The sequence below is a fragment of the Streptomyces longispororuber genome (assembly GCF_024448165.1).
Taxonomy (GTDB): Bacteria; Actinomycetota; Actinomycetes; order Streptomycetales; family Streptomycetaceae; genus Streptomyces; species Streptomyces longispororuber_A.
On the sequence record NZ_JAMOLN010000044.1, the window covers coordinates 1 to 54,698 of the forward strand.

The following is a 54,698-nucleotide window of genomic DNA, read 5'->3' on the forward strand; positions in this document are numbered from 1 at the left end:
CGCTGCACACCGACTTTCCGGCCGCCGACGAGCTGGCCCGCGGCCTGCCCGAGATCCTGCCGAGCATGAGCGTCGGCGAGAGCGCCCGGATCGTCTCGCAGGTTCTCGAACTCGGCTATCCCGTGCTGGAGTTCAGTCAGCACGACCGGGTCCCGGTCACCGCTGACTGGGGCGTCTCGCGGCGCACCGAGCGCAAGGAGCGGCGGGCCGCGGCGGCCCGGGCGGTCGCGACGGGAGTGCCGTCGCCGCGCGCACCGCTCGACGACACGGCCGAGGACCTCGAGTACGCGGCGGTGCGCGAGCGGCTGGAGTTCCTCAACGAGGTGAGCGGGCGCATCGGTTCGTCCCTCGATCTGGCGCGGACCATCGTCGAGGTCAGCCGGGCCGTCGTGCCCCGTTTCACCGACGTCGCCGGCACGTACCTGCGCGAACAGGTCGTCGCGGGCGAGGGGTTCCCCGAGGGCCCGCCGGACGCCACGACCATGTGGCACCGCGTCGCCCTGGAGCACACCGACGAACCGGGGCGCTGGGACGACGTGGTGCCTGTTGGCGAGTCGATGCCGTTCCCGGTGCACACGCCGTTCTTCCAGTGCATGACGAGCGGCGACCCGGTGCTCGTCCCGTACATCTCGGAGGAGATGGGCAACGCGATCGCGTCGCAGTTCGAGAAGCGCGACATCCGGCCGCTGATCACGCACCGCTCGATGCTCGTCGTCCCGCTCAAGGCGCGCAACGTCGTCCTCGGGTTCATGATCCTGCTCCGCCACCAGGAGCGGCCCGTCTTCAACGACATGGACCGCGTCACCGGAGCCGAACTCGCCGCGCGCGCCGGGCTCGTGCTCGACAACGCGCGCATGTACACCTACCAGGAGTCCGTCGCCGAGACGCTCCAGGACAGCATGCTGCCGCACATCGACCCGCACATGCCGGGCTGTGACATCGCCACCCGCTATCTGCCGGGCACGCTGCTCGGCCGGGTCGGCGGCGACTGGTTCGACGCCATCAAGCTGCCCGGCGCCAGGACCGCGCTCGTCGTCGGCGACGTGATGGGCCACGGCCTCAACTCGGCGGCGATGATGGGGCAGTTGCGCACCGCCGTGCAGACGATGGCCGCCCTCGATCTGCCCCCGGCACAACTCCTGCGCAATCTCGACGACTTGGCGCAGCGGCTCGGCGAGGCCTATCTCGCCACGTGCCTGTACGCGATCTACGACCCGATCGTCGGCGAGCTGCACCTGGCCAACGCGGGGCACATCCCGCCGGTGATCGTGCGCGCCGCCGACGGCCGCAGCGAGCTGCTCGAACTGCCGACGGGCGCACCCATCGGCGTCGGCGGAGTGCCCTTCGAGGCGGTACGGGTCCCGGTCGCGCCCGGCGACCGCCTGGTGATGTGCACCGACGGCCTGGTGGAGGTGCGCGGCGAGGACATCGGCGTGGGCCTCGCCACGCTCTGCGAGTCCGCCGCCCATCCGGCCGCCTCCATGGACGACGCCTGCGACACCATCATCCGGTCGCTCGGCGCGCGCGGCGGGCGCAAGGACGACGTGGCCCTGCTGCTGGTCCGGATGGCCGGGATCGAGAGCGGGGACGTCGCGCACTGGGAGCTCGCGCCGGAGCCGTCCGAGGTGCCGCGGGCCCGTGAGCTGGTCCGTGAACAGCTCGTGGAATGGGGTCTGTTGAGCATCGAGCAGACGGCGGAGCTGATCGTGAGCGAGCTGGTCACGAACGCCGTGCGGCACGCCCGCGGCGGCCCGGTCCGGCTGCGCCTGGTCCACTCGGGCACGCTGCTGTGCGAGGTCGAGGACGCCGACCACACGCTGCCGAGCCTGCTCGGGGCCGGCCCGGGCGACGAGTTCGGGCGCGGCCTGCGCGTGGTGGCGCACCTGGCGCGCGAATGGGGCACGAGCCGTACGTCGACAGGCAAGACCGTGTGGTTCGAGCTGACGGCTCCCCGCCGGCGCGGCTGACCGGCGCACACCGCTCGAACGGTGGGTGAAGGTGTGTGCGCGTGGCTTGTGGGGGCGGGCTCCGGAGCGGTAGACCGAGCTGACGCTTCGTCGAGTCCGCCGCCGTGCCCCCGGGAGGTCCCATGAGCGTGACCGAGCGCTACAGGAAGGCGTGGGAGAGCTTCTGGGAGGACGCCCCCGAGGAGCCGGGCGGCGTCTTCTGGGACGCCGAGCCCGCCCTCACCGCCGGACTCCACCTCGCCCTCTTCGAACCGGAGTTGGCGTCCGCCGGACTGCCCGTCGTGGACCTCGGATGCGGCAACGGGACGCAGACCCGGTTCCTCGCCGACCGCTACCCGAAGGTCGTCGGCGCCGACCTGTCCGCCGCCGCCCTCGACCGGGCCCGCCGCGCCGACCCCGCCGAACAGGCCGACTACCGGCAGGTCGACGCCACCGACGCCGGTCAGGTCGGACCGATGCACGCCGAGCTGGGCGACGTGAACGTGTACGTGCGCGGCGTGCTGCACCAGTGCGAGCCCGCCGACCGGCAGGCCCTGATCGACGCGGTCGCGGCGCTCGTCGGCGACCGCGGACGCGCCTTCGTCGTCGAACTGTCGGAGCGCGCCGGGCCGATCCTCCAGGACCTCGCCCGGAACCCGGCGGGGCCGCCGCCCAAGCTCGCCCCCGTCTTCTCGCACGGCATCGCGCCCGGCGAGGTCTCCGACGCCGCCGTGCGCGGCTACGTCGCCGAGGCGGGCCTGAAGGTGTTCGCCTCGGGCGAGCTGCCGCTGACCACGACCGAGTTCACCGCGGACGGCAGCCGGATCGAGCTGCCGTCCACCTGGCTCGTGGTGGGACGGTCGGCCTGACATCCGGGCCGTGCGCTCGGCCCCGGTGCCGCCCGCACCGCGCTGACGAGCGGGAACTGCGCCTTACGGGTGTGACATTGGTCTATGCCACTGAGAGTTATCCACAGGCCTGGTGAGGTGTGCCCGAATCCGCGTACGGTTCTGGCCATGAAGATCCTCATCAGTGCCGACATGGAGGGCGCCACGGGTGTCACCTGGCCGGCGGACGTCCTGCCGGGCACACCGCAGTGGGAGCGCTGCCGGTCGATGTTCACCTCGGACGTGAACGCGGCGGTGCTCGGCTTCTTCGACGGCGGCGCCGACGAGGTGCTCGTCAACGAGGCGCACTGGACGATGCGCAACCTGCTCCTGGAGCAGCTCGACGACCGCGTGGAGATGCTCACCGGACGCCACAAGTCGCTCTCCATGGTGGAGGGCGTCCAGCACGGCGACGTCGACGGCATCGCGTTCATCGGCTACCACGCGGGCGCCGGTATGGAGGGCGTCCTCGCGCACACGTACCTGGCGAACCAGATCACGGGCGTCTGGGTCAACGACGTCCGCGCCAGCGAGGGCCTGCTGAACGCCCACGTGGTGGCGGAGTACGGCGTCCCCGTCGTCCTCGTCACCGGCGACGACCACGCCTGCGACGACGCCCTCGGCTATGCGCCGGAGGCCCGCAAGGTCGCCGTCAAGGACCACGTCTCCCGGTACGCGGCCGTCTGCCGCACCCCCGCCCGTACCGCCGCCGACATCCGGGCCGCGGCCAAGGACGCCGCGTCGATCGCGGTGCGCCACGAGCCGGTCCGCGGCGGCCCGTTCACGGTGGAGGTCGAGTTCGACGCCGAGCACCTCGCCATGGCGTCCACCGTCGTCCCCGGAGTGCGCCGGACCGGCGAGCGCAGGATCGCTTACACGCACGAGACCATGTACGAAGGCATCCGCACCTTCAAGGCGGTCACCACGATCGCCTCGGCCGCGGTGGAGGAACAGTATGGCTGACGCATTTTCCCAGGCCGTGGACCAGCAGGCGCTCGACGAGGTCGTGACGTTCACCTCCGAGCTGATCCGGATCGACACCACGAACCGGGGCGGCGGCGACTGCAAGGAGCGGCCCGCCGCCGAGTACGCGGCGGAGCTGCTCGCCGGCGCGGGCCTGGAGCCGACGATCCTGGAGCGCACCCCCGGCCGGGGCAACGTGGTGGCCCGCATCGAGGGCACCGACCCGTCCGCCGACGCCCTCCTGGTCCACGGCCACCTGGACGTGGTGCCGGCCGAGGCCGCCGACTGGAGCGTGCACCCGTTCTCCGGCGAGGTCCGCGACGGCGTCGTCTGGGGCCGGGGCGCCGTCGACATGAAGAACATGGACGCGATGATCCTCGCGACCGTACGGCAGTGGGCCCGCGTCGGATACCGGCCGCGGCGCGACATCGTCATCGCGTTCACCGCCGACGAGGAGGCCAGCGCCGAGGACGGCTCGGGCTTCCTCGCCGACCGGCACGCCGGCCTCTTCGAGGGCTGCACCGAAGGCATCAGCGAGTCCGGCGCCTTCACCTTCCACGACGGCAGCGGCAAGCAGCTGTACCCGATCGCGGCGGGGGAGCGCGGCACCGGCTGGCTGAAGCTCACCGCACGCGGCAAGGCGGGCCACGGCTCCAAGGTGAACCGGGCGAACGCGGTGAGCCGGCTGGCCTCCGCCGTCGCCCGCATCGGCGACCACGAGTGGCCGCTGCGCCTCACGCCCACCGTCCGCGCCGCCCTGTCCGAGATGGCCTCCGTGTACGGCATCGAGGTCGACATCGACGCGCCCGACCTCGACGTCGACGCGCTGCTCGGCCGGATCGGTCCGGCCGCCGACCTCGTCGCGCCGACCGTGCGCAACAGCAGCAACCCGACGATGCTGTCCGCCGGCTACAAGATCAACGTGATTCCGGGCGAGGCCGTCGCGCACGTCGACGGCCGCTACCTGCCGGGCACCGAGGACGAGTTCAGGGCCACCCTCGACGCCCTCACCGGGCCGGACGTCGACTGGGAGTACGAGCACCGGGAGGTCGCCCTCCAGGCACCGGTCGACTCGCCCACGTTCGCGCGGATGCGGGCGGCCGTCGAGGAGTTCGCGCCCGAGGGGCACGTCGTGCCGTACTGCATGTCGGGCGGCACGGACGCCAAGCAGTTCTCCCGCCTCGGCATCACGGGCTACGGCTTCGCGCCGCTCAAGCTCCCCGAGGGCTTCGACTACCAGGCGCTCTTCCACGGCGTGGACGAGCGGGTGCCGGTGGAGGCGCTGCACTTCGGCGTGCGCGTCCTCGACCGCTTCCTGCGCACGGCATAGCGACACGGCGAGCACACGGCGACGGACTAGGAAAACATGGCGGACGCGAAGAACATGGGGGCCTCGGAACAAATGGGGGGCGGGGACATGGTGCACACCCAGGCATACGGATCCTGGCCGTCGCCGATCGACGCCGCGCTGGCCGCGGCGCACGACGGACAGCCCGAGTACGTCGGCTTCGTCGGCGACGAGGCGTGGTGGACCGAGCCGCGGCCCACCGAGGCGGGCCGCCGCGCCCTGGTCCGGCGCCGCCCGGACGGCACGGAGCAGTCGGTGCTGCCCGCGCCGTGGAACGTGCGCAGCCGCGTCATCGAGTACGGCGGCCGCCCCTGGGCCGGTGCCGAGCGCATCGAGGGCCCGCGCGACCCTCTCATCGTCTTCGTGAACTTCGCGGACCAGCGGCTGTACGCGTACGAACCCGACACCCCCGAGCGGGCACCGCGCCCGCTCACCCCGCTCTCGACGGTCGGCGACGGCCTGCGCTGGGCCGATCCGCAGCTCCACCTGGACCGGGGCGAGGTCTGGTGCGTCCTGGAGGAGTTCACCGGCGAGGGACCCAGCGACGTGCGGCGCGTGGTCGCCGCGGTCCCGCTCGACGGCTCGGCCGCCGAAGCGCGCGACGCCGTGCGGGAACTGACCGACGGCACCCACCGGTTCGTGACCGGCGCCCGGCTCGCGCCGGACGGACGGCGCGCCGCCTGGATCGCCTGGGACCACCCGCGGATGCCGTGGGACGGCACGGAGCTGCTGCTCGCCGAGGTCGGCGAGGACGGCGTGTTCGGCCCGGCGCAGACGGTCGCGGGCGGGCCCGAGGAATCCGTCTGCCAGGTCGAGTGGGCCGCCGACGGGACGCTGCTGTACTCCGGTGACGCCAGCGGCTGGTGGAACCTCTACCGGCTCGACGTGCGCGGCGGCTGGGAGGTGCCGCCCGCCCGGGACGACGCCCGGCGCGGCGCGGACGTCCGCCCGGCCCCCGCCCTGTCCGTGCCCACCACGCCGCAGGGCGCCCTCGCCCGGCCCACGCGCGCCGTGGCCCGGCCGCTGTGCCCGCGCGACGAGGAGTTCGGCGGGCCGCTGTGGAAGATCGGCCTGAGCTGGTTCAAGCCGCTGGAGGGCGGACTGGTCGCCGTCGTGCACGGCGTCGGCGCCACCTCGCTCGGCATCCTCGACCCGGAGACCGGCGAGGTCGTCGACACGGCGGGACCGTGGACCGAGTGGTCCTCGTCGGTCGCCGTGCACGGCACGCGGGTCGTCGGCGTCGCCGCGAGCCCGCGCACCGGCACCGAGGTCGTCGAGCTCGACACCTGCACCGGCCGCACCCGCGTCATCGGCGCCGCGCACGCCGACCCCGTGGACCCCGCGTACTACCCCGAGCCGCAGATCCGCACCTTCGCCGGCCCGGACGGACGGGACGTCCACGCCCACATCTACCCGCCGCACAACCCCACCCACATGGCCCCCGACGACGAGCTGCCGCCGTTCGTCGTGTGGGCGCACGGCGGCCCCACCGGCCACGCACCCCTCGTACTCGACCTGGAGATCGCCTACTTCACCTCCCGCGGCATCGGCGTCGCCGAGGTCAACTACGGCGGCTCGACCGGATACGGCCGGGAGTACCGCAACCGGCTGCGCGAGCAGTGGGGCGTCGTCGACGTGGAGGACTGCGCCGCCGTCGCCCTCGCCCTCGCCACCGAGGGCACCGCCGACCGCGACCGGCTCGCCATCCGCGGCGGCAGCGCCGGCGGCTGGACCAGCGCGGCCTCCCTGACCAGCACCGACGTCTACGCGTGCGGCACGGTCATCTACCCGATCCTGGATCTCACCGGCTGGGCCGAGGGCGAGACCCACGATTTTGAATCGCGCTACCTGGAGACGCTCGTCGGACCGCTCACCGAGGTGCCCGCGCGGTACGCGGAGCGCTCACCGGCCGAGCACGCCGACCGGCTCACCGTGCCGTTCCTGCTCCTCCAGGGCCTCGACGACGTGATCTGCCCGCCCGCCCAGTGCGAGCGGTTCCTGGCCCGTGTGGAGAGCGAGGGCCGGCGGGTGCCGCACGCGTACATCGCCTTCGAGGGCGAGGGCCACGGCTTCCGCCGCGCGGACACCATGGTGCGCGCCCTGGAAGCCGAACTCTCCCTGTACGCCCAGGTGTTCGGCCTCCATCCGACCGGCATCCCGACCCTGGAGCTCACCAAGTGACGGCGGGGTCGCTGCACCGGCCGGACCGGCTCGGGCCCGGCGCCCGGGTCGCCGTCGTCGCCCCCAGCGGACCGGTCCCCGCCGACCGGCTCGAAGCGGGCCTGGACATCCTGCGGGGCTGGGACCTGGAGCCGGTGCCCGCGGCCCACGTCCGCGACGTCCACCCGGAGTTCGGCTACCTCGGGGGCACCGACGCCGACCGGGCCGCCGACCTCCAGCGGGCCTGGTGCGACCCGGACATCGACGCGGTGATCTGCGCCCGGGGCGGTTACGGGGTGCAGCGGATGGTCGACCTGATCGACTGGTCGGCGATGCGGGCGGCGCGTCCCAAGGCGTTCGTCGGGTACAGCGACATCACCGCGCTGCACGAGGCGTTCGCGGTCCGGCTCGGGGTGAGCACGCTGCACGGGCCGATGGCCGCCGCGTTCGACTTCCTCAAGAACGCCCGGGCGCAGGGGCACTTGAGGGCCACGCTGTTCGAGCCCGAGACCGTGCGGACGATCACCGCGCCCGAGGGGGGCCGGGTCATGGTGCCCGGTACCGCGCGCGGCGTCACGCTCGGCGGCTGCCTCTCTCTCCTCGCGTCGGACCTGGGCACGCCGTTCGCCCGGCGGTCGGCGCGGGGCGGGCTGCTGTGCCTGGAGGACGTGGGCGAGGAGTCGTACCGCATCGACCGCTATCTGACCCAGCTCCTGCGGGCCGGGTGGTTCGAGGGGGTGGCCGGGGTGCTGCTCGGCTCCTGGGCGGAGTGCGACGATCCGGACCTGCCGGCGTTGCTCGCCGACCGGCTGGGCGGGCTCGGGGTGCCGGTGATCGACGCGTTCGGCTTCGGGCACGGGGACGGGGCGCTGACCGTGCCGTTCGGGATCGAGGGCGAGCTGGACACGACGGCCGGGACGCTGACGCTGGCCGTGCCCGCGCTGGTCTGAGGGCGGCGGACCGGGCGCCCGGTCCGCTGTCACGCCGCTGTCACGCCGCTGCCGTCGCGGGAGCGGAGGTCACCGCTGCCTCGCGGGAGCGGCCGTCCTCGGTGCCGCAGGGCCCCGGGCGGCCCCGCTCCTCAGGACATCTGTCGCAGATCCCGCAGAGCGTCCACGACCTGACCGTGCACGCTTCCGGTCTGCGCGCCCGCTCCGACGTGCAGATCCGCCTCGAGGCCGTCGGCCTGCATGGCCTGGTGTCCGAACCGGACCCGGAACCGGACCAGACCGGCAGCGGTTCCTGCCCGCGTCCCGGGCACCTCCACGGCCAGGCCCACCTCACAGCCCGCGCCCCCGCCGTGTGCCGCGAGGACCTCCGCCACGTCCCGCACCATCGGAGACAGCGCCGCGTCGAGCTGGCCCCGCCGGATGCCGACCGACTGCGCGGCGAGGTCGACCCCGATGCCGCGCAGACCGGTCACGGTCAGCCGGACGCTCCTGGCGCTGTAGATGCCGTGCCGGTGCAGCACGTACACGGCGGTCAGCGCGGTCTGCACGGCTCGGGTGACGGGCGGGTCGTCCGTCGTCGCCGGCACGTGCCAGGTGTGCTCCTCGTCGCGGAGCCTGCGGGGAGCACGCCCCGCCCTCAGGGCCTCGACGCCGGCGGGCCCGCTGTCCCCGAGGTGCCAGGAGCCGCCGGGACCGAAGGAGAGGAGCTGTCCCTCCTCGCCGATGGCGAGGACGGAGCCGTTCTCGGTGACACCGACCGGAAAGAGGCCGATGCGGAGTCCGGCGGACAGCCGGCTCAGCCGGACGAGCTGGAACCTGGCCCGCTCCGGGTCGATGGAGAACCCGGCGGCCGCCACTTCCGCGCCCGGTTCCACCGGCGCGTGGTCGAGGCCGTGGAACTCGCTCAGGAAGGCCCGCGCGGCAGGGAAGAGCGGGAAGGACACCGCGTAGCCCTCGGCGGCCGCCGCGAGCCGCAGCGCGGCGCGCAGCGCGTCCCGCTCGCCGTCGCCGCCGACGGGCGGGCCGGTCCGCTCCGCGGTCCGCCGGTGCACCGTCATCCGTCGACCGATTCGATGCCCAGCCGCTCGATCAGGGCGGCGCACGACCAGCAGGGTTCCGCATGGCGGCCGTGCTCGGGGTCCCCGGCCGGGCGGACCTTCCGCGTCACCAGGGCCGACCCCGCGAAATGGCCCTTCGCCTCGTCGAGCGTCGTCGGCCCACCGATCGTCCGCTCCTGGTCCAGGCCCCACAACTGGTCGGAGATCAGTGCCGACTCCGCGCAGTACCCCACGAACGGCTCGCGCCGCGCGGGCGGAAGCTGCTGGAAGAACGCGGTGACCGCCGGGTGCAGATCCGGCTCCGCATCGGGGTCGAGATCGGTCTGGCTGTAGATCCTCCCGTGCACCAGGAGGGATGCCGCGGTCAGCGGAACGTGCTCAGGCATAGTAATCCTCCGCGTTCTCCAGCGGATATCCCCGCGAATAGCTCATCAGCGCCGCGTACTTGTCGTCGCCGAGGAAATACTCGCCGCTGTGATGCAGATAGAAGAACCGGCCCGCCTCGTCCATGAGGACCGTCCCCCCGTCATAGGTGTCGTGCGCGACGGGAAACACCTTCTTCCCCAGTCCGTCGGCGAGTTCCTGGACGTCCTCCGCCGCCCCCCGGTACATGAGACGGGGGTTGAACTCCACCCGGTCGTCGGTGGACGCGTGCCGCGGCGCCACGAGGCCGACGTGCTCGCGCAGGAACGCGAGAGCGGGCTCGATGGCCTCGAGGTGGCCGCCGTCGGCACGGAAGTCCTCCAGGACGCTCGCCACCTCGGCGGCGGCGAGGTCGTCACACCGGCGCCCCGGGTGCCACCCGGCGTCCGACAGCCAGGCATCCACCGCCTCGGGCGACTTCAGTACGGGCACGATTCTTGTCCTCTTTCGGTATTCGGTCAGACGGCCGTGATGCCGAGGAGCGGCAGCATGCGTTCACAGGACGGGCAGGGCTTCTTGTATTCTCCATGAGCCAGATATCCGGGCCGGTTCGGATTCATGTCACCGATCTGCCGGGTGTGCACCTGAGCGCCTTCCATCACTCTCCTGACGTCCTCGGTGCTCCGCAGATCGACGCCGTCCCGCTCCGCTATGCCGTGCAGCCGGTCGGAGATCAGCGCCACTTCCGCGCACTGCCCGTGCCCCGTTCCCACCATCTCGCCCTCGGACTCCGCCTGCCGCCGCACGTCGTCCAGGGCGGACTGCAGCGCGGGATGCACGTCCAGCTTCTGCTGCGGGTCCGGATTCCCCGGATTCGCCTTCAGCTTCGACACGCTGGAATGCCCCGTCAGGACCCCGTCGTGCAACAGGGCGCCCGAACACCCCTGCTTGATCCTTCCCTTGCCGAGCAGCGGCAGGCCGTCGGGCCCGTTGGAAGCCTTCTGGGCGTCGTCCGCGAGGCCCTTCGCCTCCTGGACCAGCGCTTGACGCTGGGCTTCCGGGCTGAGGTGGTCGACGTGCATCGCGTCCCGCCGGTAGTGCCGCATCCGGCCGGCGCTCCTGCCGTGCCAGCCGGGCTGCGGGTCCATCCGCCGGGGGCCGTTCCCGCCGCCCCCTGCGGATTCGCGTGCGTCGACCTTGGTCACGTCGATGCCGTCGGACTGTTTGCCGATCTTGTGGTCGTTCTCCTTGTGGTGCCGGGAGGCGCCCTTCACGCGGAGCGGTATCTCGTCGCTGACGTGCTTGGCGGTACGGGTGACCGACTTGGTGGCGGCGTTGAGCGCCTTCTCCAGGGCGTGGTCGAAGGACTTGGTGAACCCGTCCCGGCCCTTCGTCCGGCCGAACGCGCCCTTCGCCCTGCCCAGGTGGATGTGGGCCTTGCCGCCGAGATCCCCGCCGTGGAGGGAGACCTTGCCGGCGCCGTCCTCGAACTCGGCGTGGTCGATACGGGTGCGCTTGCCCCCACCGACGCCAGCGCTCCCGCCGCCCGCGGACGCGAGGTCCAGACCGCCGCCTGAGCCACTCCCGGGGCCGTGGCCGTCACCACCGGGACGGAACGCGCCCTCGGCCAGGTCGAGTGCCGTGTCGACGGCGAGCTCCTCCAGCTTCGCCGTGACCGGCTCCGCCAGCTTGGCGGCGATCTCGGCGAGGATCTCCTCGATGGCCTCCTTCACCAGCCGCTTGGCGATCTGCCGCATCAGCACGATCTCGCCCGCGGCGGCAGCGGCCGAGATTCCCAACGTGACGCCGGACGCGGCGAGTTCGGCGACGATCGTCGCGGCGAGCACGCCCAGTTCGGCCGCCGCCTTCGTCTTCATCACGATGATGATGTCGGCGATCCGGTCGCACACGAACGCGAACGTCCGTGCCACGTCCGGGATCTTCTCCAAGTGACTGGCCTTCACATAGGACCAGTGCTTCTCCATGGAGTCGACCGCCCAGCCCTCCGAGGAGCTGAGGATCCGTGTGAACGCCTTGTGCGCGTCCCCGCCGTGGCCCTCGAACTTCTCCGCGAACTCGCGGAGCGAGTCGGCCATGTCGGTGTAGTCGTCCTCGTCCACGTTCGGCCAGTCGACCCCCACGAGGTCGAGTGCCTGGTCGACGATGTCCGGCAGCACGATGCCCATGTCCCGTGATCCCCCGTGTCGTTCCGTGCTCCAGCAGTCAACAGCCGCGATCAACTAAACACTTCGCACACCCGTGCCACCAACGTGAGCTGGGACCTCAGTACAGAATTGAGACAACTCGACACCCGGCAAGGAACCGGTTCCCCTCGGCCGTCCCCTCCACGGAAAATCCCCACGCACCCCCATTGACCCTCGACTGACACGCGTCACACCATGACTCCGCACGTGAACTTACTGGTCAGTACAGCGGCTAGCGCCACCGTGGAGGTCACCGTTGCCCAGAACCCGTGCCGTGCTCGCGGCGGCCACCGCCGTCGTGGCCCTCGCCGCCCCGCTCGCCGGCACCGCACCCGCGGGCGCGGCGACCTCCGCCACCGGTCAATTCACGGTCACCGCGCTGACGTTCACGGTCCAGGCCGGAGGCCGCAGCTGCGTCGTGGACGCCGACCTCTACCGGCCCGCCGGAGTCGACGCGGCCCACCCGGCCCCCGCCGTCCTCACCACGAACGGCTTCGGCGGCAGCAAGTCCGACGGGTCCACCGACGCCACCGCGAAGGCCTTCGCGCAGCGCGGATACGTCGGGCTCGCCTACTCCGGGCTCGGCTTCGGCCGGTCCGGCTGCCTGATCTCCCTGGACGACCCGCGCATCGACGGAACGGCGGCCTCCGCCCTCGTCGACTTCCTGGCCGGGACCCGCGCCGCCGACGACGGCACCCGGGCCGACTTCGTGACCGCCGACAAGAAGGGCGATCCGCGCGTCGGCATGATCGGCGGATCGTACGGCGGTGCCGTCCAGTTGGCCACCGCCTCGGTCGACCACCGCGTCGACGCCCTCGTCCCGCTGATCACCTGGAACGACCTGGCGTACTCGCTCGACCCGCAGAACGCCGCCGAACGCGACGTCCCCGGCGTCTTCAAGTGGCAGTGGACCAACGGCTTCTACCTGATGGGGGAGGGCCAGCCGCTGCTCGAACCCTCGCTCGACCCGTCCCGGATCAACAAGCTGAGCTGTCTGCACTTCGTGGACGACGCCTGCGCGACGATCCGCACCCTCAACTCCGGCCGCTATCCGGCCGACCGGACCGGACGGCTGCTGCGCTACGCACGCAGCGTCTCCCCGGTCTCGTACCTCAAGGACGTGAAGGCGCCGACCCTGCTCGTCCAGGGGCAGGCGGACAGCCTCTTCAACCTGAACGAGGCGCAGGCGTCGTACCGGACCCTCAGGGCGAACGGCACCACGGCCAGGATGATCTGGCAGTCCTGGGGCCACAGCGGCGGACTCACCGACCCGGCGAGCGGTGAACTCAACCTGTCCCAGGGCAACGTGGAGACGTCGTACGTCGGCAAGCGGATCCTCGCCTGGTTCGACCGGTACCTGCACCACCGGAAGGGCGTCGACACCGGGCCCGCGTTCGCCTACTACCGCGACTGGATCGGCGACCCGAACCGGACCTACGCGACCGCGTCGAGCGTGCCCGCGCTGTCGCGGAAGCTGTACCTGTCCGGCGACGGCAAGCTCGTCGACCACCCCGGGAAGGTCGTCCGCGGCAGCCGCGAGTACCGCAACTGGCTGATCCCCACCAGTCACTCCGAATCGTCCCTGGCCGGCCTCGTCGGACTGCCCGACCCGGCCCCGCACGACACCCCCGGCACCTACCTCGACTGGACCACCGAGCCCCTCGCCCGCGCCACCGACGTGGTCGGCTCGCCGAAGGCCACCCTCAAGGTCGTCTCGCCGCGGACCGAACGCGTGCAGGACTCCGGGGACGCCGCCGACAAGCTCGTCCTCTTCGCGAAGCTGTACGACGTCGCGCCCGACGGGACCAGGACCCTCGTGCACCGGCTCGTCGCCCCGGTCCGGGTGCCCGACGTCACCCGGCCGTTCACCGTCACCCTCCCCGGCATCGTGCACCGCTACGAGAAGGGGCACCGCATCCGGTTCGTGATCGCCGCGAGCGACGACGCGTACGGCGGCAACAAGGGGATCAGACCGGTCACCGTCACCAGCGCCCCCGAGGACACCGGAACGGTGGAGCTGCCGGTCGTCCCGGAGTAGCCGGGCACCCGCCCGGCACCCGCCCTTCACCCGTACGGGCCCTCGGCCGGTGCGCGAGCGCCGCCTTCCCGCCCATGCTGGGCGAGGAGGCGGCGACGACCTCCGGGGGAACGACGGAAGGGTCACGATGAGCCCCAAGGACACCGCGAGCTCGTCGAAGAGCGGCGGCTCCAGCGCGTTCACGCCGGCCAGGATCGCGGTCCTGGCCCTGGCGGTCCTCGCCGTGATCTTCATCTTCGAGAACACCCGGCAGGTGAAGATCCGGCTGCTGATCCCCGAGGTCACCATGCCGCTGTACCTGGCGCTCGCGGCCGTCTTCATCATCGGCGGGATCTGTGGGGGCTACTTCGTGGCGAGGAGACGCAAGTGAGACGAGTGGCGACGGTCACCGCGGGGGCCCTGCTGGCCCTGACGGTCCCGGTGGGCGCGGCGGTCGCGGCCGACGGGCCGCGGATGCCGGACTTCCGCGGCCGTGGACTGATGCACGTGTTCACGACGCTCGACTACCGCACCCAGGTCCAGGTGACCGACGTCGGCGGCGCCCACCGGCACGTGCTGTGGCCGCCGAGCTGGAAGGTCTGCACCCAGTCACCGGACGTCGGCCGGGAGATCGGCGCCACCACGGTCCGGATCGGCGTCGTGAAGAACGGCGAGAAGTGCCCGAAGGCGGCCGCCGGATAGCGGTCCGTAGGCTGGCCCGATGACCGAGTACCTGGCCGAGGGCCCGCGCGTGGGCATACGGCCCTTCGCGCTCACGGACGCCGCCGAGTTCACCGCACGGGCCCGGGAGAGCGGGCGGCTGCACCGGCCCTGGCTCTTCCCGCCCACCGACGCGGCCGCCTTCGAGGCGTACGCGCGGCTGCTCGTCGAGGACCCGACGAAGCACGGCTTCCTGGTCTGCGAGCGGGCCGTCGGAACCGACGGCGCCACCGGAACCGACGGGACCATCGCCGGGTTCATCAACATCAACAACGTCGTCCTCGGCGGCTTCCGCAGCGGCGCCCTCGGCTACGGCGCCTTCGCGCACGCGGCCGGCCGCGGCCTGATGTCCGAGGGCCTCGGCCTCGTCGTCCGGTACGCGTTCGGGACGCTCGGGCTGCACCGTCTGGAGATCAACGTGCAGCCGGGCAACGCCGGATCCATCGCGCTCGCCCGCCGGGCCGGCTTCCGCCTCGAAGGGTTCTCGCCGGACTTCCTCTTCATCGACGGGGCCTGGCGCGATCACCAGCGGTGGGCGCTCACCGCTTCCGGTTGATCTTCATCGTGTCCATGTCGGTCACGGTGGAGCGCAGCTCGCCGTGCCCGTACCCGCGCTCCGCCAGGTGCGCCGTCGCCTGCTCCTCGGCGAGCGCGCCCGCCATCTCGTCGCCGTCGGCCGGGTCGGACGTGACGACGTAGCGCATCGAGAAGTGCTTCAGCGTCCGGTCGTACGCGAGCGAACCCTCCGGGCCGAACCGCATGCCCGCGATGCCCTCGTGCTCCGCCACCTCGGCGAGCAGCCGCTCGCGGGCGGGTGCGGTGAGACCGTCGAAGGTGCCGCGGACGATGACGCGATAGGTGTGCTGGTCGGCCATGGTGCGGGTCGCTCCTCGTGCGTACTGCGGCGGGTCAGCCGGTTGAAAGCGCCAGGGTACGTCGATGAGGATGCTGCGCATGCGGAATATCGTCGCCGTCGACGCCCCGTCGAACCTGGGCCTGCGCCCGCCCGCCCCCGGCACCGTGCCCGGTGTCTACAAGCTGGCCGGAGCCCTGCGCGAGCACGGCGTCGTCCGCAGGCTCGGCGCCTTCGAGGGCGGCGTCGTCGTGCCGCCGCGCTACGACCGCGGCGACTGGCAGGAGGGCGACGGGGTGTTCAACGCCGCCGCCATCGCCGCCTACACCGTCCGGCTCGCCGACCGGATCGAACGGCACGTGCGCGCCGGGGACTTCCCGCTGGTGCTCGGCGGGGACTGCTCGATCCAGCTCGGCGCGGCCCTCGCGCTGCGCCGCATCGGCCGGTACGGGCTCGCCGCCGTGGACGCCTCCGCCGACTTCCGGCACCCCGGGAACTCCGACCGGGTCGGCGCGGCGGGCGGCGAGGAGCTGGCGCTCGGCACCGGCCGCGGGCAGGACGACCTGACGGACATCGAAGGGCTGCGCCCGTACCTGCGCGACGAGGACGTACGGCTCTTCGGCGGGCGCGACGCCTTCACCGACGACCGGGCCGAGCTCGCCGCGCTGAAGATCCCGAACGTGACGGTCGGCGAACTGCGCGAGTGGGGCGTCGAGGACGTCGTGCCCGGCTTCGTGCGGAGCCTGGAGGTGCCGGTCCTGGACGGATTCTGGGTGCACCTGGACGCCGACGTGCTCGACCCGACCGTCATGCCCGCCGTCGACAGCCCCGATCCCGACGGGCTGCTGCCCGACGAGCTCCTCGCGCTGCTGCGGCCGTTGCTCGCCTCACCGCGTTGCGTCGGCATGAACGTCACGATCTACGACCCGGATCTCGACCCCGACGGGACGGCGGGCGCCCTGCTCACCGATCTGATCGTGACGGCCTTTGCGCAATCCTGACCGGGGCAGACCCTGGTCAGCTCGCCGATGACCCTGTTCCATGGTCATCGGGGCGGGCCGCGCCCCGTGGCGACGGGAGGCAGACGTGACGATCGTGCGACGTGAGGTACTGACCCTCCCAGGCGTCGAACTGGGCCCCGCGAACCCGCTGCCACCGCTGCGCACCCTCGACGAGATGCACGAACTCGACGAGCGGTCCAAGGAGGGCCTGCCGCTCGACATGTCCCGGCAGATCGGCTACCGGCCGCTGCGCAGCGTGCTGCCCGAGCGGATCCTCGACGGCTACGGCCGGGACCGCGCACCGGTCACGCTCGACACGATCGTGATCGAGAACGACCGGCTGCGGGCGACGGTCCTGCCGGGCCTCGGTGGCCGCATAGCCTCCCTGTTCCACAAGCCGACCGAACGTGAACTCCTGTACCGCAACCCGGTGTTCCAGCCCGCCGACTTCGCGCTCAACGGCGCCTGGTTCTCCGGCGGCATCGAGTGGAACATCGGCGCCACCGGCCACACCACCCTGTCCTGCGCACCCGTGCACGCCGCCCGCGTCACCGCGCCCGACGGCGGCGAGATGCTGCGCCTGTGGGAGTGGGAGCGCCTGCGCGACCTGCCCTTCCAGGTCGACCTGTGGCTCCCCGACGGCTCCGACTTCCTGTACGTGGGCGTCCGGATCCGCAATCCGCACGAGAAGCCCGCGCCGGTGTACTGGTGGTCCAACATCGCCGTGCCGGAGGAGCGCCGCGTCCTCGCCCCGGCGGCCGAGGCCTGGCACTTCGGGTACGAGCGCAGCCTGCGCCGGGTCCCCGTGCCGGAGTTCGACGGCGCCGACCGCACGTACCCGCTGAACAGCACGTACCCCGCCGACTACTTCTACGAGGTCGAGGACGGGCGGCGCCGCTGGATCGCCGCGCTCGACGACGCCGGGCACGGCCTCGTGCAGACCTCGACCGATCTGCTGCGCGGCCGCAAGCTCTTCGTCTGGGGCAGCGGCACGGGCGGCCGCCGCTGGCAGCGCTGGCTCACCGAGCCCGGCACCGGCGGCTACGCCGAGATCCAGGCCGGGCTCGCCCGCACCCAGCTGGAGCACGTCCGCCTGGAGGCGGCGGGCGAGTTCAGCTGGCTGGAGGCGTACGGGCCGCTCACGGCGTCCGCGGAAACGGTTCACTCGCATCACTCGCAGGCGGACTGGGACGGCGCCGTCGCGGAGGTGGAGCGCCGCCTCGCGGAGGCCCTGCCGAGGGCCGACGTGGACGCCGCGTACGCGGCCTGGCGGCCGAGCGCCGACACCGAGCCGGGGGAGCGCCTCGCCGTCGGCTCCGGCTGGGGCGCCCTCGAAGTCCTGCGCACGGGCGAGAAGTTGGCGGGCACGCCGTTCGACGAGGCGATGCTGGGCGACGAGCAGGCGCCCTGGCGCGAGCTGCTGGAGTCCGGAGCACTGCCCGAGCCGCGCCGGGTCGGGCCGCCCGGACCCTCGCTCGTCGCGCCCGCCTGGCGCGACATGCTGGAGACGGCGCCGGCCAGGCCGCTGTCCGAGTACCACCTCGGCGTCGCGCAGTGGCACGCGGGCGACCGCGCGCAGGCCGTGCGCAGCTGGGAGCGCGGGCTCGAACTCGCCCCGTCCCTCTGGCCGTTCCTGCGCTGCCTGGCCGTCGCCGACGCGGCGGACGGGCACGCCGAGCGGGCCGCGGACCGCTACACCGAAGCCTTCGACGACCTGTGCGCGGAGCGCCGGGACGACGGGGCGGTGTGGGTCGCCGCGACGGCGTCGCTGGGCCGGGAGGCGATCTCGGCGCTGCTCGCGGTGGGCCGGGCGGCGGCGGCCCGCGGCGTGTGGGACCGTCTGCACGCAGGCACCAGGGCGCGCGGCCGGTTCCGCCTGCTGGAGGCCGAACTCCTGGTGGCGGAAGGCGAGTTGGCGGCGGCCCGCGCCGTCTTCGCCGCCGGGTTCGAGGTCGCCGACCTGAGGGAGGGGGCCGAGACGATCGGGGAGCTGTGGGCGAAGGCGGCCCCCGGTGAACCCCTGCCGGACACCTATGACTTCCGGATGAGGCCGCCCGCGAGCACCCCGGCGGACTGAGCGGGGCGAGGCCGGGGCGGGATCCCGCCCCGGCCGGCGTGCTAGACCAACTCGCCCGCGCGGGCGACCACCTGGCCGCCGTGCACGACCATGTCCCGCTGCGGCATGTCCACCACGACCTGCGGGACGCACTCGCCGCGCAGCAGCACGAAGTCGGCGGGGGAGCCCGGGGTGAAGTCGACGCGGGGCAGGCCCATGACGTCGGCGCCGCCGTCCGTGCCCACCGTGTAGCAGTCGGTCAGTTCCTCGTCGAGGCGGACGTCGGTGACCCAGCCGAGGATGTGCGCGCGGTGCAGCATGTCGGCGTTGCCGAACGGGCTCCACGAGTCGCGGACGCCGTCCGAGCCGAGGCCCACCCGCACCCCGTGCTCGCGCAGCTTGCCGATCGGCAGGACCAGGGACTCGTTCGGCGAGACCGTGGTCAGAGCGATGTCCATGTCGGCCAGGTCGCTCGCCATCGTGTCGAGCTCGGCGCCCTTGAGGAACGGCAGGCAGAACACGTGGCTCACCGTCACCTTGCCGCGCAGTGACAGCGCCCGGGTCCGCTCGATGATGCCGCGGAGCACCTTCGTGCCCTTCTCGTCGCGGTCGTGCAGATGGATGTCGACGCCGACGCCGTAGCGGTCGGCGAGGTCGAAGACCAGGTCGAGCTGCTCGTCCAGGGCGTTGTCGAAGCTGATCGGGTCGATGCCGCCGATCATGTCGACGAGGCCGGCGCGCGCCGCGTCCTCCAGGAGCTTCGCCGTGCCGGGCGTACGGACCACGCCGTGCTGCGGGAACGCGACGATCTGCACGTCGAGCGCGTCGGCGAGGCGCTCGCGGGCCTCGGCCACCCCTTCCAGACCGGCCAGCCCGTAGGCGGGCGCGACGTCCGCGTGCGCCCGCATCGCGCGGGTGCCCCGCGTCACGGCGTGCGCCATCAGACCGTAGGCGCGCTCGCCGACCGGGCGCTTCTGCGAGCGGAACAGCTCCACGTCCTGCGCGCAGTACTCGGCGATCCCACTGGCCGGCTTCCGGGACACCCAGTCGCCGCCGAAGCTCGTCTTGTCGGGGTGGATGTGCGCGTCGACGAGGGCCGGCAGCGCGATCCGGCCGTCGCCGTAGACGACCTTCGCGCCCTTGGGGGCCGGGCCGTCGGAGATGACGCCGTCGACGACCGTGAGGTCCACGGCGTCCCGCGCGGCGAACGGGCGCACGTTCCGGAAGACCACGGCCTTCTTGGGGCGGTCGTGCGGCCGGGGTTCCGCGGCCTGCGCGGCCTGCGCTGTCGTCGGGGTGAGGGCCGCGCCGAGCGAGGCGGCACCCGCGAGGACGCCGCGGCGGGACAGGTGAGGGGGAGTCATGCGGTTCTCCTTGGGTGGGAGGAAGGGCGCGAAGACGGTGCGGGTGGTACGGAGGGTGCGGGCGGTGCGGACGTCAGACGGCGAGGCCCGAACGGACCACGTGGGACGGTGCCTTGAGGACGCTCAGGTCCTTGAGCGGGTCGCCCGACAGGAGCAGCAGGTCACCGGCGAAGCCGCGGTCGAGGCGGCCCGCCGTGCCGGCCAGGCCGAGCAGGCGCGCGGCGCCGGTCGTCGCCGTGCGGATCGCGTCCAGCGGCGACAGTCCTGCGGCGTGCATCAGTTCCACCTCGCCGCCGATCGGACGGACCGAGCCGCCCGACGAGTCGGTGCCCGCCGCGAGCGGCACACCCATCTCGTGCGCGGCGAGGACCGCCCTCTTCAGGACCGGCAGATACGTGCGGCCGCGCTCGGCGAGCACCGGGTCCGCGGACGTGGCGAGGCCCGCGATCGCGGTGAGCGTGGGTGTGAAGTACGTGCCCCTGCGGCGCATCTCCCGCAGCGTGCGCTCGCCGACGAACGCCCCGTGCTCCAGCGACCGGATGCCCGCCGTCACCGCGTCGTGACAGCCCTGCTCGCTGTAGCTGTGGCAGAGCACGCCCTTGCCGCCGCGCCGGGCGGCCGCCACCACCTCGGACAGCTGCTCGTGCGAGTAGACCTGGGCGAGCGGGTCCTGCTCGGGCAGGCCCGCGCGCTCGTTGACCCGGGTCTTGACGACGTCGGCGCCGCGCGCGAGGTTCACCTCGACGACGCGCCGCAGCGCCTGGGCCGAGCGCACGCCGTCCTTGAGGCGGGCCAGCGGGGTCAGGTCGGGGTCGGCGAGGACGGTGTCGCCGAGGTCGGGCGTCACGAAGACACCGGCGGCCCTGAGGCGGGGCGCGCGTTCCGGGGCCTGGCGGGCCAACTCCCGTACGGCGATGTCCTGGTAGAAGTTCGTGGAGCCGCTGCGTGCGCTGGTGGCGCCCTTGCGGACGGCGTCGCGCGCCTCGGCCGCGGTGTTCAGGTGGATGTGCGCGTCGACGAGGCCCGGCAGGATCCACTGGCCGTGCGCGGCCAGCCGCGGGGCGTCGGCCGGCAGTTGTCCGCGGACCGCGTCCCGGGACCCGGCCGCGCGGACCACTCCGCCGCGGATCACGACGACCGCGTCCTCGGTCACGTGCCCGGTCGCCGGGTCGAGCAGCGTGCCGCCCTCCACGACGAGATCGCCGGCGGGGCCCGGCCGGCTCGTGCGGGGCGCCGCCGCGGCCGGGGACGCGCCGGTTCCGAGCGCGGTCGCGGTGCCCGCGAGCACGGCGGAGGCGGCGAGCACGCCGCGGCGGGTCAGTCGGCCGGACGGGGGCTCGATGGGCTCGACGCACATGGGGGCTCCTTGAGGGGAGGAGGTGGCCTGGCCCGACAGTATGTATACCAAGGCGGGCGGCGCGGCAAGATCGCACCGCCCGCAGGGCATGGGTTAGGGCTGTTTGTCGTAAATGACCTCAGGGATGAGGAGGGATCGCGACGCGGCTAGTCGGCCTCGGTATACAAATCAGTGTCACCGAAGAGGGACTTGAGGGCGACGGCGCGGCTGTCCCTGACGTGCAGCAGCGTGCTGGCCGCTGCCGCCTCCTCGTCACCCGCCGCGATGTGCCGGAACATGTCCGCGTGCTGCGCCCGCATGTGGGCGGGCTCCTCGCGCATCCCGAACAGCAGCTGCAGCTGCCAGCTCAGCTGCTCCATGGTGCGGATCAGCAGCGGATTGCCGCCGAGCGCCACGACCTGCTCGTGGAACGCCGTGTGTGCGGCCACCTCGCGCGTCCCCTCGTCGGCCGCCGCCGCCCGCTCCGCCCGCTCCAGGCTGGCGCGCAGATCGGCGAGGCCGTCCGGCTCGGCGGGTGCGTCGGCCGCCGCCCTGCGGGCCGCGAGCCGCGACGCCTGGACGGCGAGCGGCTCCCACACCTCGTACAGATGGCGCACGTCGACCCGTTCCAGACGCCGTACCCGCACGCCGCTGTGCGGCAGCAGTTCGAGCAGGCCCTCGCTGACGAGCGCGCGCAGCGCCTCCCGGACCGGCACCCGGGACATCCGCAGTTCCTCGGCGATCTCGCGCTCCACGAGGCGCGCGCCCATCGCGTAGCGGCGGTCGACGATGCGCTGCCGCACCTCCTCGCGCGCCTGTGCGCTCAGGGACGTACGTCCCGCTCCCGACTCCGCAGTACTGCCCGCCACGTGCACCGTCCTTCACCGGTCGTGCTCCGGGCGAGGATACGTGCGTTTCAGGACTCCGGCGGCGCCTGCCGGTCCACGTACTCGAACACCGAGCCGTCCGGGTGCAGCGCGATCAGATTGCGCCCTGCCGGTGTCGGCACCGGTCCCGCGATCACCTGCGCGCCGGACGCTGTCAGCACCGCGTTCGCCTCGTCGACGTCGCGCACCGCGATCGTCGCCGCGACCTTGCGGAGCACCGCCAGCTCCTCCTCGGGCCCGCTCATCAGCAGGAAGCAGCCGACCGCGGCCACCGAGACCCCGCCGCGCTCGAACCGCAGCGCTTTGCTGCCCGCGAGTTGCTCGTAGAAGGCGACCGAGGACTCCAGGTCCTCGACGCAGACGCGCAGCGTGGTTCCCAGGATTTCCATACGGAGCAGCCTAGTTGGCGCCGCGAACCGGTGTGATCACTTCGCGCAACCCGCCGTTACGGGCGCCGCGCGGCGGGTACCCGGGGCGCATGGAACGCATTGACCAGCGACTCAACGAGGAAGTGGCCCACGCCGTCCGCGACGCCGTCCGGGCCGAGATGAAGGAGGGCGTCCGCGCGCAGAAGCGGCGGGCCGGCCTGTACGCGGGCGCAGGGGCGGTCGCCCTGTACGCGGGGGCCGCCGCGGCGCTGGCCCTCGGGCTGGTACTCGCCCTCGGCATGCCGGACTGGGCGGCGGCCCTGGTGGTCGCCGTGGTGCTCGGCGTCGCGGCGTTCGCGCTGCGGCAGGCCGCCAGGCCGGGTACGCCGGACGCGCCCACGGCACCGCCGATGCCGTCCGCCCCGCCGCCGCCCGGGATCTGACCCGGCTCCCCGCCTCAGGACGTGGGCCAGCCCGCCGCGGAGACGACCGCGCGGGCCACCTGCGTCACCGTGCGGTCGTCCGTCGGGACCCGCACCGTGTCCCGCGGCACCCCCGCCTCCAGACGGCGCGCCATGAACGCGCTCCGCTCCAGCTGCCGCCGCAGCTCGGAGCCCTGCTCCCGCGCCGTCAGCCGCCGCCGCACCGTCTCGTCCGACGCCGTCAGCAGGACCCGCACGATGCGCGGCTCGTCCGGCGCCAGCGCCGACCGGAACAGGCCGGTCCCGCTGGCCAGCACTGACGCCGTGTTCGTGTAGACCAGCCGCGTGTGGCCGAGCTCGCGGTAGTTGCGCCACAGCGCCGCCAGGTTGCGCTCCGTGATCGCCCCGCGGTCCGGGTCGCCCGGCGGCGCCGGGTGCACCGCGTCCAGGGCGTCGCCCTCGATGTACGCGTGCGCCACGTCCGCGTCCCGCAGCAGCGCGGCCACCTCCCAGCCCACCGACGACTTGCCCGCCCCTGAGCGGCCGCCGATCAGCAGCAGATCCGTGCCGTGCGCGTCGAGAGTCATGGCGGGAGCGTAGAGGCCGCACGTTTGGCGGCGCCCGGCCCGGGGACGCGGGAGGTCCACCGTCGCGTCCCCGGAGGAGAACCGTGAGCCGATCGCGCGTCCTGATCGTCGGTGCCGGTTTCGCCGGCTACCGGGCCGCCCGCATGCTGACCCGGGTGGCCCGGCACACCGCCGACGTCACCCTGCTCAATCCGACCGACTACTTCCTGTACCTGCCGCAGGTCGCCGCCGGCACGCTGGAGCCGCGCCGCGTCACCGTCTCCCTGTCGGGGACGCTGCCGCGCACCCGCCTCGTGCTCGGCGAGGCGGACGGCGTCGACCTCGACCGGCGGACCGTCTCGTACGTCGGCCCCGAGGGGGCCCGCGGCACCCTGGAGTACGACCGGCTCGTCCTCGCCGTCGGCAGCGTCAACAAACTGCTGCCCGTGCCGGGCGTCGCCGAGCACGCGCACGGCTTCCGCGGCATGCCGGAGGCGCTGTACCTGCGCGACCACGTGACCCGGCAGATCGAACTCGCCGCGGCCGCCGACGACCCGGCCGACTGCCGGGCCCGCTGCACCTTCGTCGTGGTCGGCGCCGGCTACACCGGCACCGAAGTCGCCGCGCAGGGACAGCTGTTGACGGACGCACTGGTGCGCAAGCAGCCGCTGCGCCGGGGGATCCGCCCCCGCTGGATGCTGCTCGACATCGCGCCCCGGGTACTGCCCGAACTCGACGAGCGGCTCTCCCGCACATCCGACCGCGTGCTGCGCGAGCGCGGCGTCGAGGTGCGCACCGGGGCCTCCGTGAAGGAGGCCACCCGGGACGGGGTCCTGCTCGACGACGGCGAGTTCGTGGACACCCGCACCCTCGTGTGGTGCGTCGGCGTCCGCCCCGACCCGCTGGTCGCGGGCCTCGGCAGGCCGCTGGAGCGCGGACGCCTGCTGGTCGACCCGTTCCTGAACGTGCCCGGGCACCCCGAGGTGTTCGCCTGCGGTGACGCGGCCGCCGTGCCCGACCTGGAGAAGCCGGGCTCGTACACGCCGATGACCGCGCAGCACGCCTGGCGGCAGGGGCGCGTCGCGGGACTCAACGTCGCCGCGTCCCTCGGGCACGGCGAACGCCGCAGCTACCGCCACAAGGACCTCGGCTTCACCGTCGACCTCGGCGGCGCGCAGGCCGCCGCCAATCCGCTCGGCGTCCCGCTGTCGGGACCGCTCGCGGGCGCCGTCACCCGCGGCTACCACCTCGCCGCACTGCCCGGCAACCGCGTGCGGGTCGCGGCGGACTGGATCCTGGACGCCGTACTGCCGCGCCAGGCCGTCCAATTGGGGCTCGTCCGCTCCTGGTCCGTACCGCTCGACACGGCGTCCCCCGAGCTCGCCCGGGTACCGGACGACACCGAGGACCGGAACCGGGGCCAGGACCCAGGCCGGGTCCAGGACCGGCAAGACGGGGGCAACGAAGGCAACGGAGGCAACGGAGGTACGTCGTGACCACTTACACAGATGCCGAACTCCGGGCGCTCGGACAGCAGTTGAGGGTCGACTCGGTGCGCGCGGCGGACGCCGCCGGCTCCGGCCACCCCACCTCCTCGATGTCCGCTGCCGACCTGCTGGCCGTGCTCCTGGCCCGCCACTTCCGCTACGACTTCGACCGCCCCGCCCACCCGGGCAACGACCGCTTCGTCCTCTCCAAGGGCCATGCGTCGCCCCTGCTGTACGCCGCGTACAAGGCGGCGGGCGCCATCAACGACAGCGAACTGATGGGGTTCCGCACCCTCGGCAGCCGGCTGGAGGGCCATCCGACGCCGCAGCGGCTGCCGTGGGTCGAGACCGCCACCGGATCGCTGGGGCAGGGGCTGCCCGTCGGCGTCGGGATCGCGCTGTCCGGCCGCCGGCTCGACCGCGTCGGCTACCGCGTCTACGTCCTGTGCGGCGACAGCGAACTCGCCGAGGGATCGGTGTGGGAGGCCGCCGAGCACGCCGCGTACGAGCACCTCGACAACCTCACCGCGATCGTCGACGTCAACCGGCTCGGCCAGCGCGGGCCCACCCGGCACGGCCACGACCTCGACGCGTACGCGCGCCGCTTCCGGGCGTTCGGCTGGCACACCGTCGAGATCGACGGGCACGACGTGGCCGGGATCGACCGCGCGTACGCCGAGGCCCGCTCCACCACCGGACAGCCCACCGTGATCATCGCCCGCACCCTCAAGGGCAAGGGCGTCGCCGCCGTCGAGGACCGGGAGGGGATGCACGGCAAACCGCTGCCCGACGCCGACGAGGCGATCGCGGAACTCGGCGGTGACCACGGGGTGCGGGTCGAGGTGCAGGCGCCGCCCGCCGCCCGGATCCTGCACGCCGTGCGCAGCGGCCACCTCGACCTGCCGCGCTACGAGCTCGGCGACGAGGTCGCCACCCGCGACGCCTACGGGCAGGCGCTCGCGGCGCTCGGCTCGGCGCGCGGCGACGTCGTGGCCCTCGACGGCGAGGTGAGCGACTCGACCCGCACCGAGCAGTTCGCGAAGGAGCACCCCGACCGGTTCTTCGAGTGCTACATCGCCGAGCAGCAACTCGTCGCGACGGCCGTCGGGCTGGCGAGCCGCGGCTGGGTCCCCTACGCGTCCACGTTCGCGGCGTTCCTGACCCGCGCCCACGACTTCGTCCGGATGGCGTCCGTCAGCGGCGCCGGCCTCAATCTGGTCGGCTCGCACGCGGGCGTCGCCATCGGGCAGGACGGGCCCTCGCAGATGGGCCTGGAAGACCTCGCCATGTTCCGGGCGGTGCACGGATCCACGGTCCTGTACCCGTGCGACGCCAACCAGACGGCCCGGCTGGTCGGCCACATGGCCGAACTGGACGGCATCCGGTACCTGCGGACCTCGCGCGGCAAGAGCCCCGTCATCTACCCGCCGCACGAGGACTTCCCGGTCGGCGGCAGCAAGGTCCTGCGGGCCGGGGAGGCCGACCGGCTCACGCTCGTCGCCGCCGGGGTCACCGTGCACGAGGCGCTGATCGCGGCCGACGAACTGGCCGGGGCCGGGATCCCGGTCCGGGTGATCGACCTGTACTCCGTGAAGCCGGTCGACCGGCGCACGCTGGCCGAGGCCGCCCGGGACACCGGATGCCTGGTCACCGTGGAGGACCACCGGGACGAGGGCGGGCTCGGCGACGCGGTCGCCGAGGCGTTCGCGGACGGCAGCCCCACCCCGCGCCTGGTGCGGCTGGCCGTCCGTCCGATGCCGGGCTCGGCGACCCCGGCGGAACAGCTCGCGGCGGCCGGCATCGACGCGGCGTCCCTCATCGCGGCGACCGCCCTCCTCGTCGAGCAGCAGATGACGCCCTGACCGCCGAGGGGCCGGCCGGCCCAGGGAGGCACCGTGAACGACGTACGCACGTACAGGGTCGGCAAACGCAGCGTGGAGGTGCACCGGCCCGGCAAGGAGCTGCTGCCCGACGGCATCACGAAGGGCGTGCTCGCCGACTACCACCGCGAGATCGCGCCGTTCATGCTGCCGCACCTGCGCGGCCGGCCCCTGATGCTGGAGCGGCACCCCGACGGTCCGGACGGGCCCCGGTTCATGCAGAAGGACACGCCGGACAGCTATCCCGACTGGATCCGCCGGGTGGAGGTCGCCAAGGAGGGCGGCACCGTCACCCACACCGTGTGCGAGAACACCGCCACCCTGCTCTTCCTCGTCGACCGGGCCGCGCTCACCCTGCACCGGTGGCAGTCGCGGGCCGGCCGGATCGACCGGCCCGACCGGCTCGTCTTCGACCTCGACCCCGCGAACGACGACTTCGGGACGGTACGGGACGCGGCCCGCCGGCTGCACGAGCTCCTCGACGGACTCGGGCTGCCCGCCGCCCCGATGACCACCGGCTCGCGCGGCGTGCACGTCGTCGTACCGCTCGACGGGCGGCACGACTTCGACGCCACCCGGGACTTCGCCCGGCAGGTCGCGCAGACCCTCGCCGACGAGCACCCCGACGCCCTCACCACCGAGGCCCGCAAGAAGGACCGCGGCGACCGCCTCTACCTCGACGTGCTGCGCAACGGCTATGCCCAGACCGCCGTCGCGCCCTACAGCGTGCGGGCGAAACCGGGCGGACCCGTGGCCACCCCGATGACCTGGGAGCAGCTCGACGACCCGGCCACGAACGCCCGCCGCTGGACCGTCACGGACGCCCTCGAACAGGCCCGCACCCACCCCTGGCAAGGGCTGCTCGGCCGGGGGCGCGCACTCGGCCCGGCCCTCCGCAAACTCCGTACGCGGCAAGGGAGTTAGAGGTTTGTCCAGGACCGATGGGGTGACTCGACCCGCATGAACAAGACGCAGGGCGACGGCGGCCGGGGGCCAGGACCCATGGAGGTGCTGCGCGAGGCGCGCACCCAGCTGGCCGAGCTCACCGGTATGACGGCGGAGTCCGTCTCGTCCTTCGAACGCACCGAGGACGGCTGGGAGTTGGAGATCGAGGTCCTCGAAGTGGCCCGGGTCCCCGACACGATGAGCCTGCTCGCGAGCTACCAGGTGAGCCTGGACCCGGAGGGCGTGCTCACCGGCTACCGGCGCGTCCACCGCTACGAGCGGGGACGTGCGGAGTCGCGCAGGCCCGGCGGCCGGTAGACCGCCGCCCCCGCCCCTGCCTCGTCCCGCGCACCACACAGACAAGCCCCTTATGGACAAGCCCCTTATGGACAAGCCCTTTATGGACAAGCCCCTTATGGACAAGGAGGACCGGTCTCCATGACCGTTGTTCCTGCACAGCAGTCAGGCGGCGGTGGCGGCACCAGCGGTCTGTACGACGTACTCGAACTCGTCCTGGACCGCGGACTCGTCATCGACGCGTTCGTCCGTGTCTCGCTGGTCGGCATCGAGATCCTGAAGATCGACGTCAGGGTCGTCGTCGCCAGCGTCGACACCTATCTCCGCTTCGCCGAGGCCTGCAACCGGCTCGATCTGGAAGCCGGCCCGCACCGCAGCCCCGGCCTGCCCGACCTCGTCGGCGAGATGACCGAGTCGGGCGCGCGCGGCAAGTCCAAGGGCGCCCTGACCGGAGCCGCGCAGACCATCTCCGAGGCGTTCAACCAGGCCCGCGACGAGGGCCAGGCCGAGCCGAAGCGGACCCGCAGGTCCGCCCCGAGCCGCCGTAAGGAGGAGCAGGAGTGACCAGCACGTACATCTACGGCATCGCGAGCGCGGAGCACCCCTCGCTGCCCGACGGCATGGGCGGCATCGGGGAACCCGCGCGCAAGGTGCGCCTCGTGAAGGAAGGGTCCCTCGCGGCGATCGTCAGCGAGGCCCCCGAGGACCTGCGGCCCAAGCGCCGGGACCTGCTCGCCCATCAGAGCGTGCTGTCCGAGGCGGGCGGCGGCGGGCCCGTCCTGCCCATGCGGTTCGGCAGCCTCGCGCCCGACGACAAGGCCGTCGCGGCGGTGCTCGCCGAGCGCGCCGACCACTATCAGGAGCGGCTGAGCTCGCTGGACGGCAAGGTGGAGTACAACGTCAAGGCGCAGCACGACGAAGAGGCCGTGCTGCACCGGGTGATGGCCGAGGACGCCGAGGTCCGCACCCTGACCGAGGCCAACCGGCAGGCCGGCGGCGGCACGTACGAGGAGCGGCTGCGGCTCGGCGAGCTGGTCGTGTCGGCCGTGCAGGCCCGGGAGGCGGCGGACGCCACCGAGCTGCAGGGCCTGCTCGAACCCGCGGCCGACGCCGTGTCGACGGGACCGGAGAGCAGCGGCTGGCTGGCCAACCTCTCCTTCCTCGTCGACCGCGGGCAGGCCGAGCACTTCCTCGCCGCGATCGAGCACGTCCGCCACAGCCGTCCGCACCTCGACCTCACGGTCAACGGCCCGCTCCCGCCGTACAGCTTCGTGGAGCCGGGCCCCGCGGAGCCCGCGGGCACGGAGTGAGCCCATGGGGCTGATCAAGGAAGTGCTGCTGCTGCCGATCGCGCCGGTGCGCGGGTCCCTGTGGGCCGTGCAGCAGGTGCTCACGGAGGCCGAGCGGCAGTACTACGACCCCGCGTCGGTCCGCGCCGAACTCGCCCGCCTGGAAGAGCGGTTGACGTCCGGCGAGATCGACCAGGAGACGTTCGACCGGATCGAGGACGAGCTCCTCGACCGTCTGGAGGGAAAGTGAACCGAGCAGCGCTCGGCCTCGCGGTAGGGGCCGGTTACGTCCTCGGGCGTACGAAGAAGATGAAGCTGGCGTTCGCCGTCGGCACGATGGTCGCGGGCAAACGGCTGAAGCTGAGCCCGAGCGCGCTCGCGGACCTGGTCAGCCAACAGCTGGCGAACAACCCGCAGTTCAAGGAAATCGCCGACGAGCTCAGGCAGGATCTGCGCGGCGTCGGCAAGGCGGCGTCGGGTGCGCTCGTCGAGCGCCAGATCGAGGGGCTCGCGGGCCGTCTGCACGACCGCACGCGCGGCGTCCGCGACCGGATCGAGGGCGTCGTCCCCGACGTCGACGACGTGCGCGACGCGGGCGACCGGGTCACCGGTCTCGTCCCGGGGCGCGGCAAGGCCCGCGACGAGGAGCCCGATGAGGTCCGCGACGAGGAGCCCTACGACGCCTATGACGACGAGGCCCCGGACGAGGCGGAGGATCGGGACGGCGCGGAGGCCCGGGACGAAGCCGACGACGCGGCGGACCGGGCGAGGGACGCCAGGTCGCGGACGGTGGAGAAGAAGCCGCCGGCCAAGAAGGCGGGGGCCAAGAAGACCGCGGCGCGCAAGCCGGTGAAGAAGGCCCCGGCGCAGCGGGTGGGCGGTGCCAAGCGGGCTGCCACGAAGACCGTGGAAGGGGGCCGTGGCCGTGGCTGACTCCCCGAAGAACGCGCTCGGCGGTCTCGCGAAGAGCCAGGCCGCCGACCACCTCAAGGCCGAACTCCAGGAGTACCTGGCGGCCCAGGCCCAGCGTCTGCTGGTCGGCGCGGGCCGCAAGCTCGGCGAGACCACGATCAAGCTGAACGACATCGCCGACGGCAAGAGCCCCGGCTTCGCGCAGCTCGCCCTCGACGGCGGCCGTAAACTCGCCGAGGGCAAGGGGCCGTTGCGCAGCGCGGTCGAGCTCGGCGCGGGCCGGCTGAAGGACAACGTCGTGGGCGCCTTCAAGAACCTCGGCGGCGGCAAGGGCAAGCGCAAGAGCGGCGCGGGCAAGAAGCCCACCGTCATCATGGAGTTCATCGACGTGGGCGTCGATCTGCGCAACGCCTACGACCAGTGGACCCAGTACCAGGAGTTCAGCACCTTCGCGAAGGGCGTCAAGAACGCGAACCGCGCCGACGACGTCACCTCCGACTGGCAGCTCAAGGTCTTCTGGTCCAACCGGAGCTGGAAGGCCCACACCACCGAGCAGCATCCCGACGACCGGATCGCCTGGACGTCGGAGGGCGCCAAGGGCACCACGAAGGGCGTCGTCTCCTTCCACCCGCTGGCCGACCGGCTCACCCGGGTGCTGCTCGTCATCGAGTACTACCCCAAGGGCCTGTTCGAGAGGACCGGCAACATCTGGCGCGCCCAGGGCCGCCGGGCCCGTCTCGACCTGAAGCACTTCGCGCGGTTCGTGACGCTGCGCGGCGAGGCGAGCGACGGCTGGCGCGGCGAGATCGAGGACGGCCAGGTCGTCACGAGCCACGAGGACGCCGTCGCCGAGGAGGAGCGCGAGCGGGAGCAGGACCTGGAGAACGAAGAGGGGCAGGAGCAGGAACAGGAGCAGGAACAGGAGCAGGAGGGGGAGCTGGAGCAGGAGTCCGGCAAGCCCGCGGACGACGACTACGAGGAGTACGCCGACGAAGAGGGCGAAGACGGCGCGGAGGGCGCGGAGGAACCCGACCGCTACGACGCCGAGGACGAGGACCGGGACGAACCCGAGGACGACGCCGAGGACGACGGCGAGTACGAGGAGTACGACACCGAGCCCGAGCAGGAGCACGACCGGGACGAGGAGCCGGAGCCCGAGGACGAGCCCGAGGAGGAGCCGGTGCGCCGGCCCCGCCGGGAGCGGGCCGGCAGCGGGGCCCGCCGATGACCACGGCGAGCCGCTTCCCCGACACCTACCGCGGTGGCGACGGCGGGGCCAACCTCGCCGACATCCTCGAACGCGTCCTGGACAAGGGCATCGTCATCGCGGGCGACATCCGCATCAACCTGCTCGACATCGAACTGCTCACCATCAAGCTCCGGCTGATCGTCGCCTCCATCGACAAGGCGAAGGAGATGGGCATCGACTGGTGGGAGGACGACCCGGCGCTGTCGTCGGGTGCCCGCCGCAAGCAACTCGCGCGGGAGAACGCCGAGTTGAAGCAGCGGCTGGCCGAACTGGAGGAGGGCACCGCATGACGGGGACGAGTGAGCTGCGGTACGTGTACGCGGTCTGCCGTCCGCTCGGCGACGCCCCGTTGCAGGCCGACCTCACCGGCGTCGCGGGCGCGCCGCCGGGCCTGGTCGAGCACCACGGGCTCGTCGCCGTCGTCGGCGACGTACCGGAGCGGGACTTCGCCGAGGCCCCGCTCCGCTCCCGTCTGGAGGACCTCGACTGGCTCACCGGGACGGCCCGCGCCCACCAGCGGGTGATCGCGGCCCTGTGCACGGTCACCAGCCCGCTGCCGCTGCGGCTGGCCACCGTGTTCCGCGACGACAGCGGCGTACGGACCATGCTGGAGCAGGAGGGCGACCGCTTCCGCGCCGCGCTCGACCGGCTCGCCGGACGCGTGGAGTGGGGCGTGAAGGTGTACGTGGAGGAGGCCGCCGCCGCGGAACCGGCGCCGGCCGCCGAGCCCGCGGCGGCGTCCGGCCGCGACTACCTGCGCCGCCGCCGGGCCGAGCGGGCCGCCCGCGACGACACCTGGCAGCGTGCCGAACGGTTCGCGCAGGAGCTGCACGACGAGCTGTCCGGGCAGGCCGCTGCCACCCGCATCCACCCGCCGCAGAACCCCGAGCTGGCCCGCACCAGCGACCGGAACGTCCTCAACGCGGCCTATCTGGTGGGGCGTTCGGCGTCGGAGGAGTTCGTGGAGACGGTCGACGCCACCAAGGACCGGGAGCCGGGGCTGCGGGTGGAACTGACCGGACCGTGGGCCGGCTACTCGTTCAGCTCCCCCGAGGACGCCGAGGGTGGGGAGGAGCAGCCGTGACCGTCGTGGAGCGGCGCGAGATCGCCCTGGTCGACCTGCTCGACCGGCTGCTCGCGGGCGGTGTCGTCCTCGCGGGCGACGTCACCCTGCGCATCGCGGACGTCGACCTGGTCCGGATCGACCTGAAGGCCCTCATCAGCTCGGTCAACGAACAAGTACCGTCACCGTGGCCGGAGTTGACATGACGGATTCCCGCAGACGGATCGAGCTCGAACCGGACACGGTGGAGCGCGACCTGATGAAGCTCGTGCTGACCGTCGTGGAACTGCTGCGCCAGCTCATGGAGCGCCAGGCCGTACGGCGGTTCGACACCGGTGATCTGACGGAGGACCAGGAGGAGCGGATCGGTCTCACCCTGATGCTGCTGGAGGACCGGATGGCGGAGTTGACGGAGCGCTACGGGCTGCGGCCCGAGGACCTGAACATCGACCTCGGACCGCTCGGCCCGCTGCTGCCGCGCAGCTGACCTTCGCTTCCCGGGGCGCCTCGCCGGGCGCCGAACTCCGTTACCCCTGGCTCGACTTGCGGGCCAGGATCTCGCCGTGCAGCACCGTGAACCAGGCGTCGTCGTGCCCGCCCCACTCCCGCCACGCCTCGGACACCGCGGTCAGCTGCTCGGGCGTCGCGTGCCCGCCCTCCGTCGCCCGCTCGGCGTACGTGGAGGCCACGGTGCGATCCGCCCACAGCCCGCTCCACCAGGCGATCTCGTCGGCCGTCGCGTAGCACCACGTACCGGCCGACGCGGTGATCTCGTCCGCGGTGAAACCGGCGCGCAGCGCCCAGGACTTGAGGTGCCGGCCGGCGTCCGGCTCGCCGCCGTTGGCGCGGGCCACCCGCCGGTACAGGTCCAGCCAGTCGGTCATGCCCGGCGACTGCGGGTACCAGGCCATCGCCGCGTAGTCGGAGTCGCGGACGGCGATGATCCCGCCGGGCTTGGTGACGCGGCGCATCTCGCGCAGCGCCTGCACCGGATCGCCGACGTGCTGCAGCATCTGGTGGGCGTGGACCACGCAGAACGTGTCGTCCGGCCAGTCCAGGGCGTGCACGTCCGCGGTGGTGAACTCGACGTTCGTCAGGCCCCGTTCGGCGGCCGTGGCGCGCGCCTGGTCCAGGATGCCCTCGGCGTGGTCGGCGCCGACGACGTGTCCGTCCGGGACCAGGGCGGCCAGGTCGGCGGTGATGGTGCCGGGGCCGCAGCCGATGTCCAGGATCTTCATGTGCGGCTTGAGCGAACCCAGCAGGTAGCCCGCCGAGTTGGCGGCGGTGCGCCAGGTGTGCGAACGCAGCACGGACTCGTGGTGGCCGTGTGTGTACACGGCGGTCTCCTGCGACATGACCGGATCCCTTCACGGTGTGACGAACCACCCGGGGCGGGCTGCCCCGGGCGATGCGATCACCGTACGCCGCTCACTCGCATAGTGAGATACGTGTCTTGAGATGTGGACAGCGGTCTTGGGTCCGGCGGGTCAGAGGAGGGCGAGCGGCCGGTACACGCGCAGCGCCTCGTGCTGCTTGTCGACCGTCAACTCCGGCCCGCACTCGCCCACTTCGCCGTCGAACGCGAGCGGTGTGCCGGGCGCGATGCCGCCCACCCGGAGCCGGGTGAGCCGGGTCGCGGCATGGAACGGGGAGCGGGACAGTGGACCGGAGAGCGCCGCGGCGAGCAGCCGCACCCCGGGCAGCCGGCCGCCGTTGACGGTGCGCACGTCGAGCAGCCCGTCCGCCAGATCGGCCCGCCGCCCCGCGGTGAGACCCATCCGCCGGTACGTGCAGTTCCCCGCGAACAACAGCCACAACGGCCGCTTCCTGCCCATGAGTTCGGCTTCGAGCGGGTGATCGCGGCGCAGCACGTGGACCGCCGCCACGACATCGGCGAGACGCCCGCCGATCCGCCCCGACCAGCGCTCCCGCTCCCGCACCAGCTCCGGATAGGCGCCCAGGCTGAACGTGTTGAGGAAGATGCCGGAGGCCATGGCCGAGGTGAACCGGCCCACGTCGACGGCGACCGCGTCGCCGCCCACGACCGCCCGCACCAGATCGCCGACGTCCTCGATGCCGAGGTCGTACGCGAAGTGGTTGAGGGTGCCACCGGGCAGCACCGCCAGCGGCAGCCCGTGCTTCAGGGCCACCCGGGCCGCCGTGTTCACCGAGCCGTCGCCGCCCGAGATGCCCAGCGCGCGGGCCCGCGGCGCCGCCTTCTCCAGCGCGGTCTCCAGTTCGCCGCCCGTGCACTCCACGAACTCGGCGCGCGGCAGCGCACCCTTCAGGGCCCGCACCTTCTCCGGGGTACCGGCCCCGGTGTTCACCACCAGCACCAGACCCTCGCCGTCCGGCAGCGCCGGCACGTCGTCCACCAGCGGGCGGCCCGGCGACGGCATCTGGTCCCGGGTCGGCACCAGGCCGCGCACCGCGAAGGCCGCGCCCACACCGAGCGCCGCGCCCGCCAGGACGTCACCGGGGAAGTGGGCGCCGGTGTACACCCGGGACGCGGCCACCGAGAACGCGACGGGCGCGACCGCCGCGCCCCAGCCGCGGGACTCCAGGGCCACGCCCGTCGCGAACGCGGCGGCCGAGGCCGCGTGGCCCGACGGGAACGACGTCGTGAACGGCTGCCGCTTCAGCCGGCGTACCAGCGGCACCGGGTCGAGCGCCGGCCGCGGCCGGCGCACCGACCGCTTGCCGAGCGTGTTGATCGTCGCCGAGGCGAGCGCCAGGGACGCCACCCCGCGCAGCGCGGCCCGGCGGGCCCGCGGCGAACCGGTGGCGGCGAGCGCGCCGCCCACCGCGAACCACAGCACACCGTGGTTCGCGGCGCGGCTCAGCCGCGGCAGGATCCGCTCGGCGCCCGGCCACCGGGCTCCGGCGGCGAACTCGAAGACGCGCAGATCGAGGGCGGCCAGTCGGCCGCGCAGGGAGGGGCCCGGCGGGGGCCCCGCAGGCACGGTCAGGTCGAGGTCGGCACACATAGGACGACGGTTACCCGGTGCGGAGCCGCGCACCCATGGCCGGACGAGGAATCGGTTTGCCCGTCACCCGCACGGACGTCCACAATGCGGGATCATGGGACATCTGGAAGCCGCGCACCTCGAGTACTTCTTGCCGGACGGGCGGGCACTGCTCGGTGATGTGTCCTTCCGCGTCGGCGAGGGCGCGGTCGTCGCCCTCGTCGGACCGAACGGGGCGGGCAAGACGACGCTCCTGCGCCTGCTGTCCGGCGAGCTCCAGCCGCACGGCGGCTCCGTCACCGTGGGCGGCGGGCTCGGCGTGATGCGCCAGTTCGTGGGCTCCGTGCAGGACGAGACGACCGTCCGCGACCTCCTCGTCTCCGTGTCGTCGCCGCGCATCCGCGAGGCCGCGCGGGCCGTCGACAAGGCCGAGCACGCGATCATGACCGTCGACGACGAGGCCGCGCAGATGCAGTACGCGCAGGCCCTCTCCGACTGGGCCGAGGCGCAGGGGTACGAGGCGGAGACGCTCTGGGACATGTGCACGACGGCCGCGCTCGGCGTCCCGTACGACACGGCGCAGTTCCGCGAGGTGCGCACGCTCTCCGGCGGTGAGCAGAAGCGGCTGGTCCTGGAGGCGCTGCTGCGCGGCACCGACGAGGTCCTGCTGCTCGACGAGCCGGACAACTACCTCGACGTCCCCGGCAAGCGCTGGCTGGAGGAGAAGCTCCGCGAGACCCGCAAGACGGTCCTGTTCGTCTCCCACGACCGCGAGCTGCTCGCCCGCTCCGCACAGAAGATCATCAGCGTCGAGCCGGGCCCCGGCGGCGCCGACGCCTGGGTGCACGGCAGCGGCTTCAGCACGTACCACGAGGCGCGCCGCGAGCGCTTCGCCCGGTTCGAGGAGCTGCGCCGCCGCTGGGACGAGAAGCACGCCCAGCTGAAGAAGCTCGTCCTGAACCTGCGGCAGGCGGCGTCCGTCAGCCACGAGATGGCGTCCCGCTACGCCGCCGCACAGACCCGCCTGCGCAAGTTCGAGGAGGCCGGGCCGCCGCCGGAGCCGCCGCGCGAGCAGGACATCACCATGCGCCTGAAGGGCGGCCGCACCGGCATCCGCGCGGTCACCGTCGAGGGCCTGGAGCTGACCGGCCTGATGAACCCCTTCGACCTGGAGGTCTTCTACGGCGAGCGGGTCGCGGTCCTCGGCTCGAACGGCTCGGGCAAGTCCCACTTCCTGCGGCTGCTCGCCGGCGACGAGTCGGTGGCGCACACCGGTCAGTGGAAGCTCGGCGCCCGCGTCGTCCCCGGCCACTTCGCCCAGACCCACGCCCACCCCGAGCTCCAGGGCCGCCCGCTGCTCGACATCCTCTGGCGCGACCACGCCAAGGACCGGGGAGCGGCCATGTCGCTGCTGCGGCGCTACGAGCTGACGGCGCAGGCCGAGCAGAAGTTCGAGCGGCTCTCCGGCGGCCAGCAGGCCCGGTTCCAGATCCTGCTCCTGGAGCTGGAGGGCGCCACCGCCCTGCTGCTCGACGAGCCCACGGACAACCTGGACCTGGAGTCGGCCGAGGCCCTCCAGGAAGGTCTCGAGTCCTTCGACGGCACGGTCCTCGCCGTCACCCACGACCGCTGGTTCGCCCGCTCCTTCGACCGCTTCCTGGTCTTCGGCACGGACGGCAGGGTCCGCGAGACCCCGGAGCCGGTGTGGGACGAGCGCCGCGTGGAGCGCACGAGGTAGCCCGCGGCGCGGCCTGCCACGGGCTCAGCCGGCGGGCCGGCGCAGCAGCGCCCCCAGCCCGCCGGAGGGTCCCGCCGACGTCACCGAGAGCGCCGACGCGCCACTGGCCGCCGCGCACCGCAGGAGCGCGTCGTCCGCCCGGGCGGGCACCGGCTCGGCCACCCCCAGGGCGGCCGCGTCGCCGCGCCGCACCGCCACCTGGTCCGGTGCGTCGCCGACCCACACCTCCCGGTGCGCGTCCGGCCCGCCGGGACGCACCAGGAGCTCCGCGATCCGGTGCTCCCGCGCCGCCTCGACCAGCGCGGGCACCCCCTCCACCGCCGCGTCGTCCCGCCCGCGCGCGGACGCGAACAGCTCCTCGCCGCGCGCCGCCCGCTGCGCCGCGTGCCCGGTCCTGGTCCGTTCCAGCTCGGCGTCGAGCAGCCGGCTCCCGGCGCCGTGCCGGGCCCGCACCACCCGCCCGTCGAGCACCCCCGGCAACCGGTCCCGCACCACGGCGCACTCCTGCTCGTCGCCCACGAGCACCACCAGATCCGCCCGGATCTCCGCCTGGCGGACCACCAGCGCCCGGGCGATCTCCCCGGCCTCGCGCTCCCACGTGCCCCACGTGCCCCACGTGCCCCACGTGTCCTGGGCGGGCGGACCGTCCGCCGTCGCCCGCCGCACCGACACGGTGCCGGCCGCCGACTCACCGAGCGAGGACCGCACCTCGAAGTCCGCGCCCCGCCGGTCCAGGTACGCGACGAGGCACACCGGGTTGTCGGCCGCGAGATCCAGCAGGGGAGCGGTGTGCGGCACCGGCGCCCAGTGGGCCGAGGTGCCCGGCGGCGGCGCGCTCAGCGGCGGATCCAGGACGACTTCGCCCGCCGCCGCGAAGAACGCCCGGCCCACCGGCTCCCGCGCGTGCCGCAGCTCGTCGACCGCCATCCGCGCCGCGTGGCACGTGGCCTCGTCGGCACCGGCCGCCGCGAGGGCCCGCTGCACGCCGAGCGCCTCCAGGGTCTGGTCCTCCGCGGTGGACCCGCAGTAGCGCGACGTGTCCACGTACACCGACGCCCAGGGGCCGGGCCGGTCGCACAGCGGGGTGAGGAACGCGAGGTCCATGACTGCCTCCCAGGAGCCGTGGGTACGCCGGGACGGGATACCGCCTGCGGTGCAGGTACCCGCGCCGGGCGTGGACAGACCTGGCGGCCGTGTCCGAGCTCCGGCGGCCGGAACAGGTGCCTGGCTCAGCGGATCGTCGCCACGGCCGGAGGATCGCCGTACGCTGCTCAGTCGGATGCGTTCGACCAGGCATGAGGAGACGCGGTGGCGAGGACGTCCTTCCGTACGGGCGACGTCGAAGAGGCCATGGAGGCGATCAAGGGCGCGTTCTACAGCAACCGGCTCGACGTGCTGGCCCGCCCCGAGCGGTTCGGGGCGGCCTTCGAGGTGCTCGAACTCGGCGGCATCACCATCGGCGACCTGGCGTGCGGGACCGATGTCCGGGTGCGCTGCGGGGAGTTGGGCGCCTACCACGTGAACATACCGGTCGGCGGCCCGCTCTCCTGGCACCAGTCAGGACGCCCCGAGCAGATCACCGCGCCCGGCAGGGCCGCCCTGTTCCAGCCGGTCGGGACCACCGTCGTGGACCGCTGGGCGGGCGACGGCCGGGTCATCGCGCTGAAGATCGACCGCGCCCTGCTGGAGCGCCGCGTCGAGGAACTGACCGGCCGGGCACCCCGCACCCCGATCGTCCTCGCCCCCGAACTCGACCTGACCGCGGGCCGCGGCCGGTCCTGGGCGCGCCTCGTCGAGACGCTCGCCACCGATCTGCACGACGGCACCCGCCTCTTCGAACACCCGCTGGTCGCCGCCCCGTTGCGGGACTCCGTCCTCAACGGACTGCTGCTCTGCGCCGAGCACCGCTACCGCGAACAGATCGACCGGGTCGAGGGCGAGCTGCGGCCCGCCCCGGTCAAGCGCGCCATGAACGCCATGCGCGAGCGGCCCGAACACCCCTTCACCACGGCGGACCTGGCCGCCGAGGCCCGGGTCGGGGTCCGCTGGCTGCAGGAGGCGTTCGGCCGCTACGTGGGCATGCCGCCGATGGCGTACCTGCGCAGCGTGCGGCTGGAGCGGGTGCACGCCGAACTGCTCGTGGCCGACCCGCGCACCACGACCGTCAGCGAGGTCGCGTACCGCTGGGGCTTCGGACATCTGGGCCGGTTCGCCGAGCAGTACCGGGCCCGCTACGGCCGCGTGCCGTCCCAGACCCTGCGCGAGGGCCGGCCCGGCTGACCCGGTCCCGCACGGCACCGCGCTATCCGGACAGCGGCCGCGCTCAGCGGATCGAGCGGCCCGCCACGGCTGATCTACGGTGACACCGTCGCCGGCTGACCGTCCCCGGCCCCGGGCCCTTGCCGTCCCGTGGCCGCCGACGTGACGGACCCGGAGACGCCCCGACTCGGCCCTACCCGCCGGGTCGGCACCTGCCCGCGGGCCCGGGCTCCCCCCGGACACTGCACCGGGCCCGTCGGCGTGGGTCTGCCGCGTCCCGTCAGACGACGCCGCTGACCTGTTCGAGCAGCGCCGCGGAGAACGCCTTGAGATCGTCCGGCCGACGGCTCGTGACCAGCACGTTCGGTCCGGCGGTGCAGACCTTCACCTGCATGTCGACCCAGGTGCCGCCCGCGTTGCGGATGTCGGTGGTCAGACTCGGCCACGACGTCAGGGTCCGGCCGCGCACCACGTCCGCCTCGACCAGTGTCCACGCGGCGTGGCAGATCGCCGCGACCGGCAGACCCCGGGTGAAGAAGTCCTTCACGAACGCCACGGCGTCGGGGTCCGTGCGCAGCTGGTCCGGATTGGCCACGCCGCCCGGCAGCACCAGCGCGTCGAAGCCGTCGGCGCCCGGCGCCGCGCGGTCCGCGACGGTCTCCTGCACCGGGAAGGCGTCCGCCCGGTCGAGATGGTGGAAGGCCCGCACCTCACCGGGCCGCGTCGACACGAGCACGGGCTCGCCGCCCGCGTCCCGCACCGCCTGCCAGGGGTCGGTGAGCTCCACCTGTTCGACCCCCTCGGGCGCCACCAGGAACGCGATACGCATCGGTTGCTCAACTCCCTTGTACGTGTGACTGACTTGTACGTGTGACTGACGTCTACGTGTGACTGATCGACGACCGGATCGGCTCGGGACCGCTCAGACGGGTCAGACGGGTCAGACGGGTCAGACCGGGAATCCGGCCGGTCCGCCGTCCGGTTCGGCGCCGCTGATGTCGGCCAGCGCGGACGTCGGGTCGTGGGTGAGCGCCAGATCGCCCAGGCTCACCATCCCCACCGGGTGACCGTCCTCGACCACCGGAAGGCGGCGCACCGCGTGCTCGCGCATCAGCGTGACCGCCACGGACACCGCGTCGTCCGGTCCGATCGCCACCGGGTTCGGGGTGCACACGGCCTGCGCGCTGATGGTGAGCGGATCAGCTCCGTCGGCGACGGCGCGCAGCGCGATGTCGCGGTCGGTCAGGACGCCGACCACCTGCCGGTCGTCCGCCACCAGGACGTCCCCGATGTCCTGGGCCCGCATCAACTGGGCAGCCTCGACGAGCGAGGCGTCCGGGCGGACGGTCACCACACCCGGTGTCATGACGTCCCTCACCAATTCGGCCATGGCTGTGGGCCTTTCTGCTCCTCGAGTACATCTGACGTGCGGCGGTGGGATCCCGCCGCAGTACCCCGCGACCCGCGTCCTATGCGTCGTCCTGGGTGAGCGCGCGGGCCAGCTCCGACGCCGTGCGGAACACGGTCCCCTCGGGCAGTCCGGCGACCAGGTCGGCCAGCCGGTCGGGTGCGCCGCGCTCACGGAGCGTCCCCGCGAGCCCGGCCGCGGTCGCCGGGAACGCCGTGCGCCCCAACTGCCGCCCCAGTTCCAGCCGGACGGCCTCGAACCTGCCCGGCGCCGGGCCGGGCAGCACCGGGCCGCCCGCCACTTCCGGATCGTCGTCCGCCACGGGCTCCGGGTCGTGCCACTCCGCGACCCGCGTGGAGTGCCCGGACCGCAGCAGGCCCTGCAGTTCGGTCTTCATCTCGTCGTCGCGATGCGCGCTGAGCCGGTCGCTGCGTCGCTGCATCTGTCCCTCCAGTGACTCGGCGATGGCCGACGCGTACCCGACCGTTTCCCGCTGACACCTGCCGGTTTGCCCGCCTCCGCCGGGGAGACCCGGGCCGGGCGAATCCGACCGACGGGAACCGGCCGCATCCGCCCGCTGAGAGGTCCCCGGGGCGGGGCCGTGTTTGTCACGGCACCCCCGGGGCAGGCGCATGTCAGTGCTTCGGACAGGAGGCACGTCCGTGGGAAGGACACATCAGGTGTCCACGGAGCCGCGTCGGCGGCCCTCGCCCCGGGTGTGCCCGACGTGGCCCCGGGGCGCGACTCCCACGGTGACCACCGGACCCAAGGCACCCCATCAGGGAGTTGCGATTCCATGCGTACGCGTACCAGCGCACCCGTGAACCCGGTGAAGCCCGGGCAACGCCACCCGCACGACGACGCCCCCGACACCGCCGAGGACTTCGCGAAACTGTCCGACCTTCCCGACGGACCCGAGCGCGACGAACTGCGCCGGCGGGTCGTCGAGGCGTGGCTCCCCATGTCGGAGCGGCTCGCCGGCCGCTTCCGCAACCGCGGCGAGTCCTACGAGGACCTCCGCCAGGTCGCGGCACTCGGCCTGGTCAAAGCCGTCGACCGCTACGACCCCGAGCGTGGCAACGCCTTCGAGAGCTATGCCGTGCCCACCGTCACCGGCGAGATCAAGCGGCACTTCCGCGACCACATGTGGACGCTGCACGTACCGCGCCGCGTCCAGGACCTGCGCAACCGCGTCAGGTTCGCGCAGCACGAACTGTCCCAGGGCATCTCGGGGCGCGCCCCGACGCTCGGCGAGATCGCCGCGCACGCGGGCATGACCGAGGACGAGGCCCGCACCGGGATCGAGGCGCTGGAGAGCTTCACCGCGCTCTCCCTCGACGCCGAACTGCCGGGCAGCGAGGACGGATACTCGCTCTCCGACGCGCTGGGCTCGGCCGACCCCGCGCTCGACGTCGTCATCGACCGCGAGGCCGTCAAGCCGCGGCTCGCCGCGCTCCCGGAGCGGGAGCGGCGCATCCTGTACATGCGGTTCTTCGGCGACATGACGCAGAGCCGGATCGCCGACCAGCTCGGCATCTCGCAGATGCACGTCTCCCGGCTGATCAGCCGGTGCTGCGAACGGCTGCGCGACCAGGTCCTGTCCGACGCGGCCTGATCAGGGCCGCCGCATCGCGAGGGCGATGTGCCGCGACATCACGTCGAGGGCCTTCGCCTCCGCCATCGAGAACGCGAGGCGTCCGGCGGACCGGCACAGGGTGAGCACGCCCTGGACCGGTTCGCCGGACGCCGTGACGAGCGGCACGCACAACAGCGAGGTGACGTCGGCGCGGACCACGACCGGTGCCCCCGACGCGTCCTCGCCCAGCGCCTGCGGATCCTCCGGCCGCACCAGCAGCGCGGGCGCGCCGCCGCGGGCCGCCTCGACGACGAGCGGGCTGTCGGCCGGATCCTGCGCGGCGATGTCCCGCACCGCCTCGTCGTCGGCGCCGAGCACCGTCGTCCGCTCCATGCGCGCGGCCCCCTTGTCGGCCACCACCCAGTCCGCGAACCGGCCGTACAGGGTCCGGGCGGCGCGCCGCAGCACCTCGGCCGCGTCGCCCGCGGGCGCGGCGAGCAACTCCCGCGCCATCAGGTCCACCAGATCCATCAGGGCCGTGTGCCGGGTCGTCTCGGCGAGGTCGGGGACCGGTGCGGTGGGACGGGCCGGGTGCGGGCCCGCCGGGGAGTCGTCGGCGGGCTGGAGGACGACCAGGACCGTGGTGCGCGGTTCGTTCCCCGGCCGCAGCCCGGTCAGGGTGGTGCGCACGGGGGTCTGCGGACTCTGCTGCAGGTGCACCGTCAGACCGCGGTCGCCCTCGCCGCGCGCCACCGCCGCGACCTGGGAACGGAACGCGACCCGGTCCGCGTGGGCCAGCAGACCCGTCAGCGGGCGGCCCGCCGCGTACCCGGCGCGCACCCCGGTGAACGTCGTCGCCGCGAAGTTGAGGCGGCGGACCACCGACTCGCGGTCCACGAGCGCCACCGGCAGCGGCAGCCGCTGGAAGACGGCCCGCAGCAACTGCTGTTCCTGCCGGTCCGCGGTGGCCGAACGGCCGGCACCGCCGGCGCTGCCCGCGTTCAGCCGCTCGTACCCGGGCAACAACTCACGGACCGCGTGGTCGAGTTCGAAGAGCGCCGCGTCGAGCACGGCAGGCAGCTCGTCCGTCGGTACCGACCTGGCTGCCTTCAACTCGGCCACGCGGCGCACGAAGTCCGCAAGCTCTTCACCGAATTCCTCCGTTTGCGCCATGAGCAGAACGTATCCCGTCCGGTCGTTTTCGGGGGCGCGCAAGGGGAAGCCGGACCGTAGAGGAGGCGTCATCCGATGCGACAGTCCGTCCGGACACCAGGAACCGGGAACGAGCACAGGACCGGCGAGCCGTACTCCGCGGAGCGCGGCCAACTCGCCCATGAGACACCGGAGTCGGGACTGCCGGCCCGGCGGCTCTCCGAACTCGCCGAGGAGGCCGTGCGGTGCACGGCCGACTGCTGCGGCGCCGTGGCCACGGCGTCCGACGGCAGCGACGAACGGCCGTCCGCCGTCACCCACCCCGACCTCGCCGCCCTCGTCTCGGTGCAGCTGCGCTCCGGCGAGGGGCCCATCCCCGCCGCCGAACGACAGGGGCGGCCGGTGGACGCGCGGGACCTGCTGCAGGACCAGCGGTGGCCCGACTACCGTGCCCTGGCGCTCGACTCCGGGGTGCGGTCGAGCGTGACCATCCCGTTCCGCAGCTCCGACCTCACCGTCACCCTCACCCTCTGCAGCTTCCGGCCCGGGGCCCTGGCGGCCGCCCCGCACGGCCCGGTCCGCGCGCTGGGCGACCTCGCCGCGACCTGTCTGGTGCGGGACCGCTCCTACCGGGCGGCCCTCACCGAAATCGACCAGATGGGCGCCGCCCTGCGCTCACGTCCCGTCGTCGACCAGGCGTGCGGCATCGTCATGCACGTGCTGGGCTGCGACGCGGACGAGGCGTTCACGGTGCTGCGGCGGATATCGCAGACCACGAACCACAAACTGGCGGAGGTCGCTGCCGCTGTGGTGGAGCGGCGGGGGCGTGGGCTGGAACGTGAGCTGGCCGCTCTGACGCGGTGAGGAGCCCGTTCGCCGTTTCGGGTCTGTGTGTCGTGGGCGGGTGCGGGTCCGGTGGGGGTTGCTCGCGCAGTTCCCCGCGCCCCTGAAAGGCGCACTCCGTGCGCCTCCAGGAGGCCGCAGGCCTCCAGGGGTGCGGGGAACTGCGCGACCAGCCCCCACCGGCCCGCAGACGCCCACGAAGAGGAACCCGGCAGACGCGTACGCCGCGCGCAAACGCCCCGCGGGATGTGACCCTGGTGCCAACGGAGCGCACCGGCGAACGGACACGTCACGGAGGCACCATGCGGCCATCGGACCCCACGGCCCGAGACCCTCACACCCGCGCCCCCGGCGGAGCCCCCGGCCCCGTCGAAGGGCGCGGCCCCGTCCGGTACGGCCCGCCGCTGCCCGAACCGGGCCTCCCGGTCCTGCCCGAGCTCACCGCGATCGTCGCCGGAGCGGCCGCCCGGCCCGACCCCGAACCGCCCGGCGGCCCGCCCGCCCTCGTCGAGGCGGCCCGCGGCTTCTGGCAGCGCCGCGGCCTGGCCGCCGACCGGGGCCGGGTGACCGCGGCCCCCGGCGCCGCCCCGCTGCTGCTCGCGATCACCGCGGCGCTCGGCGGCGACGTCCTGCTGCCGCGCCCCTGCCCGGCCTGGTGGGTGCCGCAGGCCCGGCTGCTCGGCCGCGACGTGTTCCCCGTGCCGACGCCCGCCGAGTGCGGCGGCGTCCCCGACCCGTACGCCTTCCTGGAGACGATCCGCCGGGTCAGAGCGGAGGGCGGCGACCCGCGGCTGCTGGTGCTGTCCGTGGCCGACGACCCCACGGCGACCGTGCCGCCGCCCGAGGTGCTGCACGAGGCGGTCGAGGCCGCCGCCGCCGAGGGGCTGCACGTCGTCAGCGACGAGACCTGGCGCGACACCGTGCACCCGGACACGGACACCGTCCTGTTCAGCCCGGCCGAGATGTTCCCCGCCCTGGTCACCGTCCTGACGGATCTGACCGGGGCGTTCCTGCCGCCGTCCCTGCCCGCGGCCTGCGCCCGGTTCGCGCCGACCGCCGAGGGCAGCGCGCTCGCCGCCCGCGTCCTCGACATCCTCACCGCGACCGGCGGCGTCCTCCCGGCGCCGGTCGCGGCAGCGGCCACGTACGTCCTGAACGAGGGCGAGGAGGTCACCGCCCGGCGCACGGCCGCCGTCGCCCTGCACGGCGCGGTGGCGGGCGCGCTGCACCGCCGGGTGCTCGCGGCGGGCGGCCTGGCCAGGCCCCCGCGGTGCGGCCGCCACCTGTACGTCGACCTGGACCCGCTGCGCCCGCGGCTCGACGCGCTCGGGGTGCGCGACGCCCAGGACCTGGAGGACTTCCTCACCGCGCGCCTGGGCATGCCGGCGCCCGGCGGCCACCGGTTCGGCGACGATCCGGCGGCCCTGCGCTGCCGGCTGGCGACCGGCCCGTTGCTCGGTTCAACCCCGCGGGAGCGCTCGGCGTCTCTCACCTCACCGGAGCCCCTGGAATTGCCGCACGTGGCACGGCTGTTGAGCATGGTGGGGTCGGCACTCGGCGAGATCGGTGAACTCCGCGCCGACGCGGGCCCCGTGGGCCCGGAAGGCAACGGGCCGACCGGCGAGGGATGGGAGTCCTAGCGATGACCCAAGCGTCCGAGGCGCCGAACAGGGCGCAGACGGCACAGCGAGCTGATGCCACCGCGTCCCACCGGCCCCTCGTCGAGCCGCGGCCGCTCGGCGGGGGAGGCACGTCGGACGTGCCGCGCCGCTGGCCGAAGTCGTTCGCGGACCGGCTGACCGCACCCCTGCCGGGGCTGCGCGGTCTCGCCCGGTTCGCCCGAGAGGGAGCCCTGCGGCCCACCGCCGACGGCCTGGCCGACATCCCGAACCTGCCGTTCGAGCCGGGCCCGCTGCCGGACGTCGACACCCGTACCACCGCCGTCACCTGGGCGGGCCACGCCAGCTGGATCGTCCGCACCGGCGGCCTCACCGTCCTCACCGACCCGGTCTGGTCCCGCAAGATCCTCGGCACCCCCGCCCGGGTCACCCCGGTCGGCGTCGCCTGGAGCGCGCTGCCGCCCGTCGACGCGGTCGTCATCAGCCACAACCACTACGACCACCTGGACTGGCCCACCCTCAGACGACTCCCGCGGGACACCCCCGTGCTCGTCCCCGCGGGCCTCGGCCGCTGGTTCACCCGGCGCCGCTTCAGCCAGGTCACCGAGCTCGACTGGTGGGAGGCGGCGGAGCTGAAGGGGGTGCGCTTCGACTTCGTCCCGGCGCACCACTGGTCCAAGCGCAGCCTCACCGACACCTGCCGCACCCTGTGGGGCGGCTGGGTCCTCACGGACCGGGACGGGCAGCGCGTCTACTTCGCCGGGGACACCGGCTACGGCCACTGGTTCGCCGAGATCGGCCGCCGCTACCCCGGCATCGACCTGGCCCTGCTGCCGATCGGCGCGTACGAGCCGCGCTGGTGGCTGGAGGACGTGCACTGCTCGCCGGAGGACGCGGTGCAGGCCGCGCAGGACGTGGGCGCCCGCCGGATGGCGCCCATGCACTGGGCCACGTTCCTGCTGTCGGCCGAGCCGGTCCTCGAACCGCTCACCCGGCTGCGGGCCGCCTGGGAGAAGGCGGGACTGGCCCGCGCCGCGCTGTGGGACCTGCCGATCGGCGCGTCACGCGTGCTGACTGCCTGACGGCCGCCGCACCCTGCGCCACACCGTCGGGACCGCGCTGATCAGCAGGGTCAGCGCGACCGCGGCGACCACGCCCTCCCACGGCTCGCTGAACAGGGAGCCGCCGAGGATCCCGATGACCTGGTACGTCACCGCCCAGGCGAGGCACGCCGGAACGTCGCCGCGGGCGAACCTGCGCAGCGGCATCTTCGCCATCAGACAGGCGAGCATCACCGGGATCCGCCCGGCGGGCACCAGCCGCGACAGCACGAGCACCATCACCCCGTGGTCGGCGAGCTTGTCCTGCGCCTGCTCGAGCCGCTCCTCGGGCGCCCGCGAGCGGATGGCGGCCAGCCACCGCGACCCGTTCTTCGACCGCATGCCCCGCTGCCCCAGCCAGTACAGGGCGATGTCGCCGAGGAACGCGGCGAGGGAGGCGGTGACGAACACGAGCAGCAGCGAGTACGGCGCGGACTGGTGGAACGCGACGACGGCCGCGGAACTCACCAGCGCACCCGTCGGAATCACCGGCACCAGCGCGCCGACGGCGACGAGCAGGAACAACGTCGGGTAGCCGACGGCCTGTTGGGTCGACTCGGGCGGCACCTGGGTGGCGGCGGACAGCATCACCTGGCCACCTCCGGGCGGACGCTCTCGCCGTGCGCCAGCCGGTGCACGGCCACCCCCGGCGCCCGCAGCGCCGCCTGCCGGACGAACTCGTCGCCCGGCGTGTGGAACTCGTGCGGCCGCACCGCGTCCATGCCGATCGGCCAGTACGTCCCGTAGTGCACGGGCACCGCACTGCGCGGCGAGATCCGGGTCAGCGCCTCGGCCGCCCGCGCCGGGTCGAGGTGGTGGGGGCCCAGGTACGGGCCCCAGCCGCCCACCGGCAGCAGCGCGACGTCCACCTCGCCGACCGCCTCGGCCATCCCCTCGAAGAGCCCCGTGTCACCCGCGAAGTACGTCCGGGCCTCGCCGTTCACCACGTAGCCGAGCGCCGGCGCACGGTGCGGTCCGACCGGCAGCCGCCGCCCGTCGTGCTCGGCGGGCACCGCCTCCACCACCAGGTCACCGACCTCGACGCGGGCACCCGCGTCGACCTCCACGATCTTCAGCGTGCGCAGCCGGCGCAGCGCGGGCACGGAGCGGACGGCGCCGCGCGGCACCAGTACGCGCGTGCCCGGGGCGAGCCGGGCGAGCGAGGGGACGTGCAGGTGGTCGGCGTGCAGGTGCGACACCAGGACCAGGTCGGCGTGCGCGGCGCCGGCCGGCGGGGGAGCGCCGCGCCGGCGGCGCAGGTGCGCGAGCCGCCGGGCGAAGAGCGGATCGGTCAGCACCCGGATGCCCGAGTCCTCGACCGTGCAGGTGGCGTGACCCCACCAGGTGATCTCCACCGGCACGCTGTCTCCTTACGCTCCTTCGTGCGACTCCCCCGAGCCTACGCGCAGGAGTAGGGTCGACGGCGAAAGCTGAGGTGAGGGGGGACACCATGGGCGCATCCGACGGATCGGTCCGGGTGGCGGCGATCGCCAGCCTGACGCCGCTGGAGGAACTCGACGCGGACCCCTTCCTGGTGGACTCCCGCAGCCAGCACGCGATGTGCGCCCGCTGGGCCGCCGAGCGCGGCTACGTCATCACCCGCGAACTCCTCGTGCACGCCCTGCGCCCCGACCACGAGGTCCTGTGGGCCGACGTCGACGCGGGTCTCGTCGACGTCTTCGTCGCCCCGTGCGACCGCGTCCTGCGGGCGGCACTGCGCTCGGTCGACGCGTTCTCCGCCGAGTGCGAGCGGCGCGGGGTGCGGCTGGAGACGGCGGGCCTCGCCGAGCCGTCGTACGACACGGAGATGAAGGCCCGTGTGCACCGCCGCCTCTCGATGCCCACGGCGGGCTACGACGGCTGCTAGACGGTCGAACACCGCAACGGCGCGAAGGCCCCCCGGCTCCGTACAAAAGGTATGAAAGTCTGGCCCCGGACAAGCAACCGAGAGCAACGACGGGGCGAGGGGAGCCGGACAGTGGCCACAGGCCGGTGGTGGCGGCGGACGGCGAGCGCGGCATGGCGCTCGCTCACCGTCTGGGCGGCGGGCACCGCGACGATGATGATCCTCGCCGGGATCCTGCCGGACTTCCAGCTCCAGTCGGACAGCGGCGACAGCCTCACCCGCGTCGCCATCACCGCGGCCCTCGGCGCCGGCGCCTTCGCGATCCTGTCGGCCCTGGTGTGGCCGCTGCTGGTGCGCGCCCTCCTCCTCGTACCGGCCCTCGTCCTCGGGCTCGTCGTCTTCTTCCTGAACGGCGCCCTGCTGCTGTTCGCCCTGAAACTCGTCCCCGAGGGCCGCGGCGAGGTCGGCCCGGAGACCGCGGTCGTCGTGGCCGCCGTCATGTCGGCCGTCGCGTCGGCCACCGGCGGTGCTCTCGCCGTGCGCGACGACGACGCCTACCGCCGCCGCCTGTACCGCCTCGCCGACCGCCGGCGGCGCCGCGCCGAGGACGGCACCGCCGTCTGCCCGCCCACCCCCGGCACCGTCTTCATCCAGCTCGACGGCGTCGGCCACGAGGTGCTGCGCCGCGTCGCCCGCGACGACGTGATGCCCACGGTCGGGCGCTGGCTGCGCGACGGCCGGCACCGCCTCACCCCCTGGCGCACCGACTGGTCGAGCCAGACCGGCGCCAGCCAGCTCGGCATTCTGCACGGCTCGAACCACGACGTGCCCGCCTTCCGCTGGTACGAGAAGGACACCGGCGAGATCCAGGTCTCCAACCGCCCCACCAGCGCCGCCGAACTGCAGCGCCGCGCCATCCGGCGGACCGGCGACGGCGGCCTGCTCACCGTCGACGGGGCGAGCCGCGGCAACCTGTTCAGCGGCGGCGCCGAACAGGTCGCGCTCGTCCTGTCCGTCGCCGCCCGCCGCGGCAAGGAGAACCGGTCGCGGGCCGGGTACTTCGCCTACTTCTCCGACCCCGCCAACGCCGTCCGCACCGCCCTGTCCTTCTTCGCCGAGGTCGGCCGCGAGATCGGCCAGTCCGTCCGGGCCCGGGTCTGCAAGCAGCGCCCGCGTGTGAGCCGCGGCGGCCTCTACCCCTTCATCCGCGCGTTCGCCACGGTCGTCGAGCGGGACGTCGTCGTCGCGGCGGTCATCGGCGACATGCTCGCCGACCGCAGCGCCGTCTACGCCGACCTCGTCGCCTACGACGAGGTCGCGCACCACTCGGGCCCGTTCAGCCGCGACGCGGAGAAGGTCCTCGAACGGCTCGACCGGTCGCTCGCCCTGATCGAGAAGGTCGCCGAGCACGCCCCGCGCCCGTACCGCATCGTCGTCCTGTCCGACCACGGCCAGAGCCCCGGCGAGACGTTCCGCGCCCGCTACGGCCTCACCCTTCAGGACCTGGTGCGCGCGGGCTGCGGACTGCCCGTGCCGCGCCGGGCCCGCCGCACCCACAGCGGCGCCGAGGCCCGCGCCGCCGTGCGCGCCGCCCTGCACCGCCCGGTCGAGGAGTCCGCGGGCAAGGGCAGGCACAGCGAGCCGGTCGTGCTGGCCTCCGGGAACCTCGGCCTCGTCTCCTTCCCCGACGTGCCGCACCGGATGAGCCGCGAGGAGCTCGACGCCCGCCACCCGGCGCTGCTGCCGACCCTCGCCAACCATCCCGGCATCGGCTTCCTCCTCGTCCGCAGCGAGGAGCACGGCGCCGTCGTCCTCGGCGCACGCGGCGCCGAGGTGCCGCTCGCGGAGCTCGCCGACGGGCAGGGGCCGCTCGCCGACTTCGGTCCCGGCGCCGCCGACGCCGTGCGCCGCACCGACTCCTTCCCGCACACCGCCGACATCATGGTCAACTCCTGGTACGACCCGATCGACGGCGAAGTCCTCGCCTTCGAGGAGCAGATCGGCTCGCACGGCGGGCTCGGCGGCGCCCAGGGCCGCCCGTTCCTGCTGTCGCCGCCCACCCTGTCCGAACCGGTCGAGGACGGCGGCGACCTGGTCGGCGCCGAACAGGTCCACCAGGTCCTGCGACGCTGGCTCGGCGAGGGGAACGGGCCGCAGGTGCCGCTGGAGAATTCGCTGAGCCGCGACGCCGAGATCGCATCATTTGCGGCGGCGCCCCCGGAATCGCAGGACAAACCCGCCTGATTTGGAGCGGAACGCACCGCCACCGGACCATGGGACGTCGCCCGGCGATCCCGCGGCGGCCTCAGCACGACCGAGAGGCGCACCCCCGCATGCACGACACCGGAACCGCACCCGTCACGGCTCCGGCACCGGGCGACGACCAGGACGGCAGGCACGCCCGCAGGTTCGGTCTCCCCATCGCCACGGCCCTCGTCATGGGCAACATCATCGGCGGCGGCATCTTCCTGCTCCCCGCCTCCGTCGCCCCGTACGGCACGATCTCGCTCGTCGCCTTCGGCGTCCTCACGGTCGGCGCGATCGCGCTCGCGCTGGTCTTCGGCCGGCTCGCGCACCGGCATCCGCAGACCGGCGGCCCCTACGTCTACGCCCGCGAGGCGTTCGGCGACTTCGCGGGATTCCTGGCCGCCTGGTCCTACTGGATCACCACCTGGGTCTCGAACGCGGCCCTCGCCGTCGCCGCCGTCGGCTACCTCGACGTCCTGCTGCCCATCCACGGCTCGACGTTCTGGACGATCGTCGCCGCGCTGGCCTGCCAGTGGCTGCCCGCGCTCGCCAATCTCGCCGGCACGCGCTACGTCGGCGCGGTCCAGCTCGTCTCCACCGTGCTGAAGTTCGCACCGCTGCTGCTCGTCGCGGTCGGCGGACTGTTCTTCTTCCAGGCCGACAACCTGGGCCCGTTCCGGGCGAGCGGCGACTCCGCCGTCGGCGCCGTCTCCGCGTCCGCCGCGATCCTGCTCTTCAGCTATCTGGGCGTCGAGTCGGCGTCCGTCAGCGCCGGGGAGGTCCGGGACCCGCAGCGCAACGTCGGCCGGGCCACCGTCCTCGGCACGGGGCTCGCCGCGCTGCTCTACCTGCTGTGCACGGTCGCGGTCTTCGGCACCGTCGCCCACGACGACCTGGTGAACTCCACCGCCCCGTTCTCCGACTCCGTCAACGCCATGTTCGGCGGCACCTGGGGCGGCACCGCGGTGGCGATCGCCGCGCTCGTCTCCATGGTCGGGGCGCTCAACGGGTGGACGCTGCTCAGCGCCCAGACGCCGTACGCCGCCGCGAAGGACGGACTCTTCCCGGTCGCGTTCACCAAGCGGCGCCGCGGGATCCCGACGTTCGGCGTCGTCGTCGCGGTGACCCTCGCCTCGCTCCTCACCGTCTACAACTACACCGTCGGATCCGCCGGGGTCTTCGAGACGCTGGTGCTCGTCACGACGTTCACGGCCACGGTGCCGTATCTGCTGGCCACGGCCGCGCAGATCTACTTCCTGCTGTCGGGGCAGGGGCACCGCGTGCGGCGCTCCCGGCTGGCCCGCGACATGGCGCTGGCCGTCGCCGCGTTCGGGTTCTCGATGTGGCTGGTCGGCGGGGCGGGGTACGCGGCCGTGTACCAGGGCGTGCTGTTCCTGTTCGTGGGGGTGCTGGTCTACGCGTGGATGGCCGCGGCGAAGTCGCGGCGGGGTACCGCCTAGTCGCCGTGGGCCCTGCCCTCTCGTGGGCGGGTGCGGGCCGGTGGGGCTTCTCGCGCCCGCCCACGAAACAGAACCAGGCAGACGTCACCGCGCCAGCGGAGCCACCACCCACCTCAGCTTCTTGAACATCGAGTCCCGCGAACCGAGTTCGATCAGCTTCCGCGCAGCGGGATACGCCTCGTTGCCCTCGATCTCGTAGCCGACCTCGAGCGTCCCCGGCACGTCCCTGACCTCCAGCCGCGCCTCGATGTCGGACGCCGAACGGTCACTGTCGGCCGCCATCGCCGTCAGATGCGCGATGCGCCGCTGCTGCGCCTCGTCGAGCGCCTGGCGCGGATCGCGCGAGCCGGGCGAGGCGAGGGCCGACGTGCCCTTGCCGGACGGCGGCGCGACCGCGGACGCGGGGGTGCGGAGTTCACCGGTGGCCCGCCGCGTCGACAGGGTCGCCTGGACGACCGTGCCGTCGTTGTCGAGCGCCACCCGGAACTCGCCGCGGCCCGGCGTGATGACCGGGACGCCGTTGAGGACCTGGCGGAACGTGACGTGGGTCTCCAGCGACACCGGCTCACCGATCTGTGAACCGTCCTTCTTGCCGGTGTTCTGCATCAGGTCGTGCACCCCGTCGACGACCAGCTCGGCGCCGTCGGCGTGCTGCTCGGCGAACTGCCGGGCCGCCTCGACCGCCCGCTGCGTCGGCAGCTGCTGCGTGTTGCGGTGGTTGGCCTCGGCCAGCCGCACCCAGCGCACCGCCTGCGGCGCCGTCGACACGTACCGGTCGCCGGAGCTCGCACTGAGCACACCCTGCCGCTCGACGTGCACCTCCTGCAGCGCGGCCTGCGGGAAGTGGGCGAGCTGCCCGAGCCGGCTGAGCTCCTGGCTCGGGTCGCGCGGCGCGAGCTGCACGATCGCCGGCTCGGCCGGCGCCTGCGTCATCGGGTCGCGCAGGCCCTCGCGCGCGTAGTACCAGCGCCACGCGTACCAGGCGTCGGAGACGTGCTCGCGGTAGAAGTTCCGCTCGGAGTTGAGGCGGTTGGTCGCCTCGGCCTGGGTCGCGCCCGTGGCGGCCACCGACGGCGCCTGACCGTGGTAGATGTCCCAGCTCGCGTTGAGCCACGCGTCGCAGAACGTCTGCCCGGCCCGCCACTTCTCCCAGAACTTCTTGCCGTAGTCCGGGCTGTCGATGCTCGTCGTCTCGAACCCGAAGATCATCCGGGAGCCCAGGTTCGGGCCCGCCCAGGTGCGCACGGGGGAGTGCCCGTCGAGGACGCGCAGCGAGTTGCACGTCGACCAGAACACGTAGTTGGCCTTCTCGTTGCCGAACGCCATCCGGTTCGAGATCGCGTCCGAGCGGTTGTCCCACTTGGCGCCGAGCGGCGCGAAGAACACCCCGTTGCCGTCCATGCCGCCGTGCCCCGAGTGGTACACGGCCACCACGGCGTCCACGCCGTACCTGTCCTGCCAGTTGTCGTAGGTCTCCTCGTACGCCCACACCTGTACGCCGCCGTCGGCGAACCAGAAGTTGCGGTCGTAGAACTGCTGGAGGTACGCGAGCCAGCCGGTCGCGTCCTCGTGCGTGTGCGAGAGCGGGTTCTGGTTCACGAACTTCTGGATGCTGAACGCGCCCCACCAGCCGAACGTCGAGTCCCGGTCGGCCGCCGCGCCGGGCTTGCCGGTCTCCAGCGGTGACGGGCCCCGGTCCGAATAGATCATGCGCATGGTCCAAACCCCCTGCCGAACCCCCTGCGGATCCCCCTGAGTTGGGGGCCTCAAAGTGTCACCGCCGTGACGGCTTGCCCAGCGCGCATTCCGGCCATGGTGGTGCACGGGAAATTCGGCTGCGCGCCTGCGCGGCACGGCCCACACTGGTCGCACGGGAAGCCGCGCACCCGCGCG

At 73.4% G+C, this 54,698-nt stretch carries 55 protein-coding genes; 35 read left to right on the forward strand and 20 right to left on the reverse strand.

Annotation, left to right across the window (positions count from 1 at the left end; genetic code table 11):
• The 6 genes from M4J07_RS15135 to M4J07_RS15160 all read left to right on the forward strand — a co-directional run.
• Positions 1-1,967: ATP-binding SpoIIE family protein phosphatase (locus tag M4J07_RS15135; RefSeq protein ID WP_255972042.1), on the forward strand; the 1,967-nt coding region annotated here is incomplete at its 5' end.
• A 122-nt stretch (positions 1,968-2,089) separates the two neighbouring features.
• Positions 2,090-2,815: a class I SAM-dependent methyltransferase gene (locus M4J07_RS15140; protein ID WP_255972044.1), complete on the forward strand. Its 726-nt coding sequence runs from the start codon at positions 2,090-2,092 to the stop codon at positions 2,813-2,815.
• Positions 2,816-2,962: 147 nt separating this feature from the next.
• Complete coding sequence (locus M4J07_RS15145; RefSeq protein ID WP_255972046.1) at positions 2,963-3,796, forward strand: M55 family metallopeptidase; 834 nt, start codon at positions 2,963-2,965, stop codon at positions 3,794-3,796.
• Entirely contained in the window at positions 3,789-5,126 is a 1,338-nt protein-coding gene (locus tag M4J07_RS15150; RefSeq protein WP_255972047.1) for a M20/M25/M40 family metallo-hydrolase, read from the forward strand. The genes M4J07_RS15145 and M4J07_RS15150 overlap by 8 nt, the downstream gene beginning before the upstream one ends.
• 87 nt (positions 5,127-5,213) lie before the next feature.
• On the forward strand, positions 5,214-7,325 hold the full coding sequence (locus M4J07_RS15155) for a S9 family peptidase (RefSeq protein ID WP_255972048.1): 2,112 nt from the start codon (positions 5,214-5,216) through the stop codon (positions 7,323-7,325).
• Positions 7,322-8,254 (forward strand): S66 peptidase family protein, encoded by a 933-nt coding sequence (locus tag M4J07_RS15160; RefSeq protein WP_255972050.1) that lies wholly within the window; start codon positions 7,322-7,324, stop codon positions 8,252-8,254. The genes M4J07_RS15155 and M4J07_RS15160 overlap by 4 nt, the downstream gene beginning before the upstream one ends.
• 131 nt (positions 8,255-8,385) lie before the next feature.
• Here M4J07_RS15160 and M4J07_RS15165 read toward each other — a convergent pair whose 3' ends face one another.
• The 4 genes from M4J07_RS15165 to M4J07_RS15180 are packed head-to-tail and all read right to left on the reverse strand — an operon-like array spanning position 8,386 to position 11,861.
• Positions 8,386-9,312 carry an SUKH-3 domain-containing protein gene (locus tag M4J07_RS15165; RefSeq protein WP_255972052.1) on the reverse strand — a complete coding sequence of 309 codons (927 nt, stop codon included), beginning with the start codon at positions 9,310-9,312 and terminating at the stop codon, positions 8,386-8,388.
• Positions 9,309-9,698 carry a YwqJ-related putative deaminase gene (locus tag M4J07_RS15170; RefSeq protein ID WP_255972054.1) on the reverse strand — a complete coding sequence of 130 codons (390 nt, stop codon included), beginning with the start codon at positions 9,696-9,698 and terminating at the stop codon, positions 9,309-9,311. Before M4J07_RS15170 ends, M4J07_RS15165 begins: the two co-directional genes overlap by 4 nt.
• Positions 9,691-10,167, reverse strand: coding sequence for an SUKH-3 domain-containing protein (locus tag M4J07_RS15175; RefSeq protein ID WP_255972056.1), 477 nt, complete (start codon positions 10,165-10,167; stop codon positions 9,691-9,693). The genes M4J07_RS15170 and M4J07_RS15175 overlap by 8 nt, the downstream gene beginning before the upstream one ends.
• Positions 10,168-10,193: 26 nt before the next feature.
• A complete protein-coding gene (locus M4J07_RS15180) occupies positions 10,194-11,861 on the reverse strand; it encodes a YwqJ-related putative deaminase (protein WP_255972058.1) in 1,668 nt (555 codons plus the stop codon).
• Positions 11,862-12,135: 274 nt separating this feature from the next.
• Between M4J07_RS15180 and M4J07_RS15185 the strand changes: the two genes are divergently transcribed.
• The 4 genes from M4J07_RS15185 to M4J07_RS15200 all read left to right on the forward strand — a co-directional run bounded on the left by M4J07_RS15185 (position 12,136) and on the right by M4J07_RS15200 (position 15,172).
• On the forward strand, positions 12,136-13,917 hold the full coding sequence (locus tag M4J07_RS15185; RefSeq protein WP_255972060.1) for a CocE/NonD family hydrolase: 1,782 nt from the start codon (positions 12,136-12,138) through the stop codon (positions 13,915-13,917).
• Positions 13,918-14,044: 127 nt separating this feature from the next.
• Complete coding sequence (locus M4J07_RS15190; RefSeq protein ID WP_255972062.1) at positions 14,045-14,287, forward strand: LapA family protein; 243 nt, start codon at positions 14,045-14,047, stop codon at positions 14,285-14,287.
• Positions 14,284-14,598 (forward strand): hypothetical protein, encoded by a 315-nt coding sequence (locus M4J07_RS15195; RefSeq protein WP_255972064.1) that lies wholly within the window; start codon positions 14,284-14,286, stop codon positions 14,596-14,598. The genes M4J07_RS15190 and M4J07_RS15195 overlap by 4 nt, the downstream gene beginning before the upstream one ends.
• Positions 14,599-14,617: 19 nt before the next feature.
• On the forward strand, positions 14,618-15,172 hold the full coding sequence (locus tag M4J07_RS15200) for a GNAT family N-acetyltransferase (protein ID WP_255972066.1): 555 nt from the start codon (positions 14,618-14,620) through the stop codon (positions 15,170-15,172).
• Here the strand turns inward: M4J07_RS15200 and M4J07_RS15205 are convergent.
• The gene (locus M4J07_RS15205; protein ID WP_255972067.1) at positions 15,156-15,491 is read right to left on the reverse strand and encodes a DUF6204 family protein; all 336 of its coding nucleotides are present in this window, start codon (positions 15,489-15,491) and stop codon (positions 15,156-15,158) included. The genes M4J07_RS15200 and M4J07_RS15205 overlap by 17 nt on opposite strands.
• Before the next feature lie 79 nt (positions 15,492-15,570).
• On the opposite strand from M4J07_RS15205, the gene M4J07_RS15210 reads away from it, so the two are divergent.
• Both M4J07_RS15210 and M4J07_RS15215 read left to right on the forward strand, forming a co-directional pair.
• Positions 15,571-16,470: an arginase family protein gene (locus tag M4J07_RS15210; RefSeq protein ID WP_255972069.1), complete on the forward strand. Its 900-nt coding sequence runs from the start codon at positions 15,571-15,573 to the stop codon at positions 16,468-16,470.
• 40 nt (positions 16,471-16,510) lie between these two features.
• Positions 16,511-18,547, forward strand: coding sequence for a DUF5107 domain-containing protein (locus tag M4J07_RS15215; protein WP_374215045.1), 2,037 nt, complete (start codon positions 16,511-16,513; stop codon positions 18,545-18,547).
• Positions 18,548-18,588: 41 nt separating this feature from the next.
• Here M4J07_RS15215 and M4J07_RS15220 read toward each other — a convergent pair whose 3' ends face one another.
• The 4 genes from M4J07_RS15220 to M4J07_RS15235 form a co-directional block, all read right to left on the reverse strand.
• A complete protein-coding gene (locus M4J07_RS15220; RefSeq protein ID WP_255972072.1) occupies positions 18,589-19,890 on the reverse strand; it encodes an amidohydrolase in 1,302 nt (433 codons plus the stop codon).
• Positions 19,891-19,963: 73 nt separating this feature from the next.
• Positions 19,964-21,247 carry an amidohydrolase family protein gene (locus M4J07_RS15225; protein ID WP_255972074.1) on the reverse strand — a complete coding sequence of 428 codons (1,284 nt, stop codon included), beginning with the start codon at positions 21,245-21,247 and terminating at the stop codon, positions 19,964-19,966.
• A 146-nt stretch (positions 21,248-21,393) separates the two neighbouring features.
• On the reverse strand, positions 21,394-22,095 hold the full coding sequence (locus tag M4J07_RS15230) for a GntR family transcriptional regulator (RefSeq protein ID WP_255972075.1): 702 nt from the start codon (positions 22,093-22,095) through the stop codon (positions 21,394-21,396).
• Positions 22,096-22,142: 47 nt separating this feature from the next.
• Positions 22,143-22,502, reverse strand: coding sequence for a VOC family protein (locus M4J07_RS15235; RefSeq protein WP_255972077.1), 360 nt, complete (start codon positions 22,500-22,502; stop codon positions 22,143-22,145).
• A gap of 89 nt (positions 22,503-22,591) precedes the next feature.
• Here M4J07_RS15235 and M4J07_RS15240 point away from each other — a divergent pair, with 89 nt between their 5' ends.
• On the forward strand, positions 22,592-22,924 hold the full coding sequence (locus tag M4J07_RS15240; protein ID WP_255972078.1) for a phage holin family protein: 333 nt from the start codon (positions 22,592-22,594) through the stop codon (positions 22,922-22,924).
• A 14-nt stretch (positions 22,925-22,938) separates the two neighbouring features.
• Here M4J07_RS15240 and M4J07_RS15245 read toward each other — a convergent pair whose 3' ends face one another.
• Positions 22,939-23,490 (reverse strand): hypothetical protein, encoded by a 552-nt coding sequence (locus M4J07_RS15245; protein ID WP_255972080.1) that lies wholly within the window; start codon positions 23,488-23,490, stop codon positions 22,939-22,941.
• Between the two features lie 83 nt (positions 23,491-23,573).
• Between M4J07_RS15245 and M4J07_RS15250 the strand changes: the two genes are divergently transcribed.
• The 13 genes from M4J07_RS15250 to M4J07_RS15310 all read left to right on the forward strand — a co-directional run bounded on the left by M4J07_RS15250 (position 23,574) and on the right by M4J07_RS15310 (position 33,078).
• Positions 23,574-24,965, forward strand: a complete 1,392-nt coding sequence (locus M4J07_RS15250; protein WP_255972081.1) for an NAD(P)/FAD-dependent oxidoreductase — start codon at positions 23,574-23,576, stop codon at positions 24,963-24,965.
• Positions 24,962-26,818 carry a transketolase gene (locus M4J07_RS15255; RefSeq protein ID WP_255972083.1) on the forward strand — a complete coding sequence of 619 codons (1,857 nt, stop codon included), beginning with the start codon at positions 24,962-24,964 and terminating at the stop codon, positions 26,816-26,818. Before M4J07_RS15250 ends, M4J07_RS15255 begins: the two co-directional genes overlap by 4 nt.
• 33 nt (positions 26,819-26,851) lie before the next feature.
• Positions 26,852-27,760, forward strand: coding sequence for a non-homologous end-joining DNA ligase (ligD, locus tag M4J07_RS15260; protein ID WP_255972084.1), 909 nt, complete (start codon positions 26,852-26,854; stop codon positions 27,758-27,760).
• 36 nt (positions 27,761-27,796) lie between these two features.
• The gene (locus M4J07_RS15265) at positions 27,797-28,099 is read left to right on the forward strand and encodes a gas vesicle protein GvpO (protein WP_255972086.1); all 303 of its coding nucleotides are present in this window, start codon (positions 27,797-27,799) and stop codon (positions 28,097-28,099) included.
• 120 nt (positions 28,100-28,219) lie between these two features.
• The gene (locus M4J07_RS15270; protein WP_255972088.1) at positions 28,220-28,642 is read left to right on the forward strand and encodes a gas vesicle structural protein GvpA; all 423 of its coding nucleotides are present in this window, start codon (positions 28,220-28,222) and stop codon (positions 28,640-28,642) included.
• Positions 28,639-29,388, forward strand: a complete 750-nt coding sequence (locus tag M4J07_RS15275) for a GvpL/GvpF family gas vesicle protein (RefSeq protein ID WP_255972090.1) — start codon at positions 28,639-28,641, stop codon at positions 29,386-29,388. Before M4J07_RS15270 ends, M4J07_RS15275 begins: the two co-directional genes overlap by 4 nt.
• A 4-nt stretch (positions 29,389-29,392) precedes the next feature.
• A complete protein-coding gene (locus tag M4J07_RS15280; RefSeq protein ID WP_255972092.1) occupies positions 29,393-29,617 on the forward strand; it encodes a gas vesicle protein GvpG in 225 nt (74 codons plus the stop codon).
• Complete coding sequence (locus tag M4J07_RS15285; protein ID WP_255972094.1) at positions 29,614-30,300, forward strand: DNA primase; 687 nt, start codon at positions 29,614-29,616, stop codon at positions 30,298-30,300. The genes M4J07_RS15280 and M4J07_RS15285 overlap by 4 nt, the downstream gene beginning before the upstream one ends.
• Positions 30,287-31,507: an SRPBCC family protein gene (locus tag M4J07_RS15290; RefSeq protein ID WP_255972096.1), complete on the forward strand. Its 1,221-nt coding sequence runs from the start codon at positions 30,287-30,289 to the stop codon at positions 31,505-31,507. Before M4J07_RS15285 ends, M4J07_RS15290 begins: the two co-directional genes overlap by 14 nt.
• Positions 31,504-31,818, forward strand: coding sequence for a gas vesicle protein (locus M4J07_RS15295; RefSeq protein WP_255972098.1), 315 nt, complete (start codon positions 31,504-31,506; stop codon positions 31,816-31,818). Before M4J07_RS15290 ends, M4J07_RS15295 begins: the two co-directional genes overlap by 4 nt.
• Entirely contained in the window at positions 31,815-32,612 is a 798-nt protein-coding gene (locus M4J07_RS15300; RefSeq protein WP_255972100.1) for a GvpL/GvpF family gas vesicle protein, read from the forward strand. Before M4J07_RS15295 ends, M4J07_RS15300 begins: the two co-directional genes overlap by 4 nt.
• Positions 32,609-32,797 carry a gas vesicle protein gene (locus tag M4J07_RS15305; RefSeq protein WP_255972102.1) on the forward strand — a complete coding sequence of 63 codons (189 nt, stop codon included), beginning with the start codon at positions 32,609-32,611 and terminating at the stop codon, positions 32,795-32,797. The genes M4J07_RS15300 and M4J07_RS15305 overlap by 4 nt, the downstream gene beginning before the upstream one ends.
• The gene (locus M4J07_RS15310; RefSeq protein ID WP_255972104.1) at positions 32,794-33,078 is read left to right on the forward strand and encodes a gas vesicle protein K; all 285 of its coding nucleotides are present in this window, start codon (positions 32,794-32,796) and stop codon (positions 33,076-33,078) included. The genes M4J07_RS15305 and M4J07_RS15310 overlap by 4 nt, the downstream gene beginning before the upstream one ends.
• Before the next feature lie 40 nt (positions 33,079-33,118).
• Here M4J07_RS15310 and M4J07_RS15315 read toward each other — a convergent pair whose 3' ends face one another.
• Together M4J07_RS15315 and M4J07_RS15320 are read right to left on the reverse strand one after the other, a co-directional pair.
• Positions 33,119-33,946: a class I SAM-dependent methyltransferase gene (locus M4J07_RS15315; RefSeq protein ID WP_255972106.1), complete on the reverse strand. Its 828-nt coding sequence runs from the start codon at positions 33,944-33,946 to the stop codon at positions 33,119-33,121.
• Between the two features lie 132 nt (positions 33,947-34,078).
• Complete coding sequence (locus M4J07_RS15320; protein WP_255972108.1) at positions 34,079-35,578, reverse strand: bifunctional phosphatase PAP2/diacylglycerol kinase family protein; 1,500 nt, start codon at positions 35,576-35,578, stop codon at positions 34,079-34,081.
• 94 nt (positions 35,579-35,672) lie between these two features.
• Here M4J07_RS15320 and M4J07_RS15325 point away from each other — a divergent pair, with 94 nt between their 5' ends.
• The gene (locus tag M4J07_RS15325; protein WP_255972110.1) at positions 35,673-37,295 is read left to right on the forward strand and encodes an ABC-F family ATP-binding cassette domain-containing protein; all 1,623 of its coding nucleotides are present in this window, start codon (positions 35,673-35,675) and stop codon (positions 37,293-37,295) included.
• A gap of 24 nt (positions 37,296-37,319) precedes the next feature.
• Here M4J07_RS15325 and M4J07_RS15330 read toward each other — a convergent pair whose 3' ends face one another.
• Entirely contained in the window at positions 37,320-38,399 is a 1,080-nt protein-coding gene (locus M4J07_RS15330) for a baeRF2 domain-containing protein (protein WP_255972112.1), read from the reverse strand.
• 204 nt (positions 38,400-38,603) lie between these two features.
• On the opposite strand from M4J07_RS15330, the gene M4J07_RS15335 reads away from it, so the two are divergent.
• The gene (locus M4J07_RS15335) at positions 38,604-39,575 is read left to right on the forward strand and encodes an AraC family transcriptional regulator (protein WP_255972114.1); all 972 of its coding nucleotides are present in this window, start codon (positions 38,604-38,606) and stop codon (positions 39,573-39,575) included.
• A 259-nt stretch (positions 39,576-39,834) separates the two neighbouring features.
• Here the strand turns inward: M4J07_RS15335 and M4J07_RS15340 are convergent, their stop codons facing one another.
• The 3 genes from M4J07_RS15340 to M4J07_RS15350 form a co-directional block, all read right to left on the reverse strand.
• On the reverse strand, positions 39,835-40,383 hold the full coding sequence (locus M4J07_RS15340; RefSeq protein WP_255972116.1) for a type 1 glutamine amidotransferase domain-containing protein: 549 nt from the start codon (positions 40,381-40,383) through the stop codon (positions 39,835-39,837).
• Between the two features lie 120 nt (positions 40,384-40,503).
• Entirely contained in the window at positions 40,504-40,944 is a 441-nt protein-coding gene (locus M4J07_RS15345; protein ID WP_255972118.1) for a CBS domain-containing protein, read from the reverse strand.
• Between the two features lie 79 nt (positions 40,945-41,023).
• On the reverse strand, positions 41,024-41,404 hold the full coding sequence (locus M4J07_RS15350) for a DUF2795 domain-containing protein (RefSeq protein ID WP_255972120.1): 381 nt from the start codon (positions 41,402-41,404) through the stop codon (positions 41,024-41,026).
• A 354-nt stretch (positions 41,405-41,758) separates the two neighbouring features.
• Here M4J07_RS15350 and M4J07_RS15355 point away from each other — a divergent pair, with 354 nt between their 5' ends.
• On the forward strand, positions 41,759-42,577 hold the full coding sequence (locus tag M4J07_RS15355; RefSeq protein ID WP_255972122.1) for an RNA polymerase sigma factor SigF: 819 nt from the start codon (positions 41,759-41,761) through the stop codon (positions 42,575-42,577).
• Here M4J07_RS15355 and M4J07_RS15360 read toward each other — a convergent pair whose 3' ends face one another.
• Positions 42,578-43,711 (reverse strand): PAS domain-containing protein, encoded by a 1,134-nt coding sequence (locus tag M4J07_RS15360; RefSeq protein ID WP_255972124.1) that lies wholly within the window; start codon positions 43,709-43,711, stop codon positions 42,578-42,580.
• A gap of 75 nt (positions 43,712-43,786) precedes the next feature.
• Between M4J07_RS15360 and M4J07_RS15365 the strand changes: the two genes are divergently transcribed.
• The 3 genes from M4J07_RS15365 to M4J07_RS15375 all read left to right on the forward strand — a co-directional run bounded on the left by M4J07_RS15365 (position 43,787) and on the right by M4J07_RS15375 (position 47,234).
• Complete coding sequence (locus tag M4J07_RS15365; RefSeq protein ID WP_255972126.1) at positions 43,787-44,554, forward strand: ANTAR domain-containing response regulator; 768 nt, start codon at positions 43,787-43,789, stop codon at positions 44,552-44,554.
• Between the two features lie 281 nt (positions 44,555-44,835).
• Positions 44,836-46,173, forward strand: a complete 1,338-nt coding sequence (locus M4J07_RS15370) for an aminotransferase class I/II-fold pyridoxal phosphate-dependent enzyme (RefSeq protein WP_255972128.1) — start codon at positions 44,836-44,838, stop codon at positions 46,171-46,173.
• 2 nt (positions 46,174-46,175) lie between these two features.
• The gene (locus M4J07_RS15375) at positions 46,176-47,234 is read left to right on the forward strand and encodes an MBL fold metallo-hydrolase (protein WP_255972130.1); all 1,059 of its coding nucleotides are present in this window, start codon (positions 46,176-46,178) and stop codon (positions 47,232-47,234) included.
• Here the strand turns inward: M4J07_RS15375 and M4J07_RS15380 are convergent.
• Together M4J07_RS15380 and M4J07_RS15385 are read right to left on the reverse strand one after the other, a co-directional pair.
• Positions 47,214-47,840, reverse strand: a complete 627-nt coding sequence (locus M4J07_RS15380; protein WP_255972132.1) for a DedA family protein — start codon at positions 47,838-47,840, stop codon at positions 47,214-47,216. The genes M4J07_RS15375 and M4J07_RS15380 overlap by 21 nt on opposite strands.
• Positions 47,840-48,613 (reverse strand): MBL fold metallo-hydrolase, encoded by a 774-nt coding sequence (locus M4J07_RS15385; protein WP_255972134.1) that lies wholly within the window; start codon positions 48,611-48,613, stop codon positions 47,840-47,842. Before M4J07_RS15385 ends, M4J07_RS15380 begins: the two co-directional genes overlap by 1 nt.
• Positions 48,614-48,702: 89 nt before the next feature.
• Here M4J07_RS15385 and M4J07_RS15390 point away from each other — a divergent pair, with 89 nt between their 5' ends.
• From M4J07_RS15390 to M4J07_RS15400, 3 genes are all read left to right on the forward strand, one after another.
• Positions 48,703-49,119, forward strand: a complete 417-nt coding sequence (locus M4J07_RS15390; protein ID WP_255972136.1) for a hypothetical protein — start codon at positions 48,703-48,705, stop codon at positions 49,117-49,119.
• A gap of 192 nt (positions 49,120-49,311) precedes the next feature.
• Entirely contained in the window at positions 49,312-51,342 is a 2,031-nt protein-coding gene (locus tag M4J07_RS15395; protein WP_255972141.1) for a phage holin family protein, read from the forward strand.
• Positions 51,343-51,431: 89 nt separating this feature from the next.
• Positions 51,432-52,805: an amino acid permease gene (locus M4J07_RS15400; protein ID WP_255972138.1), complete on the forward strand. Its 1,374-nt coding sequence runs from the start codon at positions 51,432-51,434 to the stop codon at positions 52,803-52,805.
• 84 nt (positions 52,806-52,889) lie between these two features.
• Here the strand turns inward: M4J07_RS15400 and M4J07_RS15405 are convergent, their stop codons facing one another.
• Positions 52,890-54,521: a DUF6345 domain-containing protein gene (locus tag M4J07_RS15405; RefSeq protein WP_255972139.1), complete on the reverse strand. Its 1,632-nt coding sequence runs from the start codon at positions 54,519-54,521 to the stop codon at positions 52,890-52,892.
• Between the last annotated feature and the right edge of the window lie 177 nt (positions 54,522-54,698).

What these genes read in the sequence shown, in the direction of transcription:
- M4J07_RS15140 (WP_255972044.1), top strand. Translation starts at nt 2,090, where the DNA reads ATGAGCGTGACCGAGCGCTACAGGAAGGCGTGGGAGAGCTTCTGGGAG.
- M4J07_RS15145 (WP_255972046.1), top strand. Translation starts at nt 2,963, where the DNA reads ATGAAGATCCTCATCAGTGCCGACATGGAGGGCGCCACGGGTGTCACC.
- M4J07_RS15150 (WP_255972047.1), top strand. Translation starts at nt 3,789, where the DNA reads ATGGCTGACGCATTTTCCCAGGCCGTGGACCAGCAGGCGCTCGACGAG.
- M4J07_RS15155 (WP_255972048.1), top strand. Translation starts at nt 5,214, where the DNA reads ATGGTGCACACCCAGGCATACGGATCCTGGCCGTCGCCGATCGACGCC.
- M4J07_RS15165 (WP_255972052.1), bottom strand. Translation starts at nt 9,312, where the DNA reads ATGACGGTGCACCGGCGGACCGCGGAGCGGACCGGCCCGCCCGTCGGC.
- M4J07_RS15170 (WP_255972054.1), bottom strand. Translation starts at nt 9,698, where the DNA reads ATGCCTGAGCACGTTCCGCTGACCGCGGCATCCCTCCTGGTGCACGGG.
- M4J07_RS15180 (WP_255972058.1), bottom strand. Translation starts at nt 11,861, where the DNA reads ATGGGCATCGTGCTGCCGGACATCGTCGACCAGGCACTCGACCTCGTG.
- M4J07_RS15190 (WP_255972062.1), top strand. Translation starts at nt 14,045, where the DNA reads ATGAGCCCCAAGGACACCGCGAGCTCGTCGAAGAGCGGCGGCTCCAGC.
- M4J07_RS15200 (WP_255972066.1), top strand. Translation starts at nt 14,618, where the DNA reads ATGACCGAGTACCTGGCCGAGGGCCCGCGCGTGGGCATACGGCCCTTC.
- M4J07_RS15205 (WP_255972067.1), bottom strand. Translation starts at nt 15,491, where the DNA reads ATGGCCGACCAGCACACCTATCGCGTCATCGTCCGCGGCACCTTCGAC.
- M4J07_RS15210 (WP_255972069.1), top strand. Translation starts at nt 15,571, where the DNA reads ATGCGGAATATCGTCGCCGTCGACGCCCCGTCGAACCTGGGCCTGCGC.
- M4J07_RS15215 (WP_374215045.1), top strand. Translation starts at nt 16,511, where the DNA reads ATGGTCATCGGGGCGGGCCGCGCCCCGTGGCGACGGGAGGCAGACGTG.
- M4J07_RS15220 (WP_255972072.1), bottom strand. Translation starts at nt 19,890, where the DNA reads ATGACTCCCCCTCACCTGTCCCGCCGCGGCGTCCTCGCGGGTGCCGCC.
- M4J07_RS15225 (WP_255972074.1), bottom strand. Translation starts at nt 21,247, where the DNA reads ATGTGCGTCGAGCCCATCGAGCCCCCGTCCGGCCGACTGACCCGCCGC.
- M4J07_RS15235 (WP_255972077.1), bottom strand. Translation starts at nt 22,502, where the DNA reads ATGGAAATCCTGGGAACCACGCTGCGCGTCTGCGTCGAGGACCTGGAG.
- M4J07_RS15240 (WP_255972078.1), top strand. Translation starts at nt 22,592, where the DNA reads ATGGAACGCATTGACCAGCGACTCAACGAGGAAGTGGCCCACGCCGTC.
- M4J07_RS15245 (WP_255972080.1), bottom strand. Translation starts at nt 23,490, where the DNA reads ATGACTCTCGACGCGCACGGCACGGATCTGCTGCTGATCGGCGGCCGC.
- M4J07_RS15265 (WP_255972086.1), top strand. Translation starts at nt 27,797, where the DNA reads ATGAACAAGACGCAGGGCGACGGCGGCCGGGGGCCAGGACCCATGGAG.
- M4J07_RS15270 (WP_255972088.1), top strand. Translation starts at nt 28,220, where the DNA reads ATGACCGTTGTTCCTGCACAGCAGTCAGGCGGCGGTGGCGGCACCAGC.
- M4J07_RS15280 (WP_255972092.1), top strand. Translation starts at nt 29,393, where the DNA reads ATGGGGCTGATCAAGGAAGTGCTGCTGCTGCCGATCGCGCCGGTGCGC.
- M4J07_RS15295 (WP_255972098.1), top strand. Translation starts at nt 31,504, where the DNA reads ATGACCACGGCGAGCCGCTTCCCCGACACCTACCGCGGTGGCGACGGC.
- M4J07_RS15300 (WP_255972100.1), top strand. Translation starts at nt 31,815, where the DNA reads ATGACGGGGACGAGTGAGCTGCGGTACGTGTACGCGGTCTGCCGTCCG.
- M4J07_RS15310 (WP_255972104.1), top strand. Translation starts at nt 32,794, where the DNA reads ATGACGGATTCCCGCAGACGGATCGAGCTCGAACCGGACACGGTGGAG.
- M4J07_RS15315 (WP_255972106.1), bottom strand. Translation starts at nt 33,946, where the DNA reads ATGTCGCAGGAGACCGCCGTGTACACACACGGCCACCACGAGTCCGTG.
- M4J07_RS15320 (WP_255972108.1), bottom strand. Translation starts at nt 35,578, where the DNA reads ATGTGTGCCGACCTCGACCTGACCGTGCCTGCGGGGCCCCCGCCGGGC.
- M4J07_RS15325 (WP_255972110.1), top strand. Translation starts at nt 35,673, where the DNA reads ATGGGACATCTGGAAGCCGCGCACCTCGAGTACTTCTTGCCGGACGGG.
- M4J07_RS15330 (WP_255972112.1), bottom strand. Translation starts at nt 38,399, where the DNA reads ATGGACCTCGCGTTCCTCACCCCGCTGTGCGACCGGCCCGGCCCCTGG.
- M4J07_RS15340 (WP_255972116.1), bottom strand. Translation starts at nt 40,383, where the DNA reads ATGCGTATCGCGTTCCTGGTGGCGCCCGAGGGGGTCGAACAGGTGGAG.
- M4J07_RS15345 (WP_255972118.1), bottom strand. Translation starts at nt 40,944, where the DNA reads ATGGCCGAATTGGTGAGGGACGTCATGACACCGGGTGTGGTGACCGTC.
- M4J07_RS15350 (WP_255972120.1), bottom strand. Translation starts at nt 41,404, where the DNA reads ATGCAGCGACGCAGCGACCGGCTCAGCGCGCATCGCGACGACGAGATG.
- M4J07_RS15355 (WP_255972122.1), top strand. Translation starts at nt 41,759, where the DNA reads ATGCGTACGCGTACCAGCGCACCCGTGAACCCGGTGAAGCCCGGGCAA.
- M4J07_RS15360 (WP_255972124.1), bottom strand. Translation starts at nt 43,711, where the DNA reads ATGGCGCAAACGGAGGAATTCGGTGAAGAGCTTGCGGACTTCGTGCGC.
- M4J07_RS15365 (WP_255972126.1), top strand. Translation starts at nt 43,787, where the DNA reads ATGCGACAGTCCGTCCGGACACCAGGAACCGGGAACGAGCACAGGACC.
- M4J07_RS15370 (WP_255972128.1), top strand. Translation starts at nt 44,836, where the DNA reads ATGCGGCCATCGGACCCCACGGCCCGAGACCCTCACACCCGCGCCCCC.
- M4J07_RS15375 (WP_255972130.1), top strand. Translation starts at nt 46,176, where the DNA reads ATGACCCAAGCGTCCGAGGCGCCGAACAGGGCGCAGACGGCACAGCGA.
- M4J07_RS15380 (WP_255972132.1), bottom strand. Translation starts at nt 47,840, where the DNA reads ATGCTGTCCGCCGCCACCCAGGTGCCGCCCGAGTCGACCCAACAGGCC.
- M4J07_RS15390 (WP_255972136.1), top strand. Translation starts at nt 48,703, where the DNA reads ATGGGCGCATCCGACGGATCGGTCCGGGTGGCGGCGATCGCCAGCCTG.
- M4J07_RS15395 (WP_255972141.1), top strand. Translation starts at nt 49,312, where the DNA reads ATGATGATCCTCGCCGGGATCCTGCCGGACTTCCAGCTCCAGTCGGAC.
- M4J07_RS15400 (WP_255972138.1), top strand. Translation starts at nt 51,432, where the DNA reads ATGCACGACACCGGAACCGCACCCGTCACGGCTCCGGCACCGGGCGAC.
- M4J07_RS15405 (WP_255972139.1), bottom strand. Translation starts at nt 54,521, where the DNA reads ATGCGCATGATCTATTCGGACCGGGGCCCGTCACCGCTGGAGACCGGC.